Origin of the sequence: Mesorhizobium sp. Root554, from assembly GCF_001427025.1 — a bacterium.
GTDB lineage: Bacteria > Pseudomonadota > Alphaproteobacteria > Rhizobiales > Rhizobiaceae > Mesorhizobium.
On the sequence record NZ_LMGA01000001.1, the window covers coordinates 2,617,445 to 2,671,317 of the forward strand.

Genomic DNA, 53,873 nt, shown 5'->3' on the forward strand with positions numbered 1-53,873 from the left:
CTGCGTTTGCAGGCGCTTGCCGCCGCGCTGGCGCTGTGTCTCCTTTCGGCGAGGCGGTTCGCGCTGCCAAGTGCTGCCGGCCCCCGGGCGCAGCGGCGCAAGCCGGCCATGCGGATGGGCCGTCCGGCAGCGGCAATGCCCGCTCCCGACACATCGTGAAGCCAGCCGCCTCGCCGTCCACGCACGACATGCTGCGCGGCGGCCGTTTCCAGACCGCGGCGGACCTGCCGCATCTTCCATGACAATGGCCAGGCGGGCGAAAACCCGGGCGTGGCGAGGAGGACGTGTGTCAGCGCTTTACCCTCCCCCTTGTGGAGAGGTCGCGCCGCAGGCGCCGGTGGGGGTGGATCAACGAAGGTGTGGAGCACCCCAACCGCGTCGTACGCCGCACGTCCCGTGCGGCGTTCTCCACGCCCCTCCCCACAAGGGAGGGTAAGGCACGGAGCCCGCGGGCGTTATTCCTCCGCTGCGAGAGGCAAGTGCCGAACGAAGCGACCCGGGGTGGACCGTTTTCGTGATGGAGGGAAGGCAAAAGGCATGGTGCGAAGGCGCTGGCCAAGTTTGCCAAAACATGCAGACATGGCGCGAAGCCGCGAACAGGGCGGCGTGGAGGGATGATGACCGACCTGACCGTGCAGCCCGCCACCCCGCGGCGTGGCATCTGGGGATGGATGCTGTTCGACTGGGCGGCGCAGCCCTTCTTTACCGTCGTCACAACCTTCATCTTCGGTCCTTATTTCGTCTCGCGCATGGCGAGCGACCCCGCCATGGGTCAGGCGGCCTGGGGCTACGGCATCGCCGCCGCCGGCTTCGTCATCGCCATCCTGTCGCCCATCCTCGGCTCGATCGCCGACCAGACCGGCCCGCGCAAGCCGTGGATCGCCTTTTTCGCCACGATCAAGATCGTCAGCCTGTTCATGCTGTGGTTCGCCGCGCCCGGCTCGAACCTGTTCTTTGTCGTGTTCTTCTTCTCGCTCGCCTCGGTGGCTGCTGAATTCTCGACCGTCTTCAACGATTCGATGATGCCGCGTCTGGTGCCGAAGGAAGACATCGGCAGGGTCTCGAACATCGCCTGGGGCCTCGGCTATCTCGGCGGCATGATCGCGCTGATTTTCGTCATCGCACTGATGGCCGGGTCGCCCGAGACCGGCAAGACGATCATCGGCGTCGATCCGATCTTCGGGCTGGACCCGAAACTGGGCGAGGACGCGCGCGCCACCGGTCCGCTCTCGGCCCTGTGGTATTTCGTCTTCATCCTGCCGATGTTCTTCTTCACGCCGGACGCGATCAAGGGCGTGCCGATCGGACCGGCCGTGCGCGCCGGTCTGTCCGAATTGAAAACGACGCTCGGCGAGGTGCGCAGGCGCAAGGGCATATTCCGCTTCCTCGTCTCGCGCATGATCTACCAGGACGGCGTCAACGCCCTGCTGGCGCTGGGCGGCGCCTTCGCGGCGGCCATGTTCGGCTGGTCGATCACCGAGATCGGCATCTTCGGCATCATCCTCAACGTCGTCGCCATCGTCGGCTGCCTGGTCGCCAGCCGGCTGGACACCAGCCTCGGCTCAAAAACGGTGGTGATGATCTGCCTCGTGTTGCTGTCCATCGCCACCGTCGGCATCGTATCGACCGGCCCGGGCTTCACGCTGTTCGGCGTGCTTCAGCTTTCGCCCGCCGATTCCGGCGGCTTGTTCGGCACGGCGGCGGAGAAAGCCTACATCCTTTACGGCCTGCTGATCGGCGTCGCCTTCGGGCCGGTTCAGGCCTCTTCGCGATCCTATATGGCGCGCAGCGTCACCGCCGCGGAATCTGGCCGCTATTTCGGCATCTATGCGCTGGCCGGGCGGGCGACGAGCTTTGCCGCGCCGTTCCTTGTGGCGACCGTCACCGCCGTCAGTGCTTCGCCTCGGATGGGCATGGCGGTCATCATCCTGTTCCTGCTCGGCGGCCTGTGGATTCTCGCCGGCACGCCCTATCCGGCGGACAAGGTGGAGGAGTGATCTGTTGGCTCGTGCGGCCGACCGCTATTCTTTGGACCAGTCTATTTGCTCCGCAAATACCCAGACGCTGATGCGATCAGAAATGTTATGAAGCGTTAAGAGCACTTCCTGATCGCTCCCAGGCCGAGGCTGTATTCGGACCATTATCAATCTCGTTCCGTCATCCAGAACATCTGCCCCCGCCAGCTTCTCCCAGTCACCGAACCCCGGTGCCACCTTCTTGCGCGAGTTCTCGAACTGCTCGAACATACTTTCTTCGTTGGGAAATGGCCTGTCCGATAGAAATTTGAATCTCATCCAGTCATTGGATTCGACGGCAGAGACTATGTCCAAGATTCTTCGCCGTTCGCTTTCTGTGATGACCGCCATGAGGCTAATATCCCTAGTGCCTAAAGTGTCGCGTGCCGGTGAACACCATGGCGATGCCGTGTTCGTCCGCCGCCTCGATGACGATCTTGTCGTTGACCGAGCCGCCCGGCTGGATGACCGCCGTGGCTCCCGCTTCGATCGCCGCCAGCAGGCCGTCCGGGAACGGGAAGAAGGCGTCCGAAGCGACGACCGAGCCCTTCGTCAAAGGTTCCGCCAGGCCAGCGGCCTCCGCCGCGTCCAGCGCCTTGCGCGCGGCGATGCGCGACGAGTCCACCCGGCTCATCTGTCCGGCGCCGATGCCGACCGTCGCCAAGTCCTTGACGTAGACAATAGCGTTCGACTTCACATGCTTGGTCACCCGGAAGGCGAATTTCAGGTCGGCCAGCTCGGCTTCCGTCGGCGCCCGCTTCGTCACCACTTTCAGGTCGAGATCATCGACGACCGAATTGTCGCGGCCCTGCACCAGCAACCCGCCGGCCACCGACTTCACCGTCTGCGCCGCCGCGCGCGGGTCCGGCAATCCGCCGGCGATCAGAAGGCGCAGATTCTTTTTCGCCGCGACGATGCGCGCCGCCTCTTCGGAAGCCTCCGGCGCGATGATGACTTCGGTGAAGGTCTTGACGATTTCCTCGGCCGCCTCGGCGTCGAGCGCCCGGTTCACCGCGACGATTCCGCCGAAGGCCGAGGTCGGGTCGCAGGCGAGCGCCTTGAGATAGGCCTCCCTCAGCGTCGCGCCTTCGCCGACGCCGCACGGATTGGCGTGCTTGATGATCGCCACCGCGGCTGATTTTTCCGGATCGAACTCGCCAGCCAGTTCGAAGGCGGCGTCGGTATCGTTGATGTTGTTGTAGGAAAGCTGCTTGCCCTGGACCTGCCGCGCCGTGGCGACGCCGGGCCGCTTCTCGCCGGTGACGTAGAACCCGGCCGACTGATGCGGATTTTCGCCGTAGCGCATGACGCTTTCGAGCCTGCCGCCGAAAGCCCGCCATGCCGGATGCTCGATCTCCAGCGTCTCGGCGAACCACTCGGAGATCGCCGCGTCATAGGCCGCTGTCCGCGCGAACGCTTTTGCCGCCAGCTTCTTGCGGAAATCCAGCGACAGGCTTCCCGTATTCATCTCCAGCGCGTTGAGCACCGCGCCATAATCGTCCGGATCGGTGACGATGGCGACATAGGCGTGGTTCTTGGCCGAGGCCCGCACCATCGCCGGTCCGCCGATGTCGATGTTCTCGACGGTCGCCGCATAGCCGGCGCCGGAGCGGCGCACCTCTTCGAACGGGTAGAGATTGACGACGACGAGATCGATCGGCTCGATGTGGTGCTGGCGCATCGCCGCCGCGTGTTCGGGATCGTCGCGTACGCCCAGCAGCGCGCCATGCACCGATGGGTGCAGCGTTTTGACCCGCCCATCCATGATTTCGGGAAAGCCGGTAATGTCCGAGACGTCGCGCACCGCCAGCCCCGCCTCGGCGATCGCCTTTGAGGTGCCGCCGGTCGAGATCAGCTCGACACCGGCCTTTACAAGCGCCCGGGCGAACTCGACCAGTCCGTTCTTGTCGGACACCGAAAGCAGCGCCCGGCGCACCGGCACAAAATCAGGCGCTGGAATGTTCTTGGAGGCAACGGCCATGGCGGGCTCTTTCGCTGGCTGGAAATGGAAGGCCGGGGCCTAACATACGAGCGCGGGAAATCAAGCTTTGGCCGCACTTTCGGTCAGCCGCTTGCAACCTCCACCCGCGCCAGATGCCAATGCACTTCCGCCAACTCCGACGCCTTGAAGGACAGCACGATCTGGCGGCTGCGGCGCGGCCCGCCGAGCGCCGCGAAATAAATCGATTCCTCGACCTCGGCCGTGCATTCGGCGCAGGCAAAGACCCATGTGTCGGCGCCCTCGGCCTTCAGCACGAGACGCTCGCGATCGTCGCGGAACAGGCCGATATCGGGATGGATGTGAAACCTGATCGCCACGCCATCGCGGCCATTGTTGCGGATCGGCTCGCCATTCGGCCTGAAGAACCGGTCGCGGCCGGCCAGCACATTTCCCTGTTCGGAGAGCGCCAGTTCGCGCTCATGGACGATCCCGAAGCGCTGCACATAGCCGTCATGGCTGGCGATGAAGCCCTGGCTGCCGCTTTGGTCGCGCCGCTCGCAGGGCACGTTTCTGGGTCCACTGATCAGCGGCGTGCCGATCAGGTCGCCGACCCGCGCCGAATGGCTGAACCTCGCCGAAGACGTATCATTGAGCACGGCTGTCGAATGGGCCGCGGTGGCGCGGGCCAATGGCCGGAATTCGGCGACGCCGAAATTGTCCATGCCCGCATTGACGATGAAATGCTGCCGGCCGGACGAAAGCTCGAAGGAAAGGCATCCGGCATGAGCCGCGCTGGATACGTCCATCGGCGGCGACGGCCCGGTGTCGGCGATGACGGTGACGCCGCCCATCGAAAGCCGCTCATAGCCCGAATAGGGCGCGTGAAGCAGTGGAGCGCCAACCGTATCGTCATGCCGCAAGACCGCGGCGATGCGGTCGTGGATCGTCGCGCCCATGCCGTTGAAGCGCGCCAGGCTGCCATCCTGGTGGCGGAAGAAACGCAGCGCCGGCAGCATTCGGTCGATCGCCCCCATCAGCGCCGCCGGCGGAGCCTCCGCCTGGTTGGCGTAAGTCTGGCGCAAGGGCAGAAGGTCGGCGAGGATTTCGAGAACCGCCAGAGGATTTCTTGATATGTGCCCGCCATCCGGCAGGATCTGGCTGTCGAGTTCCTCGGCCAGATTGCGTGTCGCCGCCCGCAGCGCCGAGGCAGGCGCCGGCAGCGACAGGGCGGCGAAGGCAAGGGCCACGCGCGCCCGCAGCCGGTCCCGGCCGTCCGGCAGTTCCCGCGTCACCGAACGCAGGTAACGGATCTGCACGGCGAGCGATTTCAGGAAGGCGCGATAAAATGGAAATTCCGAGCCCTGGAGCACGACGGAGGAATGCTGCAGCCATGCGATGACGCGCTTGGCGGCCGTACCGGGGTCCCAGGCCGGTCCCGATATCTGGCCGCCATAGAGCGCGATCCAGTCCGACACCAGCGCCCGCGCATTGGCGGCGGCGAGTTCGGTGCCGGCGGCGCGCATGTGCCGCAGCCAGCGAAAGCCATGCAACGATTTTTGCCAGCCACGGCTGGGCACGGCCACCTGGAACGGCGATTGTCCGCCGGTCTCCACCAGATGACCGGAGAACGGATAGCGGCCATAGTAGATTTCCAACGCGATCTGCGGGTCCGCAAGCCGGAGATCGGGCGGCGCGATCAGGACGCGTTCCGGCGTGCGGCCGGAATACCGCCAGCGATAAGCAGGTCCCGCGCGCAGCCGTCTGCGCGACTTGTACCAGAATGCCTTTGCGATAAGCACCCAAAGTCGCGGCGTATCACCGTCGGCGATTGCCAAAATTCCTCCTGAATGTCCCGTCCCTGGGGATGCCGAGCGTATCTGATTCAAGTCGGGGGCGAAAAAGAAATCCGCCGGGGCGATGGCAGCCAGTGAGGCTGACCACAGGATTGTTAGCCGGTCCGCCTCATGCGGGCGGCGAAGAAGCCGTCGAGGCCGGAAAGCCCCGGTGATCCGAGGTCGAGCATGGCCGGCGTGGTACGCAGCATGCCATGCGGCGTGAGGAACGCTTCGAGGCCCGTCATCTCCTCCGTGCGAATCGGATCGTTCGTAACCTCGGGATGCGCCTTCAGAAATTCCGCATAGAGCTCTTCGCCCTCGAGCGGATCGAGCGAGCAGTTCGAAAAAACGATGCGACCGCCCGGCTTCACCAAAGCGATGGCATGGGCAAGCATGCGCGCCTGCACGGCCGCGAGTTTTTCGATGTCGGCCGGCGTCTTGGTCCACGGCACGTCGGGATGCCGCCTCACCGTGCCGGTCGAGGAGCAAGGCGCATCGAGAAGCACAACGTCGAAGAGCTGCTGCGGGCGATAGTCGGCAAGGTCCGCCTGCACGAGATCGGCGGACATTCCGAGACGTTGCAAATTCTGCTCCAGCCGGGCCAGCCGGTTCCTCGATTTCTCGACCGCGGTGACCTGCGCGCCGGCAAGAATGATCTGAGCCGTCTTGCCGCCGGGCGCGGCGCACAGGTCGGCGACCCGCAGGCCCCGCACGTCGCCCAGAAGCCGCGCCGGCAGGCTGGCAGCCGCATCCTGCACCCACCATGCTCCCTCGGAAAAGCCGGGCAGTTCGGTAACCGGCTGCGCCAGTTTCTCAACCCGGACCGAGCCGGTCGGCACAACGATGCCACCCAGTTTCTCCGCCCACCCGACCGGGTCCGACTTGACGGTGAAATCCACCGGCGCTTCGTGGCGATGCGCTTCCAGAATCCGCTTTGCCGTCTCACGTCCATAGGAGGCCGCAAGCCTTTCGGAAAACCACGCAGGCGAATCTTCCGTCGCGGCCAGCGCCTGCGGCAGTTCGGTTTCCTTTACCCGTCCCAGCGTGCGCAAAACGCCATTGACCAAGGCCGCGAAACGCAAGGTGCGCGGGTCCGACTTGGCATGGGTGACCGCGAGATCGACCGCTGCGCTGTCGGGCACATCGAGAAAGAGAAGCTGGGCCGCGGCGACATGCAGGATATGCGACAGCACCGTGGCGTTCTGCGGCAGCGGCTTTTCCAGCCGGCGGGCGAGCAGCGCGGCGATCGTCATGCGATGGCGCAGCGCCGTCGCCAGGATGGCGCGCACCAGCGCCCGGTCGCGCGGCTCGAGAGCGCGATATTGCGGATGCCCGCCTTCATTGTCGGTCAGCCCGTCGAGCGGTGTATGCGCGTCGATCACCGCGGCGAGCAGACGCGCCGCAGCCATCCGCGCAGCCAGGCCGGGAACGGAGTCCGTGTTTCCGTGAAAGGGCGTTTTACTTTGCTTCATGCCGCCGCAATCACATGGGTGACGGCGAATGTCGAGGAGATTGCACGTCCCCACCCCTAACCCTCCCCACGAGGGGGAGGAGAATCCGGACGCAACGCCGCTAACGCAGATGCACAAACCTGCCGGAAATTACGACCACCGGCCTTTCGGCCCTGTCGGGTTACGACCCCACGGATTGGGCTTCGGCGGCTCCGGCGCAGCCTCTTCCGGAGCGTCCGAAGCCGTACCCCATGGTCCCTGCCGCGCGGCCTCATCTTGGGAAGGAACGGCAGACTGACGCGGCCGCTGGCGCGCCGTCTCGGGCGCCGTTTCCGGCGCACGCCCACCGCCCATCTCTTCCGCCAATGCCTGTAGCGCGGCGATGCGGTTTTCCGTCGCGGGGTGGGTGGAGAACAGCGAATCCATGCGCTCGCCGTGCAACGGATTGATGATGAACAGATGCGCGGTTGCCGGATTGCGCTCGGCATCCGGATTGCGGATTTGCTCGGCGCTGCTGGCGATCTTGGCGAGCGCCGAAGCCAGCCCTAGAGGTTGACCGGTGATCTCGGCGCCACGCCGGTCGGCCGCATATTCGCGTGTGCGGCTCACCGCCATCTGCACGATCATCGCAGCGAAAGGCGCGACGATCATCGCCACCAGCACGCCGACGAAACCGAGCGGATTGTTGTTGTCCCGGCTGCCGCCGAGGAAGAAGGCGAAATTGCCGAGCATCGAGATGGCGCCCGCCATCGTCGCAACGATGGTCATGGTCAAGGTGTCGCGATGCTGGATGTGGGCGAGTTCATGGGCCATCACGCCGGCAGCCTCTTTATAGGTCAGGCGCTGCAGCAGTCCAGTGGTGGCGGCGACCGCCGCGTTTTCGGGGTTGCGTCCGGTGGCGAAGGCGTTCGGCTGCGGGTTGTCGATCAGGTAGACGCGCGGCATCGGTAGCCCGGCGCGCGCCGACATGTCCCGCACGATGCCGTAATATTCCGGCGCGCTCCTTTCATCCACTTCCACCGCATGGTTCATCGACAGGACCATCTTGTCGGCGTTCCAGTAGCTGAAAAGATTGGTGCCTGCGGCGATGACCAGGGCGATGATCATGCCGCCTGAGCCGCCGAGCAAAAAACCGACGCCCATGAACAGGGCCGTCATGACGGCCAGAAGCATGGCGGTGCGCATTGTATTCATCGTCTGCTCCCATGCGGCCGAGGCTCGATCCGTGCGCCGCGCTCCGCTATATGATGGGAAGGAATGTTTTTCTTTTCAATCCGGGACCAGCGCATGACCAGCGAAACGGGCAAGACGGCACCACCGGCAAACAGCGGCGCGAAGAAAAAACTGACACCGGCCGCCAGCCGCGCCCTGGCGGAAGCGGAAGCGCGCCGCGAGACATACAGAGCCAGGGAAGCCGCCCTTCCCAGGGAAATCGGGGGCCGCGGCGGCAAGGAGCCGGGTCGTTACGGCGATTGGGAAGTGAAGGGCCTCACCAGCGATTTCTGAAGGGAATCGCGTTACGGACGGCTGCAAACATGTGAAGGAACCAAGCGGGCATCGCCGCATTGTGGCAGAAGTTCCACCCAATGCAGCGAGGTACGCGATGCTGATCCGGCTCGGTTACGAGATCGCCATAGAGTGCGCGCAGGAGACCCCGGTGATTTCCTTGCTGGAAATCCATCAGGATCGGCAAGCCGATATCAAGCGGCAGACCAAGGTCCTCACCTCGCCGAACGTGCGGTCCAGCGTCTACATGGATCGCTATGGAAATACATGCCGCCGCTTTCTGGCGCCGGCCGGCCGCGTCCGAATCCTCTATGACGCCGAAATCGAGGACAGCGGCCTGCCCGACGAAGTCAACACGCTGGCCCGCGAGACGCCGGTTCAGGATTTGCCGGACGATGTGCTGGGCTATCTCCTCGGCAGCCGTTACTGCGAAACCGATCATCTCAGCGGCAAGGCCTGGGAGCTTTTCGGCCATCTGCCGCCAGGTTGGGCGCGCGTCCAGGCGATCGTCGACTATGTCCACAACCGGCTGTCCTTCGGCTACGGGTATGCGCGAGCAACGCGCACCGCTGCCCAGGCGAACGATGAAAGGGTCGGCGTCTGCCGCGACTTCGCTCATCTGGCGATCACGCTGTGCCGCTGCATGAACATTCCCGCCCGTTACGTAAACGGCTATCTTGGCGATATCGGTGTGCCTGCCAATCCGTCGCCGATGGATTTTTCCGCCTGGATGGAGGTCTGGCTGGACGGCAAATGGTACACATTCGATGCGCGCCACAACACGCCGCGTATCGGACGGGTTGTTATCGCGCGCGGCCGCGATGCCACCGACGTGCCGCTGCTGCACACCTTCGGACCGCACAGGCTAGAACTGTTCAAGGTGTGGACGCACGAGCAGGAGGGTCGTCGCTTCAATCCGCCCCGGCATGCCGTGGACCGCACTGCGGACGCGCAGATGCTGGCCTGACCTTCATCCTGTAAAGCTCAAACGAAAAGGCCGCCGCTTCTTCCGAAGCAGGCGGCCTTCCCGTGTCTTTCGTCCAGTGCGCGACCGCTGGCGTCAGCCTAATGCCGCCTGCCGCGCGGGCCGTCACTTAACGGAGAGGCTGCTCTCCGCAAAGGCGATCCGCCGGAACCACGCTCTGGAAAACGAAATCACTCGACATCGGATCACCTCCTTTCGTTCGTTGAACACGCAACCAATGTGGGGCCACATCCGCATGAGTGCAAGGGCGGAAATTTCGACGCCGCGTCACCGGCTTCCCTGACAGATCGCCGCCAATTCCCTTGCCGCCATGCGTTTGTAAGCGGCGACAAGCCGGTCGCCTTCCTCAGGGTCCACGGATATGGCCAGCCGCATCGTGGCTTCGCCCATCTGCCATATCAGCAGCGTCGCAGCGTCAAGTTCCTTCTGCTCCACCTCAGGGCAAAACCGTTTCAGCACGGAATTCAGCAAATGCGCGTTCGCCCGGCTGTCGGCCAGTTCCAGCGTACGCAGCGCCTTGTCCGCCTGTGTGCCGGACCAGATGTCGCGCATGACAGGCTCGGCCAGGAACAGCGCATAGTAAGTATCGACCAGAGCGAGGAACGACCGTTCGAGGTCCGTCGGATTGTCCACCGCACCCAGCGCCTCGGCGATGCAAGCGTGGCTCTCGACTGTGTAGCGCTCCGCCAATGCCCGGATGATCCCACTCTTGTCCGGAAAGAACTGGTAGAGCGAGCCGATCGAAACGCCGGCTCTTTCGGCCACCTCGCCCATGCGCAGCGCATCGCTGCCGTTTTCGGCAATGAGCGCGGAGGCGGCCGCCAGCATGCGTTCCACCCGCTCGCGGCTGCGGCGCTGGGTTGGCTCACGCCGCACCGCCGAACTGTCCCGCGCCATCGGTCTTTCCTGTCCGCTTTCCATGACCATCCCGCAAGATTCTGCTTGACGTTGAAAATATGAGCACCTATCACATTTAGCAAATGTGAGGATTTATCATGTTTCAGGAGGCAGAAATGAGCACCGCCACTGACAAACCCATCCTCACGCGCAGCCTTTGGGAGAAACGAGCATGACCGGGCTGATATTTTCTGCTTTGACACTTGCCGCGATCCTCGGCAGCGGGCTGATGGCCGGATTGTTTTTCGCCTTTTCGACCGCGGTGATGGCGGCCCTTGCCCGCCTGCCTGCGGGTCAGGGCGCCACCGCGATGAACGCCATCAACATGGTGATCCAGAACCCGGTATTTCTTGCGGTCTTCATGGGCACGGCGCTCGTCTGCGCGGCGCTCGCCGTCAAGGCTGTCCTCGGCTGGAGCCAGCCGGGATCTCTCTGGCTTCTTGCCGGCGGCCTGTTCTATCTCGTCGGCATATTCGGCATCACCGTCGTCTTCAACGTTCCGCTCAACGATGTACTGGCCGCCGTCGATCCGGCAAGCAGCGAGGGGACGGCGCTATGGACGCGCTATCTGGACGAATGGGTTTTCTGGAACCATGCCCGCACGGTCGGCGGCATCGTCTCGCTGGCATCTTTCTGGCTGGCCGGACGTTGAACCGATCAAAGCTGGCCTACTGTCCGGCCGGCCACAGGGAGTCCGATCATGAAGGATCAATATTCGAATATGGCAATGGGCATGGCTGTCGGCGTCGCGCTAGGCTCAGCCTTTGGTGTCGTTCTTGAAAACATGGCCGTCGGCATTGGCGCGGGAATTGCGCTGGGCGCAGGCCTTGGCGCCGCCTATGGAAGCTGGAAGGGCCGCTGACGGCCAGGCCTATTCAGGTTTGCGGTCGGCATGGCCAAGGTCGCGGCCGGGATCGACGATGTCCCGGACCAGCTGCTTGAGCCGCGCCGCATCGGGAAAACCGCCGTCGCGTTTGCGTTCCCAGATCAGCTCGTCGTTGCAGCTGATGGTGAAGATGCCGCCCGTGCCGGGGACCAGCGCCACCTCGCCCAGCTCCGGACCGAAGGTCGACAGAAGCTCCTGCGCCATCCAGCCGGCGCGCAGCAGCCACATGCATTGCGTGCAATAGGCGATGACGATGCGCGGCTTGGCGGCTTCGCTCATGCGGCGGAAAGCTTCGCCAGCGTTTCCTCGTCGACCTCGAAATTGGCATAGACGTTCTGCACGTCGTCATCGTCCTCGAGCGTCGCGACCAGCTTCATCAGCGACTGCGCACGTTCTTCATCGACCGGGACGTTGTTCTGCGGCTGCCAGATCGTCTTGACGGATTCGGCCTCGCCGAGCGAGGCTTCAAGCGCCTTCGACACCTCGCCCAGATCCTCGAAGGCACAGTAGACCGTGTGACCCTCTTCGTCGGTTTCGACATCCTCGGCCCCGGCGTCGATTGCCGCTTCCATAAGCTTGTCCGCGTCGCCTGCCGAAGCTGGATAGTAGATCTCGCCCTTGCGATCCCACATGAACGACACCGACCCGGTTTCGCCGAGCGCGCCGCCGGCCTTGGTGAAGGCGGCGCGGACATTCGAAGCCGAGCGGTTGCGGTTGTCGGTCAGGGCCTCGACGATCAGCGCAACGCCACCCGGACCATAGCCCTCATAGCGGACTTCCTCATAGTTCTCGGCATCGCCACCGGACGCCTTGTTGATGGCGCGCTGGATGTTGTCCTTCGGCATCGACTCGGCCTTGGCGTTCTGGATCGCCAGACGCAGCCGCGGGTTCATCGCCGGATCGGGCATGCCCTGCTTGGCGGCGACGGTGATCTCGCGCGCCAGCTTGGAGAATATCTTCGACCGCACCGCGTCCTGGCGGCCCTTGCGGTGCATGATGTTCTTGAACTGAGAATGGCCAGCCATGGAAACCCTGTCGTGTTCAAATTTTCGGATTTGGCCGGCTTATAGATAAATCGCCTTGGCCCGTCCAGACGCCGCCCTTTTTGCGGCTCGCGAAATCGTGACTCCGTCGCGGAGGCGCAGGCGGCCATGGTCGCCATGGCGGTCGTCTTCCGCGGCTGCCTCGGGGAAAGCACATGCCGTTTGAGCGCCTGGTCGTCGTGGTTTTCTGCCGGCCTTTCGCCGTTCCGGCAGGGGCGCATCAGGTGGCTCCGCCGTCCACGGGCGTCTAGACCGCTCCCCCCTCGAGATCCTGCTTCAGCCTGTCCAGTATGCTGACCGCATGAGAAGCGTATTCGCTGATCCAGCGGTCATGAATCTGCTTGATCGGCAAAGCATCGAGATGGTTCCAGCGCTCGCGTCCCTCGCGCCTCACGACGACCAGCCCTGCCTCCTGCAATACCTTGAGATGCAGCATCACCGTGCAGCGGTCCATGTCGGAAAAGGTGTCGCACAGGGCGCCGGTCGTCTTCGGGCCTTCCTTCAGTTCATCCAGGATGAGGCGCCGGCGCACATGCGCCAGCGCCTTGAAAATAGGGTCGTCCCTTGCCTCGCTTGACATGTTATAAATCTATAACATATTATGGTTTCAATCAAGGAAGGAGCTGTGGATATGTCCATCGGGATCAAGGTTTCGGGCCGTATCGGCAGGCCGGCTGCCGAGGTTTTCGACGCCGTCGTCAATCCGAAGAAGCTCTCCGGCTATTTCACCACCATCAACGGCGCCAGCGCGCCGCTGGTCGCCGGCACTACGGTGACCTGGTGGGGCTCGGTGCCGGTCGAGGTCGACGAGGTTGTGCCGCGGAAGCGCATCGTGCTGCGCTGGGACGCGCTCGGAGACGACGGAAAACCGGCCTACAAGACGCTGATCGAGATGGATTTCGAGGCGCTGGATGACGGAGGCACCCTGGTCACCATCGCCGAGAGCGGCTGGCGCGAGGATGAGACCGGCCGCAAGAATTCATATCTCAACTGTGAAGGCTGGTCGCAGATGCTCGCCTGCATGAAGGCCTATGTCGAATACGGAATCAATCTGCGCGAGGGCTACTTCCGCTCCGAGATGCGGGGCGAAAAAGCCAGCCCCGACAACCGCTGATATCCGAGAGGCTCGCTATGAACGCAAAGATCCAGGGCGGCATCAACATCGCCATGAAGGTCCCGAGCCATCAGTACCGGCAGACGATCGCCTTCTACCGCGATGTCGTCGGCCTGAAACCCTTTGACGCGAAGGCGCCCGCCGTCGGTTTCGAGCTTGGACCGAACCGGCTCTGGATCGACGAGGCGCCGGCGATGAGCCAGGCGGAAGTCTGGCTCGAGTTCTTCACCGACGATCATGAAACCGCGCTTCAGCGTCTGGAAAACGCCGGCGTGACGCGCTGCGATCCGATCGAGCCCCTGGAACCCGGTTTCCGCGGCGGCTGGATCATGAACCCGTCCGGCATCGTCCACATGGTGCGCGAACCGGACGCCTGGTGACCAAACGAAGGAGACACTGCCAATGACCTTGAGCCCATTCCTGATGTTCGAAGGCAGGGCGGAGGAGGCCTTGACCTTCTACTGCGAAACCATTCCCGACAGCCGCATCATTGATGTGGTGCGCTATGGACCGGGCGAACCTGGGCCGGCCGGGACGGTCAAGACGGCGCGCGCCGCGATCGCGGGACTGGAGGTGATGGCAAGCGACAGCCATGTCCACCACGCCTTCACCTTCACGCCATCGATATCCCTGTTCATGAACGTCGATAGCGAAGCAGAGCTCGAGCGCATCGTGGCGGTGCTGGCCGAAGGCGGAGGCATGCTGATGCCGATCGGCGACTACGGCTTCAGCCGTCGTTTCGCCTGGCTGAACGACCGCTTCGGCGTCTCCTGGCAGATCAATCTGCCCTGATGCCAGAGAAGCCGGCCTTTGGGCCGGCTTCAGTCGGCTAGTGACCGCCTTTCCTTTTCCGCGCCAGCATGTTGAGCCCCTCGACCAGCGCCGAGAAACCCATGGCCGCGTAAATATAACCCTTCGGCACATGGTAGCCGAAACCGTCGGCGATCAGCGTCATGCCGATCATCAGCAGGAAGCCGAGCGCCAGCATGACGATGGTCGGGTTCTTCTCGATGAAATTCGCCAGCGGCGTTGCTGCCAGCATCATCACAGAGACCGCGACGATGACGGCGATATACATGATGGCGATCTCGTCGGTCATGCCGACCGCGGTGATTATGGAGTCGATCGAGAACACCAGGTCGAGCAACAGAATCTGGAAGATCGCCGCGCCCAGCGTCAGCTGCAGCGTCTTGCTGACCATCGTATCCTTGTGGTCTTCAGGATCGACCGTGTGATGGATTTCCTTGGTCGCCTTCCACACCAGAAACAGACCGCCGGCGATCAGGATCAGATCGCGCCACGAGAAGCCGTGGCCGAAGGCGGTGAACAGCGGATTGGTCAGTTGCACGATGAAGGAGATCGTCGCGAGCAACACCAGCCGCATGATCAGCGCTGCTGAGATGCCGAGCCGCCGCGCCTGGACGCGCTGTCCCTCGGGAAGCTTGTTGGTGAGGATGGAGATAAAGATCAGATTGTCGATGCCGAGAACGATCTCAAGCACGATGAGAGTCAGCAGCGCCACCCAGGCGGTCGGGTCGTTGACGAAAGTGAAATACGGCGCGAGAAAGTCGATTATCGGCATGGCGGTGGTCCCCTCGTCATGTCTTCGGCTTGATCAGGTTCGCCGGCAATTAGGTATGACCGCCGGCGATATCAATGTCACGCCCAGAACGAAGGGGCCGTTTCTTCCAGCCTTGGGCCGCGACGAAACGGCGCAATGCGTTCGGCCAGGCCGGTGCGGTCGGAAATGTCGACGCCGACGCCGCACAATGTCGCCGGTCCGCTGGCAGCCTCGAAACGTCCCTTCGGCACTTTGGACAGGAAACGGTTGAGCGGCTCCTCCTTGTCCATGCCGAGCGAGGAGTCATAATCGCCGCACATGCCGGCATCGCTCATGTAGGCGGTGCCGCCACTGAGGATATGATGATCGGCGGTCGGCTGGTGCGTATGCGTGCCGACGACCAGGCTGGCGCGGCCGTCGACGAAATGCGCGAAGCACATCTTCTCGCTGGTCGCCTCGGCATGGAAATCGACGACCACGGCGTCCGCTTGTTCGCCCAGCGGACAGGCGGCAAGCTCGCGTTCAGCCGACTGGAACGGGTCGTCCAGTTCCGGATGCATGAAGACGCGCCCCATGATGTTGGACACCAGCACCCGCGCGCCGTTGCGTGCAATGTAGACACCCGTGCCACGTCCGGGCGTACCCTTGGGAAAATTCGCCGGCCGCAGGAACCGTTCCTCGCGCGGCGCGAAGGCCAGCGCCTCGCGTTGGTCCCAGACATGGTTGCCGGTGGTCACCACATCGGCGCCGGCATCGAGCGTTGCGCGGAATATTTCTTCCGTGATGCCGAAACCGCCGGCGGCGTTCTCACCGTTGACGATGACGAAATCCAGCTTGAAGTCGGAGATCAGTCCGGGAAGCTGCTCCCACACCGCCGTCCGCCCGGTCTTGCCGACCATATCGCCGAGAAAGAGAAGTCTCATTCATTCACCTGACGCTTTACGTTACCGCAAGCGCCGATGCCCGAGAAACCCTGCGCCCAAGGCTTTTTACCCAGTGGCGGCGAACCTCCGCAACCCATTCTCGGTCAGTATTTCGGCAAGCGCGATGTCGTGCCGCTCGTCCGGCAGGCGCGCCACCTCCTGGCAATCGAAGGCGACGCCGACGAGATGGGGCCGTCTTCCCTGCCCGTGCAGGCGGGCGATGGCGCGGTCGTAGTGACCGGCGCCGTAACCCAGCCGATGTCCCCGGCTGTCGAACGCGGCCAGCGGCACCAGCATGACGTCGGGATCAAGTATGGCGGCTTCTGGTCCGGGACCGGCGGTGCCGAAGCCCGTCGATACCAGCGGCGCGCCCCGCACCAGTTCCCGAAACACGATCGTCTCCCGGTCGAGCACGACCGGCAGGCAGAGCCTCGCGCCTTTTTCCGTCAGTGCCGCCATCAGTGGCCTCAGATCGATCTCCGACCGGATCGGCAGGAAGCCGGAAACAATCGCTCCGGGATCGAACTGGATCGCGGCGGCGCCCTTCTCTGCCGCCAGCAGCGACGCCTCGATGCGCCAGGCCGGATCGAGCGCATCGCGGCGCCCGAGCGCTTCGCGCCGGAGTTGCGTTTTCCTATCTTTCGAAGAGGTCATATTACGGCTCGGCGTCGATACAGGCGTCAGCCACCATGTACCCTCATGTCCGGCCATGATCCATCCGGAACCGAAACGTTCTAAACCCTGCACTGAAGATGTTCAGGCATGGATTTCCAACAAGCCAAAGTCGGTCCGAACCGATATTTCCGAAAATAAAAAGGGAAGTGGCGATCCACACGACCGGTGGAGAAGTCGATCCCGGGAACCTACAAAGTAGGTGGGCGCCGTGTGTCCGAGCCCACGGGCCCGGCCAGGGACAGCTCCCTTTGAGATCGATAAGGCCCCGGGGAATATGTCTCTCCTGCCGGGAAGCGCAGACCGCCAACGCCAATATAGAGCCGCGAGCCTCCTCGCGCCAGCGGCAATACGCTAGCGGCATGTGTATTGCACTGGTTGCGTGCCGCATCGCACAATCCTACTGTCCCGCTGATACGAAAAGGGAGTTCTGGATGCGGTTCGAAGGTACGTCGGCCTATATCGCCGACAAGGATCTGATGGTGGCGGTGAATGCGTCGATCGCGCTGGAGCGCCCGCTGCTGGTCAAGGGCGAGCCGGGTACGGGCAAGACCGAACTGGCCAGACAAGTGGCGGCGGCGCTCGGTCTCGACCTGATCGAATGGCACGTCAAATCAACCACGCGCGCCCAGCAGGGCCTCTATGAATACGACGCCGTCTCCCGCCTGCGCGACAGCCAGCTGGGCGACGAACGCTTCAACGACATCGCCAACTACATCAAGCGCGGCAAGCTGTGGGAGGCTTTCGCCGCCGGCCGCAAGGTCGTGCTTCTGATCGACGAGATCGACAAGGCCGACATCGAGTTTCCCAACGACCTCCTGCAGGAACTCGATAGGATGGAGTTCTTCGTCTACGAGACGGGAGAGACGATCCGGGCGGATGTCCGCCCCATCGTCATCATCACCTCCAACAATGAGAAGGAACTGCCGGATGCCTTCCTGCGCCGCTGCTTCTTCCACTACATCCGCTTCCCTGACGCCGACACGCTGTCGCGCATCGTCGAGGTCCACTATCCGGGCATCAAGCAGGATCTGGTGCGTGCCGCGCTGACCCAGTTCTACGAGATCCGCGACGTCGCCGGCCTGAAGAAGAAACCGTCGACCTCCGAGGCGCTCGACTGGATACGCCTGCTCGTCGCCGACGACATCGACCCCGCCGACCTGCGCGCCGACCCCAAGAATGCCTTGCCGAAGCTGCATGGCGCGCTGCTCAAGAACGAGCAGGACGTGCATCTATTTGAGCGCCTCGCGTTCCTGGCGAAACGGCAGGCATAGTCGGATACAGCCATGGAAGTCTTTGTGCCGACGGTGCCCGTAGGCTGCGAGTGGGTAACAGTCGATGACCACCGGCAGCTCGAAAAAATGCTCGCCGCCGGATCGAGACGCATCCCATGGTGGAACTGGCCGATCCGTGCCATCCATATAGCGCAGGACGATGACGGCCCTCGCGACGCCGTCGATGCGCCCTGGATGGGCAGCCACGGCTTTGTGATAAAGGCTCCGGCCCGCGCGCGGCTGCGACCGGTTTTTGGTCGTGCGGCACAGTACGTGCCTGTCGCCTGCACGCCCTATCCGCGCCTGTCCTATGTCCACGTCCACAACCTTGCCGATGTTCTCGACGAAAACCGGTCCGAGATCGTTCGCTTTTCACCCGGACCAGACATACTGGACATAGTGCGCCACGAATTTCTGCCGTCGGTGGCGCAGGCGGGACCCGTTTTCAAATTGAAGCAAATGCCCAGAGGCGGTGTCTATCTGACCGGCGAGGCCGTGAGCGCCATCACCAAATCCGGTCTGACCGGATTTACCTTCGAGAAAGTCTGGGAAGGCTGAAGAGCCGAGCCGAAGCCCTGTCTTGCCTTGCGCGGTCAGGGCAGCGACAGTGTCGAAAATATTCATCGGGATTCTGTCATGATCGTTGCTGTCCGTCCGTTGGTGCAAACCGACCACGCCGCGTGGCGCCGGCTATGGACCGCTTATCTGACCTTCTATGAGGCGACCGTAACGGAAGAGGTCTACGTCTCGACCTGGCAGCGGCTGTTCACGCCGGGCGAGTTCGAGCCGAAAGGCTTCATCGCCCTGCTCGAAGGCAAACCGGTCGGCCTGACGCACTACATGTATCATCGCTCCTGCTGGTCGCTGGTCAACAATTGCTACCTGCAGGATCTGTTTGCCGACCCTGAAATCCGCGGCAGGGGCGTCGGCGCCGCGCTGATCGAGGCTGTGCGGCAGGAAGCGGCGAAGATCGGCGTCACCAATGTCTACTGGATGACGCACGAAACCAACGCCACCGCGCGGAAATTGTACGACCGCGTGGCGCGCAGGACAGGTTTCATCGAATACGATCTGCTATGAAGCAACCTCTTGTATCGGATAACCCATGACCGAGTTCACACCTTTCGCATCTCTCGCCGGCGGCGCGCTGATTGGGCTGTCTGTCGTGTTGCTGATGGCTTTCGAGGGGCGGATCGCCGGGATCAGCGGCATCGCCGCACGGTTGCTTCCGCCTTATATTGGCCGCCCTGTCCTGCCTGCCCTCGGTTTTGTCGCCGGGCTGGTCCTTGCGCCGTTCGCCGTCATGGCTGTGACAGGCGCCTCCCTCCGGCAGGATATTTCGGCCAACCTGCCGCTCATGGCGCTTGCGGGTCTGCTGGTGGGTTTCGGAGCAGGCTTGGGAGGCGGCTGCACCAGCGGTCATGGCGTCTGCGGTATCTCCCGTCTGTCCCTGCGCTCGGTCGTGGCCACGATCACATTCATGCTTGCTGGATTCGCGACTGTGTTTGTGACCAGGCACATGGTGGGGCTCTGACCATGTCTTTTCTGGTCAACCTGTTGGTTGGATTACTGTTCGGCATCGGGCTGGTCGTTTCCGGAATGTCCAACCCTGCCAAAGTTCTCAATTTCCTCGATCCGTTCGGCCCGTGGGATCCGTCGCTGGCCTTTGTCATGGGCGGCGCGGTTGTCGTCGCCCTTGTCGGCTACCGTCTGGTACTGAAAAGAAAACGGCCGCTGATGGATTCGGTGTTCCACCTGCCGACGAGAAAAGACCTGGACCGCCGGCTATTTGCCGGTGCGGCCATCTTTGGCATCGGGTGGGGTTTGGGTGGCTTATGCCCCGGACCGGCGCTCACTGCTCTAGGCCTGACGGCCCCCGGTGTGTTGACTTTCCTGCCTGCGATGTTTGTAGGCCTCATGCTGGCTCGCTCGGCCACAGGAATCGAATCCTGGCGCGGCGGGTAGTTCATGTTCATTCCCTTCTTCCTCGACCTGAAAGCAGCCAGAATCCCCGTTTCGCTGCGGGAATATCTGGCTCTGCTCGAAGGTCTGGAGACCGGGCTTGTCGACTATGATGTGGAGGGATTCTACTACCTCGCCCGTTCGGCCCTGGTGAAGGACGAGCGTCACATTGACCGCTTCGACCAGGTCTTCGCCCGCGCTTTCAAGGGCGTCGAGGCGTTGTCGGGGCAGGACAGTATCGAGACTGTCGAGATTCCGGAGGAATGGCTGCGCCGGCTGGCCGAAAAGCACCTGTCGGAAGAGGAGAAAAAGCTGGTCGAGGCGCTGGGCGGCTTTGACAAGCTGATGGAGACGCTCAAGCAACGGCTGGAAGAACAGAAGGGCCGGCATCAGGGCGGCTCGAAATGGATCGGCACCGCTGGCACCTCGCCCTTCGGCGCCTATGGTTACAATCCCGAAGGCGTCCGCATCGGCCAGCACGAAAGCCGCCATCGCCGCGCCGTGAAAGTGTGGGACAAACGCGAGTTTCGAAATTTCGACGATTCCGTCGAGCTCGGCACCCGCAACATCAAGGTCGCGCTCAAGCGCTTGCGCCGCTGGGTGCGCGAGGGCGCCGAGGAGGAATTCGACCTGCCCGGCACCATCCACGCCACTGCCGAGCATGGCTATCTCGACGTGCGCACGCGGCCGGAGCGGCGCAACGCCGTGAAGCTCCTGATGTTCTTCGATGTCGGCGGATCGATGGATGACCACATCAAGGTGGTTGAGGAGCTGTTTTCAGCCGCCCGCACCGAGTTCCGGCAGCTCGAATATTTCTACTTTCACAATTGCCTTTACGAGGGCGTCTGGAAGGACAACCGCCGGCGTCATGCCGAGACGCTGTCCACCTTCGACCTGATTCATAAATACGGACCTGACTACAAGGTGATTTTCGTCGGCGACGCCGCCATGAGCCCCTATGAAATCGCCTATGCGGGCGGATCGGTCGAGCACTGGAACGCCGAAGCCGGCGCGGTCTGGCTCGGGCGGGTCATGGCGCACTGGCCGAACGCCGTGTGGCTTAACCCGACCGGCGAGAAACACTGGAACTACACCCATTCCATCGGCATGATCCGCGACCTGTTCGGAGGCCGCATGTTCCCGCTCACCCTCACCGGACTTGAGGCCGCGACGAAGCAGCTATCCCGCAAGCATTGAACAAACCAGATACCCCGAGGTCCTCCATGGCAGCCGACAAGAAAAAGAAGTTCGATCCCGAGGGCGTTCCTTACCGGCGCTGCGTCGGCATGCTGATCCTGAACGACAAGGGGTACGCCTGGGCGGGGCACCGCATTGCCGAGCCGGATAGCGAGTTCACCGGCATCGACCTTTTGTGGCAGTTGCCGCAAGGCGGCATCGACAAGGGCGAGGAGCCGATCGAGGCCGCATGGCGGGAAATCCTCGAGGAAACCGGCATGGAAAGCCTCAAGCTGCTCGGCGAGATTCCACACTGGATCAACTACGATCTGCCGCCGGATCTGATGGGTGTCGCTTTCAAAGGCAAATATCGCGGCCAGACACAGAAGTGGTTCGCCTTCCGCTTCCACGGCGACGAAAGCGAAATCCGCATCGCGCCACCGCCGGGCGGCCACAAAGCCGAATTCGACGAATGGGCCTGGCACCCGCTGGACGACCTGCCCGGCCTGATCGTGCCCTTCAAGCGCAAGGTTTATGAAGAGGTTATCGAGGCATTTCGCCACCTCGCCTGACGAGATGGCGATATCGTGCAGGAAGCTCTGTTTTCCGTCCGGAAATTCGCACGATACGCGATATTCGACAGCCAATGGCAGAGGATCGTGCGCCATATCCATGCTAGAAGCACGGTTGTGTCGAGGCGGGAAATGCACGAGGTTGGCGGGTGAACGGGAGTTTCGCGAGATCGGTTGACGACCGGACGCCGAGCCTTGCCGCCGCCGGCGCAATCCTGACCATCGATCTCGGCGCGCTGCGCGAGAATTATCGCCGGCTGAAGGCAAGGCTCGGCGGCATGCGCTGCGCCGCGGTCGTCAAGGCGGACGGCTATGGCCTGGGTGCGATCCCAGTGGCGAAGGCCTTGATGGCGGAAGGCTGCGACAGCTTCTTCGTCGCCCATGTCAGCGAGGGGGCCGCCCTGCGTGAAGCGCTTGGCTATGGTCCCGTAATCCATGTGCTGAATGGCATTCCGCCCGACGCAGACACGGAAATCCTTGCAGCCGGACTGATCCCCGTCCTGAACAGCGGCCTCGAGTTGCAGGCATGGCGCGGCGCTGCCGCCAGAGCTGGACGCACTCTACCCGCCGCTCTGCAGGTAGACAGCGGCATGTCGCGCCTCGGCATGACCCCGCAGGAGGTCGAAGCGGTTGCGGCAGATTCCAAAGCCTTCGAGGGCATCGACATCGTTCTGGTGATGAGCCATCTCGCCTGCGCCGATGAGCCTTCGCATCCGGCGAACCGGGCTCAGCTTCTGGAATTCGAGCGCCTGCGCCGGCTGCTGCCCGAGGCTCCGGCTTCGCTTGCGAATTCTTCCGGCGCGTTCCTCGAACCGCCCTGGCGTATGGACCTCGCCCGGCTGGGCGTCGCGCTTTACGGCGTCAATCCGACCCCAGTATTAGAAAATCCCATGCTGCCGGTTGTGCGCCTGGACGCGAAGGTGATCCAGACCCGCAACCTGCCGGCCGGAACCGGCGTCGGTTATGGACATGCCTTCACCGCGCCCGGCCCGATGCGGCTTGCCACGCTTTCCATCGGCTATGCCGACGGCTGGCAGCGTCGCGTTTCGGCGGCGGCTTTTATCGACGGCGTGCGCCTGCCCTTTGTTGGCCGCGTCTCCATGGACATGATCGTCATCGACATTTCGGCGCTGCCGCCGGACCGGTTGCAGCGGGGCGATCTCGTCGAACTGATCGGGCCGTCGCAAAGCGTTGATGACATCGCTGCCATCGCCGGCACGATCGGCTACGAAATCCTTACCGGTCTCGGCCACCGCTTCCACCGGCGGTATCTGGGAGGAGAGACGTCATGAAGGTCCTGATCCTCGGCAGCGGCGTCATCGGCGTCACATCTGCCTATTACCTGGCCGAAGCCGGCCATGAGGTCACGGTCATCGACCGTCAGCCTGGACCGGCGCTGGAGACCAGCTTCGCCAATGCCGGCGAGGTTTCGCCCGGCTACTCCTCGCCTTGGGCCGGCCCCGGCGTGCCGCTCAAGGCGGTCAAATGGCTTTTGATGAAGCATGGCCCGCTGGTCGTGCGTCCAGCCTTCGATCCGCATATGTGGAACTGGCTGGTCCGCATGCTGGCCAACTGCACCTCGGCCCGCTACGCGGTGAACAAAGCCCGGATGGTGCCGCTGGCCGAATACAGCCGCGACACGCTGAAGGCGCTGCGCGCCGCAACCGGCATCCGCTATGACGAGCGCGCGCAAGGCACGCTGCAACTTTTCCGCACGCAAAAACAACTCGACAGCGTCGGCGGCGATGTCGAGGTGCTGAAGCACTACGGCGTGCCCTACGAAGTGCTGGAACCCGCCGGCTGTATCGGCGCCGAGCCGGGTCTGGCCGCGGTGCGGGACAAATTCGTCGGCGGCCTGCGGCTGCCCGGCGACGAGACAGGCGACTGCAAGCTGTTCACCGACAGGCTGGCGGCCATGGCCACCGACCGAGGCGTCAAATTCGAATATGGCGTCACCCTCAACACAATAGGCACTGAGCAGGGCCGCATCAGCGGCTGCGACACCAGCGCCGGGACCCGCACCGCGGACGCCTACATCATGGCCATGGGCAGCTATTCGCCGATCTGGATGCGCCGCATCGGCCAGCCGATCCCGCTTTATCCGGTCAAGGGCTATTCGATCACGGTGCCGATCACTGATGCGGCCAAGGCGCCTGTCTCGACCGTCATGGACGAAAGCTACAAGGTGGCGATCACCCGGCTGGGCAACCGCATCCGCGTCGGCGGCACCGCCGAGATCTCCGGCTATGACATGCGGCTGCACGACGCGCGGCGCAAAACGCTCGAACATTCAGTAGGCGATCTTTTCCCCGGCGCCGGGGACCTTGCAGCCGCGTCCTTCTGGTGCGGCTTGCGGCCGATGACGCCGGACGGACCGCCGATCATCGGCGCTTCAAAATTTCCGAACCTTTATCTGAACACCGGCCACGGCACGCTGGGCTGGACCATGGCTTGCGGCTCGGCCCGCGTCCTGAGCGACATCGTCTCTGGCCGCGCACCGGATATCGACGCGGATGCGCTCAGCCTTGCGCGTTACGCAAGCTGAGCGGACCGGAAAACCTGATAACTCGATAGACTGGCGCGACGGGCTTACTGCGCCAGCACGTCCTGCCAGTCCTTGTGACGGCGGAACTCGGCAGCCACATAGCCGCAGACAGGCGTGATCGACGTACCGCTTTCGCGCGCATCCTGAACGGCACGCAGCACCAGCATGGCGGCGACGCCACGGCCCCGCGCCGACGGCGGCACGAAGCTGTAGTCGATGGCGATGTGGTCCGGGCTGCTGCGCACATAGGTGAGATAGGCGTCCTGCCCATCTGCGGTGGCAAGGATGTAACGGCCCTTCCCGTCTGCCTCTTCCCGGCGAATCTCTGCCTGCATGTCCATGGCTTACTTCCGTGTTTCTTTCCGTCCAATGCGCTGCCGGCCAGCCGGTTCCGCTATCGCTTCAGCACGTCCGCCCATTCCTCATGGCGGCGGAACTGCGCAGCCGCGAAAGGACAAAGCGGGATGATCGTCTTGCCGGCGGCGCGCGCATCCTCGACCGCGCGGGTCACCAGACGCAAGCCTGCCCCCTGTCCGCGGAACGCATCCGGCACGCCCGTATGGTCGATGATGATCTGGCGCTCGCCGACCTTGGTGAAGGTCATCTCCGCCTCGGCGCCATCGGGGCCGCGCAGGACATAGCGGCCCTTGCTGCCATTGTCCTCCAGGGTGATTTCCGGCAATTGCTCGTTCATCGTCAGGCTCCTTGTACCGGTTGGGCAGCCAGGAACCGCCGCGCCGCCTCGATTTCGTTGGCGCGGATTTCGTGCCCGCCCTCATGCCATTCCACTGTGACATCCGCGGCGGCCGACTGCAAATTGGCTTCCAGCCGCGCGGTCAGGTTGGGCGGACAGATCGGGTCGTGCCGGCCGGCCGTGATCAGGATGCGTTTGCCCGCGAGGCTGCCCTTGATCTCCGGCTGGAACGGAATGAGCGGATGCATCAGCACGACCGCGTCGAACAGGTCCGGTTCGGCGAAAGTCAGCGAGGCCAGTATGTTGGCGCCGTTCGAATAGCCGAGACCGAGAACCGCCGAAAACTTTCCGTCAGTCGTGTCCGCCACCGGTCGCGCATGCGCCTTGACGAAGCTGCCCATCTTCGCCGTGGCGCGCGCCAGATCGCCCATGTCGTAGACGCCCTCGCCGGTACGGCGGAAGAAGCGCGCCGCGCCATATTCGGAAACGTCGCCGCGTGGCGACACGATGGCGGCCGCCGGCACGAGATCGCGGCCGAGCGGAACAAGCTGGGTCTCGTCCGCGCCGGTGCCGTGGAAGACGAAAAGGATGGGGCCGCCCGGCGAACCGGGCAGCACCTTGTGGATGTAGGCGTCCTCGCTCATGACCGGCCCCCGTCCAGCGGCTGGAGGTGCTGCTCCAGATAGGGCCGCAAATGGGCATGTTGCGCCGGCAGCTTGAGCGCCTCGCCGAGATGCGCGGTGTCCTCATCCCGGTCGAAGCCGGGTTCGTTGGTCGCCACCTCGAACAACACGCCGCCCGGCGTGCGGAAATAGATCGCCCAGAAATAGTCGCGGTCGATCACCGGCGTGACCTGATGGCCGGTATCCATCAGCGCCTTGCGCACTTCGAGCTGCTTGGCCCGGTTTTCCACCGCGAAGGCGATGTGATGCACCGACCCCGCGCCGAGCCCCGCGAAAGGCGCGCCGGGCAGCGTCTCGATGTCGATGACATCGGCGCCATTGCCGCCCTTGATGGCGAGGCGCCTGGTGTTTCCGGAGGTATCGACTTCCTCATAGCCCATGAATTTCAGCAGTTCCTCGGTAGCGCCGGCATCCTTCAATCGCAAGGAAGCGGAGTGGAAACCACGGATCGCCTCGTCGGCCGGCACGCCGCCCTTGACCCAGGGGGCGCGGCTGTCGGACTTGTCTTCGACAAGCGCGAAGCCCTCGCCATCCGGACCGGCGAAAGCAAGCCGCTTTTCGCCGAAGGCCTCGCTGCGCGAGATGGCGGCGACGCCTTTATCGGCGAGCCGCTTTTCCCAGTAGCCGAGCGTATCTTCCGGCACCGAGAACACCGTCGTTCCGACTTCGCCGACTCCATGCCGGCCCTTGCCGATATTGGGGAACGGGAAATAGGTCATGACCGAGCCGGGCGTGCCGAACTCATCCGCATAATAGAGGTGATAGACATCCGGCGCATCGAAATTGACGGTCTTCTTGACCCGCCGCAGCCCCAGCTTGTGCGTGAAGAAATCATTGTTGAGCGGGGCGTCGCTGGCCATTGACGTTACGTGGTGCAGCCCCTTGATCTGGTCGAGCATGGTCTTCTCCTCTCGTGGCGCGCCCGGTGCCGCGCCGATTTGCTTGAAACGCGGCCAATGCCGCCGTTGCAACGAATATGAGAGGACCTGGGCCGGTGGGAAAGACGCCAAACGCAGGATGAACTGTTCTTTAAAAGTGAACAATCATGATCATTTTGTTCACAATGATGACGCCAGGCGCGCACTGTAGGACGAAAAAAAGCCCGCGCCGTTTCCGGCGCGGGCTTCGTCATTGAAACGTCGATAGTTTACTGGACGATCAAGCGCTGTTCGTCGCGCTTCTCGGCATAGCTGCCCTTGTCATAGGCGACCTGCTTGTCGAGCTGTTCCTTGGTCAGGTTCGTGTAAAGGTAGTTGTTGCCGTCCTTGTCGGACATGAACTTGAGATTGTCCATGCCGACCGCGACGGACTTCGAACCAATGCCGAGGAAGCCGCCGACATCCATGATCACGGCATCCACCTTGTTGTCGGCCGACAGGACGATATCGCTGATCTCGCCGATATCGGCATCGTCGGCGCCATAGACATTGGTGCCTATGAGGGTGTCTGCGCTGATCTTGTCAGCCGGCATTTCCGTCAGCGTCGAACGGTCGATCGCAGCGGTTTCCGTCTTGTCCGCCGAATCGGCGTCGGCCTTCGGTTCAGCAGGCGCGGCGGCCATCGGGGCCGGTGCGGCTGCGCCGTCCGATGCGGCCGGAGGCGTGGCTTCATTGGTTGCCGTAGCCGGAGCGGTTGCCGAAGGTGCGGTGGGCTCGCCTGCCGCCGCAGCAGCCGGTGCCGGATCGTAAGCCTTGCGGTCGAAGTCCGGCAGACCCTGCAATTCTTCCTTCGTCGCGCTGACGACCAGCCAGCGATCGCCGTCCTTCTCGGCCCATTCGGCCTTGCCGTAATCGAAGGCGACGTTCTTCGTGCCGAGGCCCAGGAAGCCGCCGACGCCGATGACCAGCGACTCGGCTGCACCATCCTTGGACAGAACGATATCCTTCACGTCGCCGATGTTTTCAGCATCGTCACCGGTGCCGTTGTAGACATCCTCGCCCATGATGTTGCTGGCCAGCGCGCCGTCGGCGGGCTGGACCGGCGTGGCGTCAGCCGGCGCGGCTTTGGTGTCGGCCGGGGCCTTCTGGGCCGTGTCGGTCGCCGGCGCAGCAGGCGCGGCCGGAGTTGTGCCCGATGCCGAAGGAGCCATGGCTGTACCGCCATCCGCGGCCGGAGCCGGAGCCGGAGCCGGCTCGTAAGGCCGGTCGTCGAATGCGGGTAGCGCCGTCAGCGCATCCTTGCTGGTGTCAGCCACCAGCCAGCGGTCGCCATTCTTTTCGGTCCATTTCAGCTTGCTGAACTCCATGGCGACATTCTTGGAGCCAACGCCGAGGAATCCGCCAACACCGATAATCAGGGATTGGGCCTTGCCGTCCTTATCGAAGACGATGTCGGACACTTCGCCGATGTTTTCAGCGTCGTCGCCGCTGCCATTATAGACATCTTCGCCAATGACATTCGAAACCAGGCTGCCGTCCGACCGGACGACAGGGGCGGCGGGAGCGGCGCTTTCGGCGGCTGGACTTGCCGGCGCCGGTGTCGTCGCGTTCTGGGCATAAGCGCCGCTTGCCACCATCGTTGCGAGGGCCGTCGTGGCCAATAGCTTGCGTATCATGATATTTCTCCTCGTCCGTTAATCCATCGGGCGCGCGGCACGGCTGGCCGCTGCTTCTACGGGTGGACAACGTGTCGGCGTCGCCGTTGTTCCGGCTTCCAATGCCGGGTTTTCGGGCATTCTGCCGCAGCATTTTCAAAGCATTTTTTTCAATTTTCTGCGGAACCATCCGTCGCAAAACGCGTTTGCGCATAGGCTGGAGCCATTTCCGGCCGGTTTTTGTTCGGGGAAAGGTATCCTTGGCGAGGGGCATGCGATTTGCAGCGGTGCTGAACCGAGAGGGCGGCACGTTGCGCACAACCGATCTTCAGGCATTCAGTTCACGCATGCGCGAAGTGCTCGAACAGGCCGGTCATTCGCTTGTTATCGATATTGTCGATGGCAGCGAGGTCGAGCAGCATCTGCGCAAGGCCGCGGCACGGCGGAACATAGACATCGTGCTCGCCGGCGGGGGCGATGGCACGATATCCACCGCGGCCGCCATCCTCATGGGCAAAAAGAAGGCGCTGGCGATCCTGCCCGCCGGGACCATGAACCTCTTCGCGCGGGGGCTCGGAATCCCGCAGACACTGGACGCGGCCATCGTGGCTTTCGCCAGCGGCAAGATCATCGCAGTCGATGTGGCGACGGCCAATGGCGAACCGTTCGTGCACCAGTTTTCGATCGGCATGCATGCAAAGATGGTGCAGTTGCGCGAAAAAATGGAATTCGGCTCACGCCTCGGCAAGATCCGGGCATCGGCTCGCGCTGCCTGGGCAACGATAAACAATCCCCCCGCCATGAACGTCACGCTGACCATCGGCGATGCCGAGATAAAAACCCGCACCACCGGCATCGGCGTCACCAACAATCTGTTTGGCGAAGGCCACCTTCCCTATGCCGACAACCCTGCCGGCGGCGTCCTGGGCATCTATGTCACCCTGGCGCGCCAGCGTGGCGAATTGGTCAGGTTTTTCTTCAACATGGCGCGCGGCAAATGGCGCGACAACGAACATGTGGAAATCCATCAGGCCAACAAGGCGACGCTCGCCATCGGTTCCTCCCGCAGGCCTCGTGCCGTCATTGATGGAGAGTTGGTCAAACTTGAATCTCTAACGGCCCTGGCGATTCATCCGCGCGCGCTGAATGTTCTGGTGCCGGCAGCCGCAGTCAAGGCAAAAGCGGCATGATGCTCACGCCGCAGCCCCGACACCGCCTACCCGTTGGGCGTCTGGGCCTGGCCGGCAGGCGTACCCGCATCGATGAGTTCGCCGTAGAACTCGGCTGCCCCCCATGCGGCGAAAGCCAGAAGCAGGGCGGCGATGAGAACAATCAGGACCTGACGTCCCCTGCGCCCCTGTCGAGCATCGGTATCGGAAACGATTTTGGTCATATTGGGCCTCCATGGAGTCGGCGCTGTGAGGCGTCGTGGAAGTTGGTTGTGAACCAACGGTTCCTCTCAGCTAAGGTTCCGGGCCGTCTCGGCGGGACTGCGCCGGCTTCGGCAAAGAGCCAAAAATTCCGGGGGCTTCGTGGGCGAAAGTAAAGGTATCGGACTGCCCGCAAAGGTACGCCGGGCGGTTGACGACGAACACAGGCTAAGTGTCCTCCAGGATCTTCAGACCCTTGGCGCTACGGCTGATGCGGATTTCGACCGGCTCACCAGCCTTGCCGCCTTCCTGATGAAGACGCCGGTCGCGCTGGTGACGCTTCTCGACGTCGAGCGGCAATGGTTCAAGTCGTGTGTCGGCTTGGACAGCGCCGGCACCGACACCAATATTTCATTCTGCGCCCATGCCATTGCCGCGGGTGACAAAGCCATGATCGTCACCGATGCCACGACCGATCCCCGTTTCCTTGCCAATCCGCTGGTCACGGGCGCGGAACATATCCGTTTTTACGCCGGGGCGCCGATGATCGTCGCTGGCGCCCGCATCGGAACGCTTTGCGTGCTCGATCGCGAACCCCGTGGTTTGCCATCCGACGAGCAGCTACAGCAGCTTGAATCCATGGCGGCTCTGGCCGCCAGCCTGTTCACGCTGAAGGATTCGAGTCGCAGCGGCGTCTTGGCGAAGGCAGCGCTTCGACTTGAGGAGCAACGCCGCGCCATCGCACTGGATGCGGCGGCGCTTGCCAGTTGGGTCTGGAACGTGCGGACGAATACGGTCGATTGCGACGTCTTGCTGCCCCAGATGTTGAACCTGCCGCGCGCGACGCGGCTGACGGCCCGCGAGGTCCTGCGTGCGGTGGATCGCCGTGACGTCAAAGGAACCCAAGCGCGTTTTCTCGACACGCTGAACGGTGAAGACCAGTATTCTGGCGAATTCCGCGTCAAAGGCTTCGACCCGCCCCGATGGCTGGCTACCCGTGGCCGCGTCATCGAGCGCGACGACGATGGCAGGCCGACCCTTATTTTCGGCGTGAACTACGATGTCACCGAACGGCGTCTTGGCGACGACCGCCAGCGCCTGCTGCTGCGCGAGTTGAACCATCGCGTCAAGAACACGCTGGCGACCGTGCAGGCTCTGGCGACGCAGACGGTCCGTCATGCCAGCGACCCGGGTGAGTTTCTTGCCGCCTTCAGCGGCAGGCTCCAGGCCTTGGGTGCAGCCCATAACCTGCTTTCGGATCGCGAATGGCGTGGCATCGGCATCCGGGAACTGGTGCAGATCGAGACGCGGCCGTTCGATGCAAGAGACGGGCAGCGCATCCAGGTTTCCGGCCCCGACATCTTCCTGACCCCGGATCAGGCGGTTGGATTGGGGCTTGTCCTGCACGAACTATCCAACAACGCGCTCCAGTACGGCGCATTGTCCGGGGCGACAGGCATCGTCGAACTTGCCTGGAGAGCGCACGGCGGCGTCAAGGATCGCAAACTGACGCTGACCTGGACCGAACATGGCGGGCCGGCGGTTTCGCCGCCCGCGCGCCACGGCTTCGGCTCAATCTTGATCCGCCGCAGCCTCGCCAAGGTGCTTTCCAGCGAAGTGGCGCATGAATTTCGCCCGGAAGGCGTGCACGCCCGCATTTCCATACCCTTGGAGGACGGGCTCGCCTGAGCTACGCGGACAGGCTCCCGAACGGGAGCTCAGCCCTCGTCAGGCCCGGGCGGCGGTTTCACGTTTTCGCGGTAAATCGCATAGGCCGCCAGCGCAATCGCCGGACCGATGATGGCGCCCAGACCGACCTTCCCGCGCAGCAGCGTAGGGAGCAGCGCGAGCGCGGTGGTTGCACCAACGGCTGCTAGATCCGCCTTGCGGCGTCTTGCCCGCCGCCGCGACCGGGAGCCGGCCGAAAGCTTGAACATCACCACGACAAGGCCGGCAACCACGACAAACACAACGCCGAAGCCAAGCGCGGTTTCAATCGGTCCATAGCGGACAGCCGCCCACATATAGGCCGCTCCAATAAAGAACCCCGCGCCGACAAGGAAGAATACCGCAGCCAGCGTGTAGGCCACGGCTCCCAGTTTTGCGCGCTGAATCGCCGCCGCCGTCTCGCCCGAAGCGAGCCCCGCAAGCAGGGTTGCCAGCATTCCCATGATTTCGGCGCGATCCTAGCGGCGTGAAAGCAAAGCGAACAGGAAGCCGACGCCTGCGGCGATCGCCAGCGACGTCACCGGCTTTTCGCGCACGTTGGCGAGAACCTGCTCTTCAAGATCGCGGGCATTGCTCTTAAGGCTTTCCATGGCCGCCTCACCCTGCACGCGCAGTTGCTCCACACCTTCGGTGGCTGCACGTTTGGCGGTGCCGTAGCTATGCTGCCCCGTCGCGGCCAGCTGCTTGGTCAGCTTTTCGATGTCTGCCTTGAGCAGCTTGATGTCGGCTTCCAGATCGGATGTCGACCTGCTCTCGTTGACGGTCTTTCCAGCTACAGTGGCCATACTGAACTCCTTGTTGTGTATGCCGGTTGAAACGTCCGTCGCCGGGCAAGGTTCCGGATTGAATCATCTCCTTTGAAATCCTTCGGCAGAGAAGGCAACAAAGGCACGAAACGATCAAATCAAAGGCCGCTTGCCTTCGCCGAGCCCTTCCCATCCCGCCAGTTGGCGCAGCCCCTTGGCGTCAGTCACTTCGCAGCCATCCTTCCAGACGATCAGCTTGCGTTCGACGAGCTTGCGGATCGTCTTGTTGGTGTGCACGAGCGAAAGACCGAGCGTATCGGCGACATGCTGCTGGGTAATGGGGATTTCGATCGGCTTTTTGCCGTTGAGACCCACACCGACGGCACGATCGGCAATGAAGGCGATCAGATAGGCGGCGCGCTCAAGCGCCGAGCGGCGGCCGATGGAGAGAAGGTTCTCATCCAGCATGCGCTCCTCGCGCGACGCCAGCCAGGTTATGTCATAGGCAAGCTCAGGATGCCGTTGGTACAACTCCGGCAGTTCATCCCGCTGGAACATGCACAAAAGCATGTCCGAAAGCGCCTCGATGGAATGCTGCATCTCACCCATGATGCTGCCCTGTAGGCCGATCAGATCGCCAGGCATCACATAGTTGAGGATTTGACGGCGCCCGTCGGACAAAAGCTTGTAGCGGAAACCCCATCCCGAAAGAACGGTAAACAGATGGGCGCTGTGACTGCCCTCGACAAGAACGGTCGCGCCTTTGGCGGCGGCAAGCTCGCCCTTCTTGAACTTGCTGATGAATGCCAGTTCCTGCGTTTCGAATTCGCGGAAAAGCGGAAGCGGCCTCAGCGGGCATTCTTCACACGGATATCGGCGCGTGGAAAAAACACGGTCTTTCTGGCCCGACATTTCCATCATCTCACTAAGATACTGATTTTCAATAGCCTTTTCAGGCCAGGAATTTTAGCGAAGTCTCAATCACTGTACATTTTTTTTAAATGACAGCGTCGCCAATTCCGTTCATGAGTCAGACTGATTTTCAAGGAGTTATTGTTGAAGTGTCCCTTTTGCTGAATGGCCTGCGCGTGCTCATTCTCGAAGACGAGTTTCTTATCGCCATGGACGTCGAACAATTGTGCCGTGACCATGGCGCAAGCGACGTTTCCATTGCCCGCGATCTTAGCGAAATTGACGTCGGCCAGGTCAAGGCTGCCTTTGACGTCGCCATCGTCGATCTCATGCTGAACGGCACTTCCACCGTCGAATTCGCCGCCACCCTGCGCGACCACAAGGTCCCGTTCGTCTTCGCCTCTGGCTATTCCGACACCCCTGAACTTCTGAGCGCCTTTCCAGGGGTCAAACTGGTGGCGAAACCATATTCCGGCGAAGATCTGGTCGAGGCGGTCGCTTCAACCTGCGGTCGCACCTCGGTGCCGGCAAGCTAGAGACATCCGTCCGGCATTTTCTGCCGGCTTTGGTTAAGGTGCTGCCGGCCGCGGGTCAGGCGGCGGAAGAACCCATGACCTGGGAGGATATAGCGTCCGGGCCGTACTCGTCCTCGCCCGAAATCTTCAGGATGTCCTGCAGCTTGGTGCGGGCGCGGCTGACGCGGCTCTTGATCGTGCCAACGGCGCATCCGCAAATCTCGGCCGCTTCCTCATAGGAAAAGCCCGAGGCTCCGATGAGGATGATCGCCTCGCGCTGGTCTTCGGGAAGCTGTTCCAGCGCGCCGCGAAAATCCTTCAGGTCAAGCTGCCCATGCTGGGCGGGGTGGACGGCCAGGCGGCTCGTCATGATGCCTTCGCTGTCCTGGACCTCACGGCCACGCTTGCGCATCTGCGAATAGAATTCGTTGCGCAGGATCGTGAACAGCCAGGCTTTCAGATTGGTGCCGGGTTGAAAGCTTTCATGCTTGTCCCAGGCCTTGACCAGCGTTTCCTGGACCAGATCATCCGCCTTGTCGGAATTTTGCGTCAGTGAGACGGCAAACGCCCGCAAGGACGGAATGGAACCGAGAAGATCGGTTTTGAAGCGCGGTGATACGGACATGTTTCAGTCCTTTTTCTGCGCGGGTTCAGAATTCTCCAGCTGCGACAGGAGCTGAGCGAAACGATCGGGAACGTCGTCCGAAACCAGCTCGTCATAATATTGCTTGAGCTTGCGCCCGATTTCGGAGTTCGATCCGAGAGGGTTCGCCGAACCCGCCCGGCGCGGCGGCGCGCCGGCGATCGTATCCTTGCCCATGGTCTTCATTCTGCCTTGTCCCGTCCCCAAACGCTTCTAACACTCAACTCCGGGCACACAAAACCCCTCGTCAGGTAGCCCGATTTTTGGCCTAAACGCTTTCGCACGGAACTGGTTCCCACAAGGTGGAACTTTTTCCCGGTATCGGCGTTCTCGAGTATGGGATTTGGAAACTGCCCGCACCGCAATTGATCTTTCACGTCACATGAGGGAGACGTCAACCATGAGCCTATCCGCTACCATCGCCCCACATCTGCCTTACCTGCGAAGGTTTTCACGAGCCGTTTCGGGATCGCAGGAGAGCGGCGACGCAATGGTTGCGGCGATGCTGGAGGCAATCATCGCCGATGTGGGGATTTTCCCGCGGGCTTCCAATGACCGCATTGCCCTCTACCGCATATTCGCCAAGCTGTTCACATCCGTGGCCATCCGCGTTCCCCAGGAACAGAGCCAATCCGCATGGGAGCAACGGGCAGTGACGAATCTCAATGCGCTGGCCCCGCTGCCGCGCCAGGCTTTTCTTTTGGTGGCCGTCGAAGGCTTCAGCGAGGCCGAAGCGGCCGAGGTCCTCGATGTCAGCGAAGAGGAGTTCACCGAGCTTCTGTCGCAGGCCAGCAACGAGATTTCACGGCAGGTCGCCACCGATGTCCTCATCATCGAGGATGAGCCGCTGATCGCCATGGATATCGAGGAAATGGTCGAAAGCCTCGGCCACCGCGTCGTCGGAACGGCGCGTACCCATGCGGAGGCTGTGGCCATGTTCGGCAAGACTCGCCCGAAGATGGTGCTGGCCGACATCCAGCTTGCCGATGGCAGTTCCGGGCTTGAAGCCGTCAACGAGATCCTCTCCTCGACCTCGGTGCCTGTGATCTTCATCACGGCATTCCCGGAGCGTCTGCTGACCGGCGAAAGGCCGGAGCCGGCCTTCCTGGTGACGAAGCCCTTCAACCCCGACATGGTCAAGGCGTTGATCAGCCAGGCGCTGTTTTTCGACCGCCATGCGAAAGCCGCCGCCTGACGCTGCATTTCCTTCTCTTTTCGGCTAATCGACGGAACTAACGCCACCGGCTTTGCGTTTTGTCGCATCATTGGAAGGAGATGGAACATGCTTTATTGGGCGCTCGTTTTTCTGGTTGTAGCCATCATTGCGGGCGCGCTTGGATTCGGCGGTATTGCGGGAGCATCCGCCGGTCTCGCGAAGATATTGTTCTTTGTCTTCCTCGCCTTCCTGGTCATTTCGCTGCTGGCGGGTCTTTTCCGTCGCGCCTGAACACTGGAAGCCGCACCCCCTCAAACGGTTTCCAGCCACCGCCGGGCAGTGTTCCGCAATGGAACGCCGTCCGGCGGAACTTTTTGGGATCAGCTTACGAATTGTCAACGGAACCTATCCCTGCCTGTGCCGTTCCAAGGAAATGGCATGGGAAAAACCGGATATTCCGTCTGAAACGAAGCTGGCAGGCCCCTGAGATGTCTGAGGAAATCGTTAGCCTGCCGAGCGATCGAGGTGAGATGCTTGGCCGCGCAATGATGCATGCGCTGCGCAATGCCGGTGTTTCCGTTCTTTACCAGGATCCCGAACTCAAGGCTGTCTGGGCGCGCAACATGCGCGCCCCCTGGATGACAGAGGATGAAGACCGCAGCATCCTTTCCCCCTCCCAGAACGAACAAATCCTCACGTCGCGCCGCGCCGTGGTCGCCAACGGACAGTCCGAACGGTTCGAACTCACCGTCGTCGCCGACGACAGGATCCGCTGGTTCGAGGTATGGGTCGATGCGGATCTGGACGAGACCGGCAAGATTCAGGGCGTGATTACGACCAAGATCGAAACGACAGAACAAAAGCAGCGCGAGCAGACCCTGAAAGTGTTGCTGCGCGAAGTCAGCCACCGTTCGAAGAACCTTCTGGCGATCATCCAGAGCATCGCCACCCAGACAGGTCGCTATTCGGAGACCATAAGCGACTTTCTCGGCCGCTTTCGCGGCAGGCTGCAATCCCTGGCCTCCTCCCAGGACCTCGTCACCTCCTCGAACTGGCGCGGCGCCGAGTTGCGGGAACTTGTGACGGGCCAGGTCGGCCGCTACGGGTTCGATCCCGCCCGCGCCCTCCGTTTCCAGGGCATGAACCCCTACATCAATCCCAATGCAACGCTCCATATCGGCCTCGCCATGCACGAACTGGCGGTCAACTCGGTCAGCTACGGTGCGCTGTCGCAACCGGAAGGCTTCGTCGAAATCAGCGCCGATTTCGAGGCGGAAGGCGAAGGCAGGATACTTGTCCTGACCTGGCGCGAGGCGATCTCCGCCGGCGACAGCGTTCGCAATGAGCGCCGCTTCGGCAGCGTGGCGCTCGAGCGCGTTGTGCCGGCCTCGCTCAATGGCAGCGCCACGCTGGATATTTCCAACGACAGGCTGGAATATCGCCTCGTCGTTCCGCACGGAAATTTCGAGGCAGCCTGACCGCGTCTGCCTGTCGGTCTGGCTGTCGGCTTGCGTGAGACGCCCGGCATTCGACCAAGGTTGCCCGTCCATCCACTGACTTTTGCGCCCTACGGAACTTCGGCGCGGGAAATCCGTTTCTTGTGGCGAAAGGATCCAGCGATGGAACATATTGCTGCAGTGCTTCTGATTATCGGCTGCTCGAACGATCTTTCCCAGTGCCGCGAACTGCCCGCACCGGTGACCATCTTCGAAACCGCGGACGAATGCATGAGCGAACGCCCGTTCACTCTGAATTCGATGGGAAAGGCGGCAGAACGGGTTCTGGGTACTTGCATCGCCGTGGACCCGGCTCTCGAAGAGGAAGAAGGTGAACTGGTCTGGAACGTCAATCCGGATGGGTCTCTCAATGCCGCTTTCGAAACGCCGGCAGTGGTTGTCGCATCAAATAACTTGCGCCAACAAAAAGACTATCTTAGCCAAGAATAGTCTATTGCGGCCGGCCACCGCCCTCTCGTGCTAGAGGTTGGAGGACATGCCGTAAGGCAGAGACGTTTTTCAAAGCGAGAGGAGTGACTTCATGCGGAAGCTCATGTTGGCCGTTGCCGCCGTTGCGGCGCTTAGCGGCTGCACCACGACCGAACAGGACGTGGGTGTTGGTACGGCGGCAGGCGCGCTGATCGGCGGCGCCGTTGGCGGTGGTCGAGGCGCCCTTATCGGCGCCGCGGTCGGCGCCGGTTCAGGCCTTCTGGTGCGCAATCTGCGCAACGGCTATTGCCAGTACCGCAGCCCGCGGACGGGCCGTATCTATACGGCGCGTTGCAACTAAGCATCGAGAAGAGGCCGGCTTTGCCGGCCTCTTTTTTCCAGCCTTGATTCTAGGCCTTCAGCGGAATGCTGATGGCGACCTTGAGACCATCGGCGTGGAAATCGCGCTCGATGGTGCCGCGCAGTTCGCGCGTGATGTTCATGTCGATAAGCTTGGTGCCGAAACCGGTTGTCTGAGGCGCTTTGACATCCTTGCGGCCTGTCTCGCGCCAGTTGAGCCGAAGCATGCGGTTCTGCCCGATACCTTCGACGCGCCAATTGACCTTCAGCGCATCGGTGGAATTGCCGGCATCGCCATATTTAAGCGCGTTGGTGGCCAATTCGTGGAAAGTCAGACCCAGCGCCTGCGTGGTTGTCTCGTCCAATAGCACTTCCGGACCTGAAAGCAGGTCGTCGGGCAGATCCTTGCCGAACACCTGGCCCAGCTCGATTTGCAACAGGTCGCGGAGGTCGGCTTTCTGCCAGCGTGAGCGTGTCAGCATGTCCTGTGAGGCAGCCATGGCCTGCAGGCGCGCGGCGAAGGAATTGGAGAACTCCTTGATGTCGGCGGCGCCCGCCGCCGTTTGACGCGCCATCGCCAGCACGCGCGTGATCGAGTTCTTGATGCGATGCTTCATTTCCTGGAGCATCAGATCCTTCTCCAGCAGGCTCTTCTCGGATGTCTCGTGCATTTCTGCGACCGCCTCGAAGGCGCGCTGCTGGAAGCGGGCGACCAACGCAATGGCGCCTGCGAGCAGAAGGCCGAACAGGCCGAGCATGACCGGAATGCCGCGTGAGGATGGCGGCGAGAAACCGCTGGTTGGCCGGAACTGCACGACCCATTCGCGCCCGGCAACGGCAATTTTTCGGGTCACCACCAGATCGGCGCCGATGGAATGGACCGGAGGGGTCTCCGATCGGAAGAGCAGGTTCTGGCCTTCGCCGCTGGTGTCATAGACCTCGATGTTGACCGGCAGTAGCGGGGCACGGTTCAGAGCAACCTGGAAAAGCTCCCGGGCGCGGAAGGCGGCGTAGAGGAAGCCGGTCGTCGCCGGGCGGTCGGCATCGATGCCGTCCGGCGCCGTCGCCGCGTTCAGACGGACGAAGACGAGGAAACCGGTGAAGGTCTGACCGGCCTGCGTCGCTTGGCCGAGCACCACCGGGCCGGTCGCGTGCTGCTCGTCGTCCGTCATCGCCTTTTCCAGCGCCGCCCGTCGTTCGGGGTCGGTCGCCATATCGTAGCCGATGGCAGCGCGGTTCGAGGCATCCAGCGGCTCGAACATCACGATCGGCGTGCGCCATGGCAAGGTCGTCGCCGGATAGACCGCCCGCATCTCCCCGATATTGCGCTGAATCTCGCGCTGGGCGATGATTTCGTCGCCGGTTTTAACCAGCTTCAACATGCCGATGCCGCGCAAGCCGGCAAAATGGCCATCTATGTCGAGCGCGTTGAAGAACGAACTGAACTCGCTGCGCGAAACGTCGCTCTTGCGCACATCGAACAGCGCCTTGGTCGAGCGCAGCAGCGAAAGATGGAGGTCGGCGCGGCTTTCGATGCGGTTCAGCGCATCGTCGGCGACCGCGTCGAACTTGATGCGCGCGGCTTCCTGCGTTGCGAAATAGGCGAACCCGGCCATCGCAAGGCTGATCAGCGCAACGGCGACAAACGCTATAACTGGGAAAAGTTTTTTCAACGGTGGATGCGGGCCCTGCGGTTCCGCACCTTATTAGCAAGTCCTTACGCCAACACAATGGCGAGCGTCACACTGTCGCCGCAGAGCCGCGGGCCCCTTGTGCCGGTTCAGGCTGCGATCTTGAGCGCGCCGGGGCCAGGTATGGCGCCGGGCGGGCATTTGCCCAGGATGATCATGCCGAGCACCTCGTCCTGGGTGACGTCCTGCGTGCGTGCCGTGCCGACCACCTGCCCGTTCTTCATGACGCAGACCCGGTCTGCCAGGTCGAAGACATCGTGGATGTCGTGACTGATCAGGAAGATGCCGATGCCATCGGCCTTGAGTTGCTTCACCAGTTCGCCCACCTGGGCCGTTTCCTGTGGTCCAAGCGCCGCCGTCGGCTCGTCCATGATCAGGATACGGGCGTTGAACAGGATGGCCCGGGCGATGGCGACCGACTGCCGCTGGCCTCCGGAGAGCTTCACCACCGGCTCCTTGAAGCGCTGGAAGCGCGGGTTGAGCCGCCCCATCACCTTGCGGGCTTCCGCCTCCATGGCGACGTCGTCCAGCGTGTTGTACTGGGTCATGATCTCGCGGCCGAGAAACAGATTGGCAGCCGCATCGACATTGTCCGCCAGCGCCAGCGTCTGGTAGATCGTCTCGATGCCGTATTTCTTGGCGTCGCGCGGATTGTTGATCTGCGCTTCCTCGCCATTGACGAATATCTGCCCGGCATCGCGCTTGTAGGCGCCGGAGAGTATCTTGATGAAGGTCGACTTGCCGGCGCCATTGTGGCCGAGCAGCGCCACCACCTCGCCTGGATAGAGGTCGCAGGATGCGCTGTCGACGGCGCGGATGCCGCCGAAAGCGATGGAGATGTCCTTCATTTCGATGAGCGGAGTACCGGTTCGGTCCATGATCCTGCTCCCTCAGACGCGTTTGCGATAGAAAGTATCAAGCCAGACGGCGACGACAAGCACCGCGCCGACAACGATGTTCTGCAGCGGCGTGTCGATGCCCAACAGCACCATGCCCGATTGCAGCGACTGCATCAGCAGCGCGCCCAGCATGGCGCCGATCACAGTTCCCGAACCGCCGGCGAGCGACGTGCCGCCGATGACCGCCGCCGCGATGACCAGCAGTTCGTCCAGCGTGCCCAGCGAGTTGGTCGAAGCATTGAGGCGGGCCGAGGAAATCGCCGCGGCGATGGCGCCCAGGACGCCCATGATCATGAACACCTTCATGGTCACCCAACGCGTGTTGATGCCGGCGAGGCTGGCCGCCTCCGGGTTGCCGCCGATGGCGAAGACGTAACGTCCGAAACGCGTGCGGTTGGTGACGAAGGTCATGACGATGCCGACAATGACCGCGATCAGCACCGGAATGGCGATGCCGTGGGCGATGAACAGTCCGCCTTCCGGAACCGGGATGCCGCTGGCCTCGGCGTAGCGTTTCACGATGCCAGCCGGCCAGGGATAGGAATTGGCGATCCAGACGGCGCCAAGGATGACCGCACAGGCAACCGCGCCGAGGAAGGCTTCAGCCCATACGGGGCGGAGCGGGAATTTGAAGCGCTTGCGCTGGGTGCGTCCGTTGAGAAGCAGCCCGACCACCGCGGCGCAGGCGACCAGCCCTACGACCCAGCTCCACATCGAGCCGATCGATCCAGCCGGCCCGCCGCCCATGAGCTGGAAGGTCGAGTCGAGCGGCGCAACCGTCTGTCCGCTGGTGACCCACCACGCAGCGCCACGCCAGACCAGTAGGCCGCCCAGCGTGACGATGAAGGCCGGGACGTCGAGATAGGCGATGATGAAACCCTGGAACGCGCCGATCAGAAGGCCCACCGCCACGCCAACCGCCAGCGCAATGACCCAGATCCAGGGGTTTCCGAGATCGAACCCCATGACGCGGATCAGTATATGCGCCTGCGTCACGCCCATGATCATGCCGACGACGCCTTCCAGCGAGCCGACTGATAGGTCGATGTTGCGCATGACGATGACCAGCACCATGCCGGTGGCCATGATGGCGACCGAGGACGACTGCACCGAAAGGTTCCAGAGATTTCGCGGCGTCAGGAACAGGCCGCCTGAAAGGAAATGAAGTCCGACCCAGATGATGATCAATGCGGCGACCATCCCGAGCATGCGGGTGTCGAGCTCGGTCGCCTGAAGAAAGCGGCCGACGGCATTGAGCTCGGAAGCGCGGGCCTGGTCCGCGCGGGCGCTGGACGTCGAATCTGTCATGAAATCCTCCCACCGGTTTGCCGTCTGGCGCGGATGCCGGAAGCCGATCGTAGCTGCATTCCCTTCGTCCCGGAAGCGGAAAGCACCTTGAGAAACGCCGCGACCGTGAGGCCGCGGCGTCGTTTGCTGGACAAGGGCCTGCGGCTTAGTTGCAGACCGAAACGCTGCCGGCCTTCACGCCGGTGCAGACCGCGTCCTTGGAAATCCAGCCGGCGTCGATGACGACGTTCAGATTGTCCTTGGTGATGGCGACCGGGGTCAGAAACACCGACTTGACGGTGTTTCCGCCAGGCGTGGTGAAATCCTTTGCCCCGGCGATGTCGCCCATGGCCTTGCCGTCGGCGAGCTGCGAGGCGATTTCGGCGGCGTTCTTGCCAAGATCGCGCGCATCCTTGAACACCGACACCGTCTGCGTACCCAGCGCGATACGGTTCAGCGCGGCATGGTCAGCGTCCTGGCCCGAAACCGGAACCGAGCCGGCAAGGCCCTGTGCCTGAAGCGCTGCGATTGCGCCGCCGGCGGTGCCGTCATTGGCAGCAACGACAGCGTCGACCTTGTTGTCGTTGGCAGTCAGGAACTGCTCCATGTTCTTCTGGGCGTTGGCAGGCAGCCAGCCGTCGGTATAGGCCTCGCCGACATTCTTGATCTTGCCGGCGTCGATGGCGCCCTTGAGAACTTCCATGGCGCCAGCGAACAGGAAATCGGCGTTCGGATCGGCGCCCGAACCCTTGATGAACACGTAGTTGCCTTCCGGCTTGACAGCGAACACGGCCTTCGCCTGCAAACGGCCGACTTCCGTGTTGTCGAAGGTCAGGTAAAAGGCATCCTTGTTTTCGATCAGGCGGTCGTAGCCAACCACCGGAATGCCTTCGTCGACGGCCTTCTGCACAGCCGGACCAATGGCGGAAGCGTCCTGCGCCAGGATGATGAGCGCGTTGGCGCCCTGGCTGATCAGGCTTTCCACATCGGCAAGCTGCTTGGTCGGGTTGGACTGGGCGTCGGCGGAGATGTATTTATCGCCAGCGGCTTCGATAGCCTTCTTCATGGCCGCCTCGTCGGTCTTCCAGCGCTCTTCCTGGAAGTTGGACCAGGACACGCCGATTACCTTGTCTTTCGCATGGGCGACGGACGCCAGCGTCAAAGACAAAGCAACACCCGCCAACATGGCGGTTGCAAATTTCCTCATGATTTCCTCCCTGCGCCGCTCGGCGCTGACTAATTGGCCTTAAGACCCGTACAGAAGCTCTTTTTTTCGAGCCTCAAAAAAAATCATGACGTAAGGATTGGCAGCTGTCAACGGATTTCCTTTTCGGATTTCTATTTTTTCGAGTTCCGAAAAAATAATGACAGCCCGCGTGGCTTCTGCCACAATTGACATCTTGCCGATTGCCGTGCCCTAGCAATCGCAAGGGGAGGAAATAACGATGTCGGTGGGAATCCGCCACGACGACTTGCGGCGGCGCAATCGTGCCATGGTCATCTCTGCCGTGCGCCGGGACGGCCAGCCTTCACGCACCGAGATCGCAGCGACGACCGGTCTCAGCCACTCGACCATATCGGCCATATCCTCCGACCTCATCGGCGAATGCGTGTTGATGGAAGCGCGCGGCGAAACAACGTCGTTGAAGCGCGGCCGTCCGCAGGTCGCGCTTGCGCTCAATCCGGATGCAGCCGTGGTTGCCGCCGTGGTCCTCTCCCTCAATTTCCTCTCAGCCGCGATCATCGACTATACCGGCCATGTGGTAGCCGAGGAGCATCGCCGGCTCGACACCCAGCATATGGGTCGCGAAGACCTCATCCAGCAATGCATCGACATTGTCGGCCAAGGCCTGGACCGCCTGCAACTCAGCGGCCGCCGGGTTCTGCGCATCGCGCTCGCCGTACAAGGCATCACCGACGCTCAGGCCCGCATCCTGCTCTGGACGCCGATCACCCCTCACACCGACATCCCGTTCGCCGACTTGCTGGAAGCCCGCTTCGGCATTCCGGTCATCGTCGAGAACGACTGCAACATGATGGCCGAGGCGCTGCGCTGGCGGAACCCCGAGCGCTACCGTGAGGATTTCATCGCCATCCTCCTCTCCCACGGCATCGGCATGGGCATGATTTTGAAGGGCGAGTTGTTCACCGGCACGCATTCTTCCGGCGGTGAGTTCGGCCACATGATCCACAAGCCCGATGGCGCGCGCTGCCGCTGCGGCCGACGCGGCTGCGTCGAAGCCTATGCCGGCAATTACGCCATCTGGCGCAATGCCCATGGCCTCGCCGAAAGCTCCGAACCGGCAGCCAACATCGTCGATGACGACATGCAGGCGCTTGCCGCCTTGGCGCGCGAAGGCGATGGCCCCGAACGCGAGGCCTATCGTACGGCCGGCGAAGCGCTGGGTTTTGGACTAGGCAGCCTGTTCGCGCTGATCGATCCTGCGCCTGTGGCCGTGGTCGGCATCGGCGCTGCGGCATTCGACCTTATCGAGCCGTCATTGCGCGCGGCAATCGCCAGAACGGCTGGCGGCCAGCATTCCGGTTCGATCTCCTTCGACACCGAGCCCGACGAACGGCCGCTCATCCGCGAAGGCTGCGCCATGCGGGCGCTCACCTTCGTCGATCAGGAGATCTTCGCACCCGGCAGTCAGCCGCAGGAATCGAGCAGGCAGGCGGCTGCTATTTGATGAAAGTCAGTCCTCGCGGATGGCGTAGCCGGCGCCACGGATCGTGCGGATGACGTCCGGCATCCGCCCTGTGTTGACCGCCTTGCGCAACCGCCCGACATGCACGTCGACTGTGCGCTCGTCGATATAGATCGTCTCGCCCCAGACATTGTCGAGGAGCTGGCTGCGCGAAAACACCCGGCCGGGGTGCCGCATCATGAACTCGAGCAGCCTGAACTCTGTCGGCCCAAGGCGGATCTCGCTCTTCTTGCGGTAGACTCGGTGCGATTCCCGGTCGAGCACGATGTCGCCGACCTTAAGCACTGAAGACAGAACCTCGGGCTTTGCCCGGCGCAGCAACGCCTTCACCCGCGCCATGAATTCCGGCGTCGAGAACGGCTTGACCAGATAGTCGTCGGCCCCGGTCGAAAGGCCACGCACCCGGTCGCTTTCCTCGCCGCGCGCCGTCAGCATGATAACCGGCAGCCGCTCGGTTTCCGGTCGCATCCGCAGACGCCGGCAAAGCTCGATACCGGAGACCGCGGGCACCATCCAGTCGAGGACGAGGAGATCCGGAACGTTCTCCTGCAGCCGGATCTCGGCCTCGTCGCCACGGGTTACGACTTCGACATGGTAGCCTTCGGATTCGAGATTGTAGCGGAGGAGGACGCCCAGCGGCTCCTCGTCCTCCACCACCATGATACGCGGTGCAATCATTGCTAGCCTTTCAGCCGTCACGCAGCCGGCGCTGCCGTCTCGTCAAGCTTGGGCCTGTTCGGCGGCAGTTGCTCGCCCGTCAGCACATAATAGGCGTTTTCGGCGATGTTGGTGACGTGGTCGCCGATCCGCTCGAGATTCTTGGCGCAGAACAGCAGATGCGTGCAAGCGGTAATGTTGCGCGGGTCCTCCATCATGTAGGTCAGGAGCTCGCGGAACACCGACGTGTATTTGACGTCGATCCGCTCGTCGTCGGTTCTCAGCTTGGACAGGGCCGGCGCGTTGCCGACGCTGTATTCGTCTACCACCGCATGGACCTGTTCCAGCACCAGTTGGGCCATCGATTCGATCGAGTGCGACAGGTCGCGCGGAACGGTGTGTTCGCCGACCGCGCCGACACGCTTGGCGATGTTCTTGGCCAGATCGCCGATTCGCTCCATGTCGCCGGCCATGCGAATGGCGCCGAGTACAGAACGGAGATCATCGGCCATCGGCTGGCGTTTGGCGATAAGCGTGATGGCGCGGCCGTCCAGTTCACGCTGGCGCGCGTCCATGATGGCGTCATCGGAAATGACGTGCTGCGCCAGCGCATTGTCGGCGCCGAGCAGAGCCCGCGTCGAGCTGCCGACCATCAGGCCGGCGAGCTCGCCCATCCCGTGGATGAGCTTGCTGATCTGGGCGAGATCTTCGTCGAAGGATGCGACCGTATGTTCGCTCATTGATGCTGTCCTCGTATGACGCGGGCGAAATCAGCCGAACCGGCCGGTGATGTAGTCCTGCGTGCGCTTCTCGCCCGGCGACGTGAACATCTTCTCGGTCTTGTCGTATTCGATCAGTTCGCCGAGATACATGAACGCCGTCTGGCTGGAGACGCGCGCCGCCTGCTGCATGTTGTGGGTGACGATGACAATCGTGTAGTCCACCTGCAACTCATCGATGAGTTCCTCGATCTTGGCGGTCGATAGTGGATCGAGCGCCGACGCCGGCTCGTCGAGCAAAATGACCTCCGGCTTCACCGCCACGGTGCGCGCGATGCACAACCGCTGCTGTTGGCCGCCCGAAAGGCTGAGGCCGCTGGCGTCGAGCTTGTCCTTGACCTCGTTCCACAGCGCCGCGCGATGCAGCGCCTGTTCGACCCGGACGTCCATTTCCGACTTCGAAAGCTTCTCATAAAGGCGGATGCCGAAGGCGATGTTCTCGTAGATCGACATCGGAAACGGCGTCGGCTTCTGGAACACCATGCCGATCTTGGTGCGCAGCAGGTTGAGGTCCTGCGAACGGTCCAGGATGTTCTTGCCGTCGAGCAGGACCTGCCCGTCGGCGCGCTGCTTCGGATAGAGCTCGTAGATGCGGTTGAAGACGCGCAGCAGCGTCGATTTTCCGCAACCCGACGGACCGATGAAGGCGGTGACGCTGCGGGCCGGAAGCGACAGCGATATGTTCTTCAGCGCCTTCGACTCACCGTAGTAGAAGTTGAGATCCTTGACCTCGATCTTGGTGGTTTTGGGAGCGAGGGCGATGGCATCTGACATGGCGATTTCATTGGACAGCATCGGTTTCATATCTCTCTAGGTCCTGCGTCCGGTGAGGCTCCGGGCGATGATCGACAGCGCCAGAACCGTGAGGGTGATGATGAGCGCGCCCGTCCAGGCCAATTGCTGCCATTCCTCATAGGGGCTGAGCGCAAACTGGAAGATGGTGACCGGCAGGCTGGCCATGGGTGCGTTGAGGTTGCTCGACCAGAACTGGTTGTTCAGCGCCGTGAACAGAAGCGGCGCGGTTTCGCCGGATATGCGGGCGATGGCCAGAAGGATGCCGGTGACGATACCCGAAAGCGCGGCGCGGTAGGCGACCGAGCGTATGACGATCCAGCGCGGCGCCCCGATGGCCGCACCTGCTTCGCGGAGCGAATTCGGCACCAGTGTCAGCATGTCTTCCGTGGTGCGGACCACAACCGGTATCACGAGGATGGCCAGCGCGAACGAGCCGGCGATGGCTGAGAAATGTCCCATCGGCCGCACCAGCAGCTCATAGACGAACAGGCCGACGATGATCGAGGGCGCCGAAAGCAGGATGTCATTGATGAAACGCACCACCACGGTGAGCTTCGAGAACCGGCCATATTCGGCCATGTAGGTGCCGGCCAGGATGCCGATCGGTGTGCCGACGATAATGCCGATCAAAGTCATGGCGATGGAGCCGGCGATGGCGTTCAGCAGGCCGCCGGCGTCGCCGGGCGGCGGCGTCATTTCCGTGAAGACGGAAAGCGAAAGACCGGCGACGCCCTTCCACAGAAGCGCGCCGAGGATGAGCGCCAGCCAGGCAAGGCCGATGCCGGCCGCCGCCATGCACAGCGTCATCATCACCGAGTTTCTGGCCTTGCGGCGGGCATGAAGCGATGAAGCGTTGGACATGTCAGGCTCCGGCGCGACGTTCGAGGCGCAGCAGCATGAAGCGCGCTATCGCCAGGATGAAGAAGGTGAGGATGAACAGGATCAGGCCGAGCGCGACCAGCGAGGACGTGTAGAGCGTCCCGTCGGCCTCGGTGAATTCATTGGCGATGGTGGCCGAGATCGTCGTTCCCGGCGCAAACAGCGAAGCGCTGATGCGATGGGCGTTGCCGATGACGAAGGTCACAGCCATGGTTTCGCCAAGCGCACGCCCGAGGCCCAGCATGACGCCGCCCATGATGCCGATGCGCGTATAGGGAATAACGACGCGGCGCGTGACTTCCCAGGTCGTGCAGCCGATCCCGTAGGCCGACTCCTTCAGAACCGCCGGCACCGTATCGAAAACGTCCTTGGTGATGGAGGTGATGAAAGGCAGCACCATGATCGCGAGGATGAGCGCCGAGGTCAGCATGCCGATGCCGTAGGGCGGTCCGGCAAACAGGCTGTTGAGGCCCGGGACGCCATGAAAGACATTGATGATGAAGGGCTGCAGGGTCGTCTGCAGGAAGGGCGCGAAAACGAACAGGCCCCAGATGCCGTAGATGATGGACGGGATGCCGGCCAGGAGCTCGACAGCGATGCCGATGGGGCGCTGGAGCGGGCGGGGGCAGAGTTCAGTCAGGAACACGGCAATGCCGATGCCGATGGGAACAGCGATCAGGATGGCGATCGCGGCCGTCACAACGGTGCCGTAGATCGGAGCCAGGGCGCCGAATTTCTCCGTCACCGGGTTCCAGGATTCGGTGGTCAGGAACGAGAAGCCGAATTTGGAGAGCGCTTCCCACGAACCAACCACAAGGGAGAAGCCGACACCCCCGAGGATGAGCAGCACGAGAATGGCGGCGCCGCGTGTGCTGTTGCGGAACAGCGAATCCGTAAGCGCGAACCGCCGGACCCGGCTTTCCCTGGCCTGGGCGGCAAGCGACGATGGCATGGCTTCGGCAACGATGGTCATGGATTCTCACTTTCGAAAGAATGGGGAGGGCGCGGTGCGCCCTCCCCGCCAGACGTGATGTCACATTGCCGAGTAAAGCGGCTTGCCGTCGCTGCCGACGATGTCCTTCGACCATGTCTCTTCGATGCTCTTCACGACATTGTCGGGCATCGGCACGTAGTCGAGGTCGGCCGCCACTTCGTCGCCCTTGCTGTAGGACCAGGAGAAGAACTTGAGGGCTTCACCGGTTGCAGCCGCATCATCCGGCTTCTTGTAGACCAGGATCCAGGTCGCGGCCGTCATCGGCCAGGACTCGGCGCCCGGCTGATTGGCGAGGATGACGCCGTAACCGGGCTGCGAGCTCCAGTCGGCATTGGCTGCCGCTGCCGAGAACGATGCAGCGGTCGGCTCAACCTTCTTGCCGTCCTTGTTCATCATGTCGGTGTAGGTCAGCTTGTTCTGCTTGGCGTAGGCGTATTCGACGTAGCCAATCGCACCGCTGGTCTGGGCAACGTTGTTGGCGACGCCTTCATTGCCCTTGGCGCCGATGCCCACCGGCCATTCGAGCGCGGTGTTGACGCCGACCTTGCTCTTCCAGTCGGCATTCACGTCGGCGAGATAGTAGGCGAAATTGAAGGTGGTGCCGGAACCGTCCGAACGGTGAACGACCGCGATCGCCTGATCGGGCAGCTTGGCGTCCGGGTTCAGCTTCTGGATCGCTGCGTCGTTCCAGTTGGTGATCTTGCCAAGGAAGATATCGCCGAGCGTCGCGCCGTCGAGCACGAGCTGGCCGGGGGTGATGCCTTCAAGGTTCACGACCGGCACGATGCCACCCATGACCATCGGGAACTGGGCGAGGCCCGTGGCTTCGAGGTCTTCGCCCTTCAGCGGCGCGTCGGTGGCGCCGAAGGTGACGGTCTTGGCCTTGATCTGCTTGATGCCGCCGCCGGAGCCGATCGACTGGTAGTTGAGACCGATGCCGGTCTCCTTCTTGTAGGTGTCGGCCCACTTCGCATAGATCGGATAGGGGAAGGTCGCGCCGGCGCCGGAGATGTCCGCGGCCATGGCCGCCGAAAGGGTGATGGTGGACGCCGCAGCCATTGCGATCGCAACGGCCGCAGAGCGGATGAAATGTCTCATTTGGCCTGCTCCTGTTCGGAATATGGTCTCTAGACGCCATGTTGTTTCAGCGTCACGGGAGGCCATAAACTCGGTTTATTACAGTCGCATGACAGTTTCGTGTCGGGTCGGTAACGCCGCACAGCCCATCGGCGGTGACATGGGCTGAAAGGGCACAAGCCGGTTGGCGATTTCTTTTTGAATCAAAGGTTTTACGGTCAAAGCGCGCCCGCTGCGGATTTGAAGCGGACGCTTTTGCATAAAATCCGGATCCGATCGGGCCGGACGGCGGGTGCTCGGCTCAGGCGGAACGCTGTCCCGCTTCCGTCGTCCCGATCCACAATTCCAGCTTCTCCAGCAACGCTTTCGGGCTGATCGGCTTGGAGAGGTAGTCGTCCATGCCGGCTTCCAGGCAACGATCGCGGTCGCCCTTGAGCGCATGCGCGGTGACGCCGACGATCGGCACCCGTGCGGCCGCGCCCTCGATCCGGCGGATTTCGGCGGTGGCCTCCATGCCGTTCATCTCCGGCATCGAAACATCCATCAGGATCATGCGTGGCTTCAGCTTGCCCCAGGCATCCAGCGCCTTGCGGCCATTGCCGACGATCTCGAAGCTGTAGCCCGTCTCGCCGAGTATCTGGGTGAAGACGAGCTGGTTCACCTCATTGTCCTCGGCAACGAGGATGTCTATGCCTGCACCCGGGTTCATCAGGGCGCTGGACCGCGGACGCATCGCCGGCGGCTGCAGCGACGCGCGCTTCGGATAAAGCGTCGAGGGCGCGAGCACAGGACTGCCCAAAGCCCCGACCTCCTGTTTCGAAGGCTCGTCCGGCTGCGCGTTCGGCATGCCTGCGGTGTGATGGCGCTGGATGGTCGCGACCAGGGTCTCCAGCAGCGCCGAGGAACGCGCCGGCTTGATGAGCTGCGCGTCGATCTGCAGGTCGCGGTAGTTCGAGCCGGCGAACTGATCGACAGAAGTCAGCATGATGATCGGCGTATCGGCGATGCCTTCGGTGCTGCGCACGATCTGCGCCATTTCAGCGCCGCTCATGCCCGGCATCTGATAATCGAGCACCACGCAATCGACCGATACCCCATAGGCGGCCGCGGCGATCAGCACCTTGAGACCCTCCGCGCCGCTCTCGGCGGCGCAGGAATCGAATTTCCACGACGTCATCTGTTCCGTCAGTATGGAGCGGTTGACGGCATTGTCGTCGACGATCAGCACCCGCGCGCCGGTCACGTCGATCGGCGTGATGCGCTGCATGCCCTGGTTGTCGGCTCTCGGCAGGGTCATGGTGAACCAGAAGGTGGAACCCCGGCCTTCGGCGCTTTCCAGGCCGATCTCGCCGCCCATCAAGTCAACGAGGCGCGAGGTGATGGCGAGACCCAGCCCCGTGCCTTCATGACGGCGGGTGGAAGAGGTGTCCACCTGGCTGAATTTCTCGAAGACCAGCCTCAGCTTCTCCTCGGGAATGCCGATGCCCGTGTCGGTAACCGAGATTTTCAGCTTGGTGCCATCCGGCATCGTGGTGCCTTCGACATCGACGAGAACGTGGCCCTCGTCGGTGAACTTCACCGCATTGCCGAGCAGATTGGTGACGATCTGGCGGATGCGTCCGACATCGCCGACGAACAGGCCGTCGAGACCAGGTTCGATCCGAACGATCATCTCCAGGTCTTTTTCCTTCGCCCGTGTCGAGACCAGCGTGGCGACGTCTTCTATCGCCTCGGCCAGATTGAAGGGTGCGGGATCCAGCACCAGCTGGCCGGCATCGATCTTGGAGAAGTCGAGAATGTCGTTGATGATGGTCAAGAGCGCATTGCCGGACTTCACGATGATATCGGTGAAGGTTCGCTGTTTCGGGTCAAGCTCCGACTTCGCCAGGAGTTCGGCCATGCCGAGCACGCCGTTCATCGGCGTGCGTATCTCGTGGCTCATATTGGCCAGGAATTCCGACTTTGCCCGGTCGGCCAGAACAGCGCGCTGCCGCGCCTCCTGAAGCTCCGCCTCGCGCTGCTTCAGCAGCGTGATGTCCATCGTCGAACCGATGAGATAAAGCGATCCGTCGGAAGCGATCATTGCCCCCTTGCGCGCAAACTGGTGCCGGATGGTTCCATCCTGAGCCGTCACCGTCTCCTGGATTTCCTGGGTCTCGCCGGTGCGCAGCACGGCAAGGTCGCCTTCCACGAAAGCTTCGCCCTCGACGCCGAACATCTCGATATCGGTCTTGCCGATCGCGTCTTCCTTCGAGATGCCGGTCAGATCGCACCAGCCCTGGTTGACATAGAACTGCCGCAGGTCCGAGCGCTTGGCGTAGATCGATACCGGGACGTTGTCGATGAGGCTCCGGAACACCTCGTTTTCGCGCATGCTTTCCTGCAGCGCGCGCTCGCGTTCCTTGACATCGCTGATGTCGGCGCTCGATCCGATGAGGTGGACCGACCCGTCCTGCGCGACCAGCCGGCTCTTGCGGGTGACCAATTGATGGGTTTTTCCGTCGCGGCCGGAAACCGATTCCTCGATTTCCTGCACCAGACCGGTCTTTGTCACTTCGGCGTCGTGTTGTGCGTAGCGATCCGCATCGGCCGTCTTGAAAAGGTCATGATCGGTGCGTCCGACCGCCTCTTCCTTGGCGATGCCCGTCATGGCGGACCAGGCCTTGTTGACGAATTCGATCCTGCGTTCGGCCGTCTTGATGAAGGCCGCGACCGGCAGCTCATCCATGGCATGCCGGAACAGGTCGATCTGCCGCATGGAATTGTGCAGCGCCAGTTCGCGCGCCTTCAGTTCGGAGATATCGAACACGAAGCCCGCAACATAGTTGCGGCCGCTTTCCAGCTTGACCCGGTTCTTGCGCACAATGCGGGAACGTCCGATGCCGCCGAGCTCGAAATTCTCCTCGACCTCATAGGGATCGCCGGTATCGAGCACATGGTGCTCGCTTTCCTCGAACAGCTTTGCTTCGTGAGACGGCAGGAAGTCGCCGATCCGCCTGCCGAGCATCGACTGCGGATCGGCGGAATAGATCGACGCAAGCGCCTCGTTGACGAACACGAAGCGCAGCTCCTCGTCCTTGACGAAAATCGGGTCCTTGACGTTGTCCATCACCGCCGCGGCCAGACGCGACTTTTCAAGCGCTTCGGCGAGATCGGCCTCGCGCTGCTTCATCTCGGTGACGTCCACATAGGACACAAGCCGTTTGCCGCCGGACAGCGACGTGACCGAAAAGATCATCGTGCAGCCGTCGGCGCGCTGGAATTCCCGCGGAGCGACATCGCCCGCCCGGATTTCCGTCAGCCGTGACGAGACATAATTTTCCCACTCGTCGTCGGCCACCGCGTAGATGCCATTGTGGCGGTTGGCGTCCATGATCTGGCGCAGCGAAACGCCGACATGCATCTGCTCGGGCGTCAGCTTCCAGATGTCGTAGAAGGCGCGGTTGATGATTTCCGTCTTGAGATCCGCATCCAGAATGAGGATGCCCATCTTCATGGCGTCGATGGTTCTTTCCAGATCGTAAAGCAGATGCCGTCCGCGCTCGACGGCGTCGAGCAATTCATCCTGCTGTTCGGGGCGGCCATCCCGCCTAAGCTCCATGACCGAATGGCTGAGTGCGGTGACGTTGCGGGCCAATCCGCGATATCCGAGAAAGGCGCCTTGCTCGTCAAAGCGCGGCAGACCGGTGATCGACACCCACCGGCATTGCGGATGGGCGTCCTTGATTTCGTACACAAAATCCTTGAACGGTCGCCGCGCCTCGAGATCCTCGAGATGGGCGGCGGCGGCCTGACTGCCTTCCGAAACCCGCTTGAGAAAATCGAAGCGGAAACGGCCGATCACTGTTGCCGGATCGATGCCGGTTTCGCTCTGGTAGTTGTCCGAAAGCCAGGAAAACCGCAGTTCGGCGTCCGTTTCCCAAAGCCAGTCGCTGCCGGCTTCAAGCAGGTCCCAGGCCGATTCGGAAAGGGGTGAGCCCGACATGCGTCCGGCGACGGACGTCCCCTCGCCGGGGGACCCGCGCGACCCGCCTGTCCCGACACTGCCCTCTGTCTTTCTCATCCCTACCCGCCTAGAACGCCAGGCCCCTCCGCGGCCTTGGTTAACATCGGCGACAAGCATTAATTATCGACTAACCTTAATGAAGTTGCGCCGCCGCAATAGTCATGTCTGAAACTTCATCCGCGGCTTTACCAAGCCCGCAATCCGAATTGCCATCGGCACCGGCAGCGCGATACTATGGTCGGGATGGCGCACATACCGAAGCTTTTGTTCCTGATTGTTCTGGCGCTGGCTGCGAGCGGATGCTCGCGCAGCAGCGATGGCAGCGTGGTCATTCCCAAGCAGGTGGACATGAGGCGGATATGGGACCGCGAACCGCCGGTTCAACGCGTGCTACTGGGCCAGAACCCGGCTGTCTTCCCCGTCTCGCCGCAAGCCAGCCAGCCGCGCCGCGTCGTGGCCGTGGCGCCGCGCACACGC

At 62.6% G+C, this 53,873-nt stretch carries 60 protein-coding genes, 1 other RNA gene and 1 pseudogene (1 of these 62 cut by a window edge); 27 read left to right on the forward strand and 35 right to left on the reverse strand.

Features of this window, described 5'->3' with window-relative positions:
• Positions 1–617: 617 nt before the first annotated feature.
• Complete coding sequence (locus tag ASD44_RS12790; RefSeq protein WP_056116103.1) at positions 618–1,997, forward strand: MFS transporter; 1,380 nt, start codon at positions 618–620, stop codon at positions 1,995–1,997.
• Positions 1,998–2,021: 24 nt separating this feature from the next.
• Here ASD44_RS12790 and ASD44_RS12795 read toward each other — a convergent pair whose 3' ends face one another.
• The 5 genes and pseudogenes from ASD44_RS12795 to htpX form a co-directional block, all read right to left on the reverse strand.
• Positions 2,022–2,366, reverse strand: coding sequence for a hypothetical protein (locus tag ASD44_RS12795; RefSeq protein ID WP_056112510.1), 345 nt, complete (start codon positions 2,364–2,366; stop codon positions 2,022–2,024).
• A gap of 13 nt (positions 2,367–2,379) precedes the next feature.
• Complete coding sequence (purH, locus tag ASD44_RS12800) at positions 2,380–3,996, reverse strand: bifunctional phosphoribosylaminoimidazolecarboxamide formyltransferase/IMP cyclohydrolase (protein ID WP_056112512.1); 1,617 nt, start codon at positions 3,994–3,996, stop codon at positions 2,380–2,382.
• A gap of 83 nt (positions 3,997–4,079) precedes the next feature.
• Positions 4,080–5,792 carry a heparinase II/III family protein gene (locus ASD44_RS12805; protein WP_056112515.1) on the reverse strand — a complete coding sequence of 571 codons (1,713 nt, stop codon included), beginning with the start codon at positions 5,790–5,792 and terminating at the stop codon, positions 4,080–4,082.
• A 113-nt stretch (positions 5,793–5,905) separates the two neighbouring features.
• Positions 5,906–7,219, reverse strand: a pseudogene (locus ASD44_RS12810) (RsmB/NOP family class I SAM-dependent RNA methyltransferase); the annotation flags it as partial.
• 174 nt (positions 7,220–7,393) lie between these two features.
• Entirely contained in the window at positions 7,394–8,437 is a 1,044-nt protein-coding gene (gene htpX / locus ASD44_RS12815) for a zinc metalloprotease HtpX (protein WP_056112522.1), read from the reverse strand.
• A gap of 93 nt (positions 8,438–8,530) precedes the next feature.
• Here htpX and ASD44_RS12820 point away from each other — a divergent pair, with 93 nt between their 5' ends.
• Positions 8,531–8,749, forward strand: coding sequence for a DUF1674 domain-containing protein (locus ASD44_RS12820; protein ID WP_056116106.1), 219 nt, complete (start codon positions 8,531–8,533; stop codon positions 8,747–8,749).
• Between the two features lie 97 nt (positions 8,750–8,846).
• The gene (locus tag ASD44_RS12825; protein ID WP_056112524.1) at positions 8,847–9,716 is read left to right on the forward strand and encodes a transglutaminase family protein; all 870 of its coding nucleotides are present in this window, start codon (positions 8,847–8,849) and stop codon (positions 9,714–9,716) included.
• A gap of 285 nt (positions 9,717–10,001) precedes the next feature.
• Here the strand turns inward: ASD44_RS12825 and ASD44_RS12830 are convergent, their stop codons facing one another.
• Positions 10,002–10,631: a TetR/AcrR family transcriptional regulator gene (locus ASD44_RS12830; protein WP_244478771.1), complete on the reverse strand. Its 630-nt coding sequence runs from the start codon at positions 10,629–10,631 to the stop codon at positions 10,002–10,004.
• 172 nt (positions 10,632–10,803) lie between these two features.
• Here ASD44_RS12830 and ASD44_RS12835 point away from each other — a divergent pair, with 172 nt between their 5' ends.
• Both ASD44_RS12835 and ASD44_RS18590 read left to right on the forward strand, forming a co-directional pair.
• Positions 10,804–11,283 (forward strand): anthrone oxygenase family protein, encoded by a 480-nt coding sequence (locus tag ASD44_RS12835; protein WP_056112527.1) that lies wholly within the window; start codon positions 10,804–10,806, stop codon positions 11,281–11,283.
• 48 nt (positions 11,284–11,331) lie between these two features.
• The gene (locus ASD44_RS18590; protein WP_164481585.1) at positions 11,332–11,493 is read left to right on the forward strand and encodes a hypothetical protein; all 162 of its coding nucleotides are present in this window, start codon (positions 11,332–11,334) and stop codon (positions 11,491–11,493) included.
• A 9-nt stretch (positions 11,494–11,502) separates the two neighbouring features.
• Here ASD44_RS18590 and ASD44_RS12840 read toward each other — a convergent pair whose 3' ends face one another.
• The 3 genes from ASD44_RS12840 to ASD44_RS12850 all read right to left on the reverse strand — a co-directional run bounded on the left by ASD44_RS12840 (position 11,503) and on the right by ASD44_RS12850 (position 13,140).
• Entirely contained in the window at positions 11,503–11,796 is a 294-nt protein-coding gene (locus ASD44_RS12840) for a SelT/SelW/SelH family protein (protein ID WP_056112532.1), read from the reverse strand.
• A complete protein-coding gene (locus tag ASD44_RS12845) occupies positions 11,793–12,542 on the reverse strand; it encodes a YebC/PmpR family DNA-binding transcriptional regulator (protein ID WP_056112535.1) in 750 nt (249 codons plus the stop codon). Before ASD44_RS12845 ends, ASD44_RS12840 begins: the two co-directional genes overlap by 4 nt.
• Before the next feature lie 265 nt (positions 12,543–12,807).
• On the reverse strand, positions 12,808–13,140 hold the full coding sequence (locus tag ASD44_RS12850) for a metalloregulator ArsR/SmtB family transcription factor (RefSeq protein WP_056112538.1): 333 nt from the start codon (positions 13,138–13,140) through the stop codon (positions 12,808–12,810).
• Positions 13,141–13,191: 51 nt separating this feature from the next.
• Here ASD44_RS12850 and ASD44_RS12855 point away from each other — a divergent pair, with 51 nt between their 5' ends.
• Genes ASD44_RS12855 through ASD44_RS12865 form a run of 3 tightly spaced genes read left to right on the forward strand, consistent with a single transcriptional unit; the run spans position 13,192 to position 14,466 of the window.
• On the forward strand, positions 13,192–13,674 hold the full coding sequence (locus ASD44_RS12855; protein WP_056116112.1) for an SRPBCC domain-containing protein: 483 nt from the start codon (positions 13,192–13,194) through the stop codon (positions 13,672–13,674).
• A 17-nt stretch (positions 13,675–13,691) separates the two neighbouring features.
• Entirely contained in the window at positions 13,692–14,054 is a 363-nt protein-coding gene (locus tag ASD44_RS12860; protein WP_056112541.1) for a glyoxalase/bleomycin resistance/dioxygenase family protein, read from the forward strand.
• Between the two features lie 22 nt (positions 14,055–14,076).
• Entirely contained in the window at positions 14,077–14,466 is a 390-nt protein-coding gene (locus ASD44_RS12865) for a VOC family protein (RefSeq protein ID WP_056112544.1), read from the forward strand.
• 37 nt (positions 14,467–14,503) lie between these two features.
• On the opposite strand, the gene ASD44_RS12870 is transcribed toward ASD44_RS12865, so the two are convergent.
• From ASD44_RS12870 to ssrS, 4 genes are all read right to left on the reverse strand, one after another.
• Positions 14,504–15,256 carry a TerC family protein gene (locus ASD44_RS12870; RefSeq protein ID WP_056112547.1) on the reverse strand — a complete coding sequence of 251 codons (753 nt, stop codon included), beginning with the start codon at positions 15,254–15,256 and terminating at the stop codon, positions 14,504–14,506.
• A gap of 77 nt (positions 15,257–15,333) precedes the next feature.
• Positions 15,334–16,158, reverse strand: a complete 825-nt coding sequence (locus ASD44_RS12875) for a TIGR00282 family metallophosphoesterase (protein ID WP_056112549.1) — start codon at positions 16,156–16,158, stop codon at positions 15,334–15,336.
• A gap of 66 nt (positions 16,159–16,224) precedes the next feature.
• Positions 16,225–16,812, reverse strand: coding sequence for a 5-formyltetrahydrofolate cyclo-ligase (locus tag ASD44_RS12880; protein ID WP_056112551.1), 588 nt, complete (start codon positions 16,810–16,812; stop codon positions 16,225–16,227).
• Between the two features lie 168 nt (positions 16,813–16,980).
• Positions 16,981–17,138, reverse strand: a non-coding RNA gene (gene ssrS, locus ASD44_RS18200) — 6S RNA.
• Between the two features lie 126 nt (positions 17,139–17,264).
• Here ssrS and ASD44_RS12885 point away from each other — a divergent pair.
• From ASD44_RS12885 to ASD44_RS12925, 9 genes are all read left to right on the forward strand, one after another.
• The gene (locus ASD44_RS12885) at positions 17,265–18,104 is read left to right on the forward strand and encodes a MoxR family ATPase (protein ID WP_056112554.1); all 840 of its coding nucleotides are present in this window, start codon (positions 17,265–17,267) and stop codon (positions 18,102–18,104) included.
• A 12-nt stretch (positions 18,105–18,116) separates the two neighbouring features.
• The gene (locus ASD44_RS12890) at positions 18,117–18,662 is read left to right on the forward strand and encodes a hypothetical protein (protein WP_056112556.1); all 546 of its coding nucleotides are present in this window, start codon (positions 18,117–18,119) and stop codon (positions 18,660–18,662) included.
• A gap of 78 nt (positions 18,663–18,740) precedes the next feature.
• Entirely contained in the window at positions 18,741–19,184 is a 444-nt protein-coding gene (locus tag ASD44_RS12895) for a GNAT family N-acetyltransferase (protein WP_056112559.1), read from the forward strand.
• Between the two features lie 25 nt (positions 19,185–19,209).
• Positions 19,210–19,638: a YeeE/YedE thiosulfate transporter family protein gene (locus ASD44_RS12900; RefSeq protein ID WP_056112561.1), complete on the forward strand. Its 429-nt coding sequence runs from the start codon at positions 19,210–19,212 to the stop codon at positions 19,636–19,638.
• Between the two features lie 2 nt (positions 19,639–19,640).
• Positions 19,641–20,069: a YeeE/YedE family protein gene (locus ASD44_RS12905; protein WP_056112563.1), complete on the forward strand. Its 429-nt coding sequence runs from the start codon at positions 19,641–19,643 to the stop codon at positions 20,067–20,069.
• A 3-nt stretch (positions 20,070–20,072) separates the two neighbouring features.
• Positions 20,073–21,263: a VWA domain-containing protein gene (locus tag ASD44_RS12910; RefSeq protein ID WP_056112566.1), complete on the forward strand. Its 1,191-nt coding sequence runs from the start codon at positions 20,073–20,075 to the stop codon at positions 21,261–21,263.
• Between the two features lie 26 nt (positions 21,264–21,289).
• Positions 21,290–21,814, forward strand: coding sequence for an RNA pyrophosphohydrolase (locus ASD44_RS12915; RefSeq protein WP_056112569.1), 525 nt, complete (start codon positions 21,290–21,292; stop codon positions 21,812–21,814).
• Positions 21,815–21,963: 149 nt separating this feature from the next.
• Positions 21,964–23,106, forward strand: coding sequence for an alanine racemase (alr, locus tag ASD44_RS12920; protein ID WP_056112572.1), 1,143 nt, complete (start codon positions 21,964–21,966; stop codon positions 23,104–23,106).
• A complete protein-coding gene (locus ASD44_RS12925) occupies positions 23,103–24,359 on the forward strand; it encodes a D-amino acid dehydrogenase (protein ID WP_056112577.1) in 1,257 nt (418 codons plus the stop codon). Before alr ends, ASD44_RS12925 begins: the two co-directional genes overlap by 4 nt.
• Before the next feature lie 44 nt (positions 24,360–24,403).
• Here ASD44_RS12925 and ASD44_RS12930 read toward each other — a convergent pair whose 3' ends face one another.
• The 5 genes from ASD44_RS12930 to ASD44_RS12950 all read right to left on the reverse strand — a co-directional run bounded on the left by ASD44_RS12930 (position 24,404) and on the right by ASD44_RS12950 (position 28,290).
• Positions 24,404–24,700 (reverse strand): GNAT family N-acetyltransferase, encoded by a 297-nt coding sequence (locus tag ASD44_RS12930; protein ID WP_244478772.1) that lies wholly within the window; start codon positions 24,698–24,700, stop codon positions 24,404–24,406.
• Positions 24,701–24,753: 53 nt separating this feature from the next.
• Entirely contained in the window at positions 24,754–25,053 is a 300-nt protein-coding gene (locus ASD44_RS12935) for a GNAT family N-acetyltransferase (protein WP_056112578.1), read from the reverse strand.
• 2 nt (positions 25,054–25,055) lie between these two features.
• Positions 25,056–25,697 (reverse strand): alpha/beta hydrolase, encoded by a 642-nt coding sequence (locus ASD44_RS12940; RefSeq protein WP_056112581.1) that lies wholly within the window; start codon positions 25,695–25,697, stop codon positions 25,056–25,058.
• Positions 25,694–26,635, reverse strand: coding sequence for a VOC family protein (locus ASD44_RS12945; protein ID WP_056116117.1), 942 nt, complete (start codon positions 26,633–26,635; stop codon positions 25,694–25,696). The genes ASD44_RS12940 and ASD44_RS12945 overlap by 4 nt, the downstream gene beginning before the upstream one ends.
• A 248-nt stretch (positions 26,636–26,883) precedes the next feature.
• On the reverse strand, positions 26,884–28,290 hold the full coding sequence (locus tag ASD44_RS12950; protein WP_056112584.1) for a PRC-barrel domain-containing protein: 1,407 nt from the start codon (positions 28,288–28,290) through the stop codon (positions 26,884–26,886).
• A 251-nt stretch (positions 28,291–28,541) separates the two neighbouring features.
• Here ASD44_RS12950 and ASD44_RS12955 point away from each other — a divergent pair, with 251 nt between their 5' ends.
• The gene (locus ASD44_RS12955; RefSeq protein WP_056112587.1) at positions 28,542–29,459 is read left to right on the forward strand and encodes a diacylglycerol kinase family protein; all 918 of its coding nucleotides are present in this window, start codon (positions 28,542–28,544) and stop codon (positions 29,457–29,459) included.
• 26 nt (positions 29,460–29,485) lie between these two features.
• On the opposite strand, the gene ASD44_RS18595 is transcribed toward ASD44_RS12955, so the two are convergent.
• Positions 29,486–29,662 (reverse strand): hypothetical protein, encoded by a 177-nt coding sequence (locus ASD44_RS18595; protein WP_200946419.1) that lies wholly within the window; start codon positions 29,660–29,662, stop codon positions 29,486–29,488.
• Between the two features lie 139 nt (positions 29,663–29,801).
• On the opposite strand from ASD44_RS18595, the gene ASD44_RS12960 reads away from it, so the two are divergent.
• Complete coding sequence (locus ASD44_RS12960) at positions 29,802–31,328, forward strand: HWE histidine kinase domain-containing protein (RefSeq protein WP_156459843.1); 1,527 nt, start codon at positions 29,802–29,804, stop codon at positions 31,326–31,328.
• Positions 31,329–31,357: 29 nt separating this feature from the next.
• On the opposite strand, the gene ASD44_RS12965 is transcribed toward ASD44_RS12960, so the two are convergent.
• The 3 genes from ASD44_RS12965 to ASD44_RS12975 all read right to left on the reverse strand — a co-directional run bounded on the left by ASD44_RS12965 (position 31,358) and on the right by ASD44_RS12975 (position 33,025).
• A complete protein-coding gene (locus tag ASD44_RS12965) occupies positions 31,358–31,810 on the reverse strand; it encodes a hypothetical protein (protein ID WP_056112590.1) in 453 nt (150 codons plus the stop codon).
• Between the two features lie 15 nt (positions 31,811–31,825).
• Positions 31,826–32,152: a DUF883 family protein gene (locus ASD44_RS12970; RefSeq protein ID WP_056112594.1), complete on the reverse strand. Its 327-nt coding sequence runs from the start codon at positions 32,150–32,152 to the stop codon at positions 31,826–31,828.
• A gap of 114 nt (positions 32,153–32,266) precedes the next feature.
• A complete protein-coding gene (locus ASD44_RS12975; protein ID WP_056116122.1) occupies positions 32,267–33,025 on the reverse strand; it encodes a Crp/Fnr family transcriptional regulator in 759 nt (252 codons plus the stop codon).
• 149 nt (positions 33,026–33,174) lie between these two features.
• Here ASD44_RS12975 and ASD44_RS12980 point away from each other — a divergent pair, with 149 nt between their 5' ends.
• Positions 33,175–33,561 (forward strand): response regulator, encoded by a 387-nt coding sequence (locus ASD44_RS12980; protein WP_244480485.1) that lies wholly within the window; start codon positions 33,175–33,177, stop codon positions 33,559–33,561.
• A 55-nt stretch (positions 33,562–33,616) separates the two neighbouring features.
• Here ASD44_RS12980 and ASD44_RS12985 read toward each other — a convergent pair whose 3' ends face one another.
• Together ASD44_RS12985 and ASD44_RS12990 are read right to left on the reverse strand one after the other, a co-directional pair.
• Positions 33,617–34,165, reverse strand: a complete 549-nt coding sequence (locus ASD44_RS12985; protein WP_056112597.1) for a sigma-70 family RNA polymerase sigma factor — start codon at positions 34,163–34,165, stop codon at positions 33,617–33,619.
• A 3-nt stretch (positions 34,166–34,168) separates the two neighbouring features.
• A complete protein-coding gene (locus ASD44_RS12990; RefSeq protein ID WP_056112600.1) occupies positions 34,169–34,369 on the reverse strand; it encodes a NepR family anti-sigma factor in 201 nt (66 codons plus the stop codon).
• Between the two features lie 214 nt (positions 34,370–34,583).
• Here ASD44_RS12990 and ASD44_RS12995 point away from each other — a divergent pair, with 214 nt between their 5' ends.
• From ASD44_RS12995 to ASD44_RS13010, 5 genes are all read left to right on the forward strand, one after another.
• A complete protein-coding gene (locus ASD44_RS12995) occupies positions 34,584–35,378 on the forward strand; it encodes a response regulator (protein WP_056112603.1) in 795 nt (264 codons plus the stop codon).
• Positions 35,379–35,465: 87 nt separating this feature from the next.
• Positions 35,466–35,630: a DUF1328 domain-containing protein gene (locus tag ASD44_RS18205; RefSeq protein WP_082542470.1), complete on the forward strand. Its 165-nt coding sequence runs from the start codon at positions 35,466–35,468 to the stop codon at positions 35,628–35,630.
• Between the two features lie 239 nt (positions 35,631–35,869).
• Positions 35,870–36,817 (forward strand): sensor histidine kinase, encoded by a 948-nt coding sequence (locus ASD44_RS13000; protein WP_244478773.1) that lies wholly within the window; start codon positions 35,870–35,872, stop codon positions 36,815–36,817.
• 141 nt (positions 36,818–36,958) lie between these two features.
• Complete coding sequence (locus tag ASD44_RS13005) at positions 36,959–37,285, forward strand: hypothetical protein (protein WP_056112607.1); 327 nt, start codon at positions 36,959–36,961, stop codon at positions 37,283–37,285.
• A 91-nt stretch (positions 37,286–37,376) separates the two neighbouring features.
• Positions 37,377–37,625 carry a YMGG-like glycine zipper-containing protein gene (locus ASD44_RS13010; RefSeq protein ID WP_056112611.1) on the forward strand — a complete coding sequence of 83 codons (249 nt, stop codon included), beginning with the start codon at positions 37,377–37,379 and terminating at the stop codon, positions 37,623–37,625.
• Between the two features lie 49 nt (positions 37,626–37,674).
• Here ASD44_RS13010 and ASD44_RS13015 read toward each other — a convergent pair whose 3' ends face one another.
• From ASD44_RS13015 to xylF, 4 genes are all read right to left on the reverse strand, one after another.
• Positions 37,675–39,297, reverse strand: a complete 1,623-nt coding sequence (locus ASD44_RS13015) for a CHASE domain-containing protein (protein ID WP_056112615.1) — start codon at positions 39,295–39,297, stop codon at positions 37,675–37,677.
• 107 nt (positions 39,298–39,404) lie between these two features.
• Positions 39,405–40,193, reverse strand: a complete 789-nt coding sequence (locus tag ASD44_RS13020; RefSeq protein ID WP_056112618.1) for an ATP-binding cassette domain-containing protein — start codon at positions 40,191–40,193, stop codon at positions 39,405–39,407.
• A 12-nt stretch (positions 40,194–40,205) separates the two neighbouring features.
• Positions 40,206–41,522, reverse strand: coding sequence for a sugar ABC transporter permease (locus ASD44_RS13025; protein WP_056112621.1), 1,317 nt, complete (start codon positions 41,520–41,522; stop codon positions 40,206–40,208).
• 145 nt (positions 41,523–41,667) lie between these two features.
• Positions 41,668–42,708: a D-xylose ABC transporter substrate-binding protein gene (xylF, locus tag ASD44_RS13030; RefSeq protein WP_056112624.1), complete on the reverse strand. Its 1,041-nt coding sequence runs from the start codon at positions 42,706–42,708 to the stop codon at positions 41,668–41,670.
• 238 nt (positions 42,709–42,946) lie between these two features.
• Between xylF and ASD44_RS13035 the strand changes: the two genes are divergently transcribed.
• The gene (locus ASD44_RS13035) at positions 42,947–44,191 is read left to right on the forward strand and encodes an ROK family protein (protein ID WP_056112627.1); all 1,245 of its coding nucleotides are present in this window, start codon (positions 42,947–42,949) and stop codon (positions 44,189–44,191) included.
• 6 nt (positions 44,192–44,197) lie between these two features.
• Here ASD44_RS13035 and phoB read toward each other — a convergent pair whose 3' ends face one another.
• The 7 genes from phoB to ASD44_RS13070 form a co-directional block, all read right to left on the reverse strand.
• The gene (phoB, locus tag ASD44_RS13040) at positions 44,198–44,887 is read right to left on the reverse strand and encodes a phosphate regulon transcriptional regulator PhoB (protein WP_056112629.1); all 690 of its coding nucleotides are present in this window, start codon (positions 44,885–44,887) and stop codon (positions 44,198–44,200) included.
• A gap of 17 nt (positions 44,888–44,904) precedes the next feature.
• Positions 44,905–45,606, reverse strand: coding sequence for a phosphate signaling complex protein PhoU (gene phoU / locus ASD44_RS13045; RefSeq protein ID WP_056112632.1), 702 nt, complete (start codon positions 45,604–45,606; stop codon positions 44,905–44,907).
• Positions 45,607–45,636: 30 nt separating this feature from the next.
• Positions 45,637–46,449 (reverse strand): phosphate ABC transporter ATP-binding protein PstB, encoded by an 813-nt coding sequence (gene pstB, locus ASD44_RS13050; protein ID WP_056112635.1) that lies wholly within the window; start codon positions 46,447–46,449, stop codon positions 45,637–45,639.
• Between the two features lie 6 nt (positions 46,450–46,455).
• The gene (pstA, locus tag ASD44_RS13055; protein ID WP_056112638.1) at positions 46,456–47,301 is read right to left on the reverse strand and encodes a phosphate ABC transporter permease PstA; all 846 of its coding nucleotides are present in this window, start codon (positions 47,299–47,301) and stop codon (positions 46,456–46,458) included.
• A gap of 1 nt (position 47,302) precedes the next feature.
• A complete protein-coding gene (gene pstC / locus ASD44_RS13060) occupies positions 47,303–48,292 on the reverse strand; it encodes a phosphate ABC transporter permease subunit PstC (RefSeq protein WP_056112640.1) in 990 nt (329 codons plus the stop codon).
• Positions 48,293–48,352: 60 nt separating this feature from the next.
• The gene (gene pstS / locus ASD44_RS13065) at positions 48,353–49,411 is read right to left on the reverse strand and encodes a phosphate ABC transporter substrate-binding protein PstS (protein WP_056112643.1); all 1,059 of its coding nucleotides are present in this window, start codon (positions 49,409–49,411) and stop codon (positions 48,353–48,355) included.
• Between the two features lie 280 nt (positions 49,412–49,691).
• Positions 49,692–53,453, reverse strand: coding sequence for a PAS domain-containing protein (locus ASD44_RS13070; RefSeq protein ID WP_056112645.1), 3,762 nt, complete (start codon positions 53,451–53,453; stop codon positions 49,692–49,694).
• A 186-nt stretch (positions 53,454–53,639) separates the two neighbouring features.
• Here ASD44_RS13070 and ASD44_RS13075 point away from each other — a divergent pair, with 186 nt between their 5' ends.
• Positions 53,640–53,873 carry the 5' portion of a hypothetical protein gene (locus ASD44_RS13075; protein WP_156459844.1) on the forward strand. The gene runs 111 nt beyond the window's last position, so the window shows 234 of its 345 coding nt (coding positions 1–234); its start codon is at positions 53,640–53,642; the stop codon falls past the right edge of the window.

Coding starts and splice junctions, on each gene's coding strand:
- ASD44_RS12790 (WP_056116103.1), top strand. CDS start 618: ATGACCGACCTGACCGTGCAGCCCGCCACCCCGCGGCGTGGCATCTGG.
- ASD44_RS12795 (WP_056112510.1), bottom strand. CDS start 2,366: ATGGCGGTCATCACAGAAAGCGAACGGCGAAGAATCTTGGACATAGTC.
- purH (WP_056112512.1), bottom strand. CDS start 3,996: ATGGCCGTTGCCTCCAAGAACATTCCAGCGCCTGATTTTGTGCCGGTG.
- htpX (WP_056112522.1), bottom strand. CDS start 8,437: ATGAATACAATGCGCACCGCCATGCTTCTGGCCGTCATGACGGCCCTG.
- ASD44_RS12820 (WP_056116106.1), top strand. CDS start 8,531: ATGACCAGCGAAACGGGCAAGACGGCACCACCGGCAAACAGCGGCGCG.
- ASD44_RS12825 (WP_056112524.1), top strand. CDS start 8,847: ATGCTGATCCGGCTCGGTTACGAGATCGCCATAGAGTGCGCGCAGGAG.
- ASD44_RS12830 (WP_244478771.1), bottom strand. CDS start 10,631: ATGGCGCGGGACAGTTCGGCGGTGCGGCGTGAGCCAACCCAGCGCCGC.
- ASD44_RS12835 (WP_056112527.1), top strand. CDS start 10,804: ATGACCGGGCTGATATTTTCTGCTTTGACACTTGCCGCGATCCTCGGC.
- ASD44_RS18590 (WP_164481585.1), top strand. CDS start 11,332: ATGAAGGATCAATATTCGAATATGGCAATGGGCATGGCTGTCGGCGTC.
- ASD44_RS12840 (WP_056112532.1), bottom strand. CDS start 11,796: ATGAGCGAAGCCGCCAAGCCGCGCATCGTCATCGCCTATTGCACGCAA.
- ASD44_RS12845 (WP_056112535.1), bottom strand. CDS start 12,542: ATGGCTGGCCATTCTCAGTTCAAGAACATCATGCACCGCAAGGGCCGC.
- ASD44_RS12850 (WP_056112538.1), bottom strand. CDS start 13,140: ATGTCAAGCGAGGCAAGGGACGACCCTATTTTCAAGGCGCTGGCGCAT.
- ASD44_RS12855 (WP_056116112.1), top strand. CDS start 13,192: ATGTCCATCGGGATCAAGGTTTCGGGCCGTATCGGCAGGCCGGCTGCC.
- ASD44_RS12860 (WP_056112541.1), top strand. CDS start 13,692: ATGAACGCAAAGATCCAGGGCGGCATCAACATCGCCATGAAGGTCCCG.
- ASD44_RS12865 (WP_056112544.1), top strand. CDS start 14,077: ATGACCTTGAGCCCATTCCTGATGTTCGAAGGCAGGGCGGAGGAGGCC.
- ASD44_RS12870 (WP_056112547.1), bottom strand. CDS start 15,256: ATGCCGATAATCGACTTTCTCGCGCCGTATTTCACTTTCGTCAACGAC.
- ASD44_RS12875 (WP_056112549.1), bottom strand. CDS start 16,158: ATGAGACTTCTCTTTCTCGGCGATATGGTCGGCAAGACCGGGCGGACG.
- ASD44_RS12880 (WP_056112551.1), bottom strand. CDS start 16,812: ATGACCTCTTCGAAAGATAGGAAAACGCAACTCCGGCGCGAAGCGCTC.
- ASD44_RS12885 (WP_056112554.1), top strand. CDS start 17,265: ATGCGGTTCGAAGGTACGTCGGCCTATATCGCCGACAAGGATCTGATG.
- ASD44_RS12890 (WP_056112556.1), top strand. CDS start 18,117: ATGGAAGTCTTTGTGCCGACGGTGCCCGTAGGCTGCGAGTGGGTAACA.
- ASD44_RS12895 (WP_056112559.1), top strand. CDS start 18,741: ATGATCGTTGCTGTCCGTCCGTTGGTGCAAACCGACCACGCCGCGTGG.
- ASD44_RS12900 (WP_056112561.1), top strand. CDS start 19,210: ATGACCGAGTTCACACCTTTCGCATCTCTCGCCGGCGGCGCGCTGATT.
- ASD44_RS12905 (WP_056112563.1), top strand. CDS start 19,641: ATGTCTTTTCTGGTCAACCTGTTGGTTGGATTACTGTTCGGCATCGGG.
- ASD44_RS12910 (WP_056112566.1), top strand. CDS start 20,073: ATGTTCATTCCCTTCTTCCTCGACCTGAAAGCAGCCAGAATCCCCGTT.
- ASD44_RS12915 (WP_056112569.1), top strand. CDS start 21,290: ATGGCAGCCGACAAGAAAAAGAAGTTCGATCCCGAGGGCGTTCCTTAC.
- ASD44_RS12925 (WP_056112577.1), top strand. CDS start 23,103: ATGAAGGTCCTGATCCTCGGCAGCGGCGTCATCGGCGTCACATCTGCC.
- ASD44_RS12930 (WP_244478772.1), bottom strand. CDS start 24,700: ATGGACATGCAGGCAGAGATTCGCCGGGAAGAGGCAGACGGGAAGGGC.
- ASD44_RS12935 (WP_056112578.1), bottom strand. CDS start 25,053: ATGAACGAGCAATTGCCGGAAATCACCCTGGAGGACAATGGCAGCAAG.
- ASD44_RS12940 (WP_056112581.1), bottom strand. CDS start 25,697: ATGAGCGAGGACGCCTACATCCACAAGGTGCTGCCCGGTTCGCCGGGC.
- ASD44_RS12945 (WP_056116117.1), bottom strand. CDS start 26,635: ATGCTCGACCAGATCAAGGGGCTGCACCACGTAACGTCAATGGCCAGC.
- ASD44_RS12950 (WP_056112584.1), bottom strand. CDS start 28,290: ATGATACGCAAGCTATTGGCCACGACGGCCCTCGCAACGATGGTGGCA.
- ASD44_RS12955 (WP_056112587.1), top strand. CDS start 28,542: ATGCGATTTGCAGCGGTGCTGAACCGAGAGGGCGGCACGTTGCGCACA.
- ASD44_RS18595 (WP_200946419.1), bottom strand. CDS start 29,662: ATGACCAAAATCGTTTCCGATACCGATGCTCGACAGGGGCGCAGGGGA.
- ASD44_RS12965 (WP_056112590.1), bottom strand. CDS start 31,810: ATGGGAATGCTGGCAACCCTGCTTGCGGGGCTCGCTTCGGGCGAGACG.
- ASD44_RS12970 (WP_056112594.1), bottom strand. CDS start 32,152: ATGGCCACTGTAGCTGGAAAGACCGTCAACGAGAGCAGGTCGACATCC.
- ASD44_RS12975 (WP_056116122.1), bottom strand. CDS start 33,025: ATGTCGGGCCAGAAAGACCGTGTTTTTTCCACGCGCCGATATCCGTGT.
- ASD44_RS12985 (WP_056112597.1), bottom strand. CDS start 34,165: ATGTCCGTATCACCGCGCTTCAAAACCGATCTTCTCGGTTCCATTCCG.
- ASD44_RS12990 (WP_056112600.1), bottom strand. CDS start 34,369: ATGAAGACCATGGGCAAGGATACGATCGCCGGCGCGCCGCCGCGCCGG.
- ASD44_RS12995 (WP_056112603.1), top strand. CDS start 34,584: ATGAGCCTATCCGCTACCATCGCCCCACATCTGCCTTACCTGCGAAGG.
- ASD44_RS18205 (WP_082542470.1), top strand. CDS start 35,466: ATGCTTTATTGGGCGCTCGTTTTTCTGGTTGTAGCCATCATTGCGGGC.
- ASD44_RS13000 (WP_244478773.1), top strand. CDS start 35,870: ATGCTTGGCCGCGCAATGATGCATGCGCTGCGCAATGCCGGTGTTTCC.
- ASD44_RS13005 (WP_056112607.1), top strand. CDS start 36,959: ATGGAACATATTGCTGCAGTGCTTCTGATTATCGGCTGCTCGAACGAT.
- ASD44_RS13010 (WP_056112611.1), top strand. CDS start 37,377: ATGCGGAAGCTCATGTTGGCCGTTGCCGCCGTTGCGGCGCTTAGCGGC.
- ASD44_RS13020 (WP_056112618.1), bottom strand. CDS start 40,193: ATGGACCGAACCGGTACTCCGCTCATCGAAATGAAGGACATCTCCATC.
- ASD44_RS13025 (WP_056112621.1), bottom strand. CDS start 41,522: ATGACAGATTCGACGTCCAGCGCCCGCGCGGACCAGGCCCGCGCTTCC.
- xylF (WP_056112624.1), bottom strand. CDS start 42,708: ATGAGGAAATTTGCAACCGCCATGTTGGCGGGTGTTGCTTTGTCTTTG.
- ASD44_RS13035 (WP_056112627.1), top strand. CDS start 42,947: ATGTCGGTGGGAATCCGCCACGACGACTTGCGGCGGCGCAATCGTGCC.
- phoB (WP_056112629.1), bottom strand. CDS start 44,887: ATGATTGCACCGCGTATCATGGTGGTGGAGGACGAGGAGCCGCTGGGC.
- phoU (WP_056112632.1), bottom strand. CDS start 45,606: ATGAGCGAACATACGGTCGCATCCTTCGACGAAGATCTCGCCCAGATC.
- pstB (WP_056112635.1), bottom strand. CDS start 46,449: ATGAAACCGATGCTGTCCAATGAAATCGCCATGTCAGATGCCATCGCC.
- pstA (WP_056112638.1), bottom strand. CDS start 47,301: ATGTCCAACGCTTCATCGCTTCATGCCCGCCGCAAGGCCAGAAACTCG.
- pstC (WP_056112640.1), bottom strand. CDS start 48,292: ATGACCATCGTTGCCGAAGCCATGCCATCGTCGCTTGCCGCCCAGGCC.
- pstS (WP_056112643.1), bottom strand. CDS start 49,411: ATGAGACATTTCATCCGCTCTGCGGCCGTTGCGATCGCAATGGCTGCG.
- ASD44_RS13070 (WP_056112645.1), bottom strand. CDS start 53,453: ATGAGAAAGACAGAGGGCAGTGTCGGGACAGGCGGGTCGCGCGGGTCC.